Below are 57,671 nucleotides of genomic sequence, written 5' to 3'. Positions count from 1 at the left end.
AATCATTTTCATTACGTCACTGCTGTAAACAACGTAATCTCTTGATGTGGTATAACTCGATTGTCTAAACAATTCATGATTACCAAGTGCACGCAGTTGAATTTGATGGCCGCCTAATTCTAGCTGATTTAGATCAATGGTAGTTGAGGTTGTTTTAATGCGACTATTTCCATCCACAAGAAGTTCATAGCTAGTGGCGTTTTCAACTTGATCAAAACTTAAGATTCCCTCTTCATTGATAAATAAATTCGTTGGAAGATCTAATTGTGTTCGATTATCAGGAAAAGGAATTGGTTGTTTCACTTCATCAAAACTGCCTTTAACAAAGAAAAACCCATTGGCATTTGAACGTAAGTTCCCATCCGAAGGACTATTCATAATGTCATATACACCCTCAGCATCACCGAGAACGGCCATGGTTGTTGAGCCACCACCATCAAGGTTGAATGCTTCTTCTGCTTCAAAATAAGCCATGATTTCTGCCATTTCATAAGCAGTCACGCCCTCCATGCCTTGCGGTTTTTGTCTGCCATCCACCGTGACAAAAAAGATTGTTCCATCACTCTTAATCCCAATTGCAGTTCTAGGTGCTCGGAATTGATAACTCGCACCTGCTGTAAATGTTGTTTCAGGTACCCCTTGTTTAACCAAATGTTCCCAACCGCCTAAAGCGTGTCTGACACCTTCAAATTTACCACCTAATTTTTGTTGAATTACGACCGTGTCTGTTTCATTAATTAACCCTTCTTCGAAGAGTGAATCTCCCATTAAGACAATTTGTTTTTCTTGAACTTCAATGCGTTCTTTGGTTACACTTTGTAAAACACCTTTTCCAAAATATCTTGCCCCTGAACCATCGGATTTGATGTCTTTAGCGTCAAGTACAATTTTTGATTCACCACTATCGATGACACCAACATATTCACTAAAGAACACCGTGACTTCGCCTTGATTTGGTAAACGATTAAACCCATTGACTTTGATTTGTTTTAGTTTAAGTTCGCCTTCTTCGTTGAAGACCATTACTTCATAACCTTCAAAAGTCGGATTACCATAAACAACCTCACCGTCGTCTTTAAACCCGATAAGTGTTCTTGCCTTTGTTACACCTTCAAAAATAACTTCAAAGTTTCTAACATAGGCCATCGTTGGAATTCCATTTGACATATTATAGAAATCGCCATTAACACCTGCGATGACATTTAAATTATCATAACGACGGTTAACGTTATAAATTTGACTTAGTAAGTTGGACATCCCAAAGCCATAATCGGCATACCCGTCTCCAACAACAACCTTAATATCTTCGGTTTTTATATTTGCCCCAACATAGTTGATGATTTGTTTTGAGGATGTTCCATTAAAATCAATATCGCCGATGATTTTTTGATGTTTTACCCCTTCGACATATCTTGTTTCTTTTGTAGTCGGATAGACCCTGAAAAATGCATCAACTTTAACTGCAGTAGGCAGAACTAATCCTAATGTAAGAACAAAAAATAATAAGATACTTTTAACCCATATGCGGTGTTTAGACATGACTTGGTACCTCGATTACGGTTTGATTGATATTAGTGAAATTCATCATTAAATGATACACGAGTTCACCAGTTGATAAATCAAAATTAAAGCTTTTTATGTGTGTATCACCAAACGTGACAACCACGTTTGATAATACAGCGTTACGATCAAACGATTTTCTTAAATCATCTAGTAAATCATAACTGCTATAGTTAAGTAAGTAGGCTGATTCATGCTTACTTAAATCATCTTCTTTTAAATCCACAAAAAAATCATAGAGTGTGGCTTGACTTGAATCAGCAGAAATCAGTTCTTTTTGATACCCTGATTTGGATTCAAACACACGGTAAACTTGATTGTTTTCATTTAAGTAATATTCCGTTTGATTATTTGTTTGAAACACTGACTTTTCATCATCAAAAGCAATCACCACGTTGGCGATTTCCTCTTTAAATTGAATACTAACTTCAATTGTATAGTTCGTTAATTCACTCGTATCGACTATTTTTTGATCAATTTCAGAAAGCAAAACAACACATTTACCGTCTTTTATTGTCTCATCTTCCTCACAGGTTATTTTCTTTTTTTGACAACCCGATAAGATAAGAGCGCTTACAATTACAATTAAAAATATAACCCTCTTTTTCATTTTTTTCTCCTCTATCACATCTTTAATTGATTTCATTTTAACAAAGCTGTGTTGAAAATATTATTCATAAGTCGAAAGATAGAAGATAATTTATGAAAGTGTTACAAATAAAGAAGAAAAGGTGCATAGACACCTTTTCTTGTTGTTTTTTTTACTTGTTATACAATATATGATTGATCACATCAATTGCTTGATAATGCTTGTTGCCAGGTTTAATAAAACGCTTAATAAAGATGGCATCATTACCTGCTGTCACAATTGATTTTTCTTTGATTGATGCTCTACTTTGAGCCACTCCAATGGCTGAGACTAAACCGTTACATAAGCATTTTCTACCGACTGTATCTTCGATATTTCCACCTTTTCTAACGTAATCTTCCACCGGTTCAGAGGGGCATCGATACCCAATCTTTCCATCAGGCTTTTCGTAGGCTTCTCTTAAATAACCCAAATCACAAATTCTTTTTCTTTTTTGATAACTTTCATCATCGTGAAGACTACCTAGGACATCAGCAACTTTAAATGGAAAGCCTGTAGGTGATGCCAAAAAATCCGTTTTAACCGTAAGATTGTCTTCTAGTACTTGTTTGATGACTTGTTCTTTTATCTCTTTTGTAAACCCAGATTCTTCACAAAACGCAAAGGCACTTCCCACTTGAATACCTACAGCCCCTAAGCTTAGTGCTTCTTTGTATTTTTCGTGCGAACCAAAACCACCGGCTAGCCAAAAATCATACCCTAGTTTTCTAAATCCTTCAAAATCAATCTCATCTTTTTTACCATAAACCGGTTCACCTGTTTCATCAAACACCAATTCCCCTCGTGGTCTTGCGTTGTGACCACCAGCGGTTGGTAATTCGATAATAAATCCATCCGGTTTATGCGTAGCCTTTAATAGATAGTTCGCTAGTGTAAGTGAACTAACTACCGCCAAAAACTTCGGTTTCTTAATCTCGATTGGCTCTAAATCAAACAAATCATTTGGATCAAACTCATAAGTGACTTGTGGCTGTGAAGAATCATTTAACTTAACCAAATAGTTTGCTTTTTCTTTGTTCGAAAATTGATCAATGATTTGAGGCATACGAATTGGTATCCCCGCCCCCATAATGACGTAATCAACACCCGCTAACATCGCCCCAAATAAGAGTGGCAGGGTTGGAATCTGTATTTTTTCCAACATGTTAATCCCAATAACGCCGTTATGTCCTTTTTTTGCTAAACTAACTTCGACATAACTTGATAATACCATGGCTTTTAAGAAAAATGCACTTGGATTAAGTGAAGGCATCTCAATCATTTGATAAGCCTCGTTATTTTTCATACCATAATATTTCAAAGTCACTTCTTTGACAAATTCGGGGTCAATAAACCCCTCACATGCGTTTAGATAATCTTCTTCTTTATCCATTAATCGTCTTAAGAAACTAACGGTCACAGCGGTTAAAGAAACCACGCCAAGACCGCCTTCTCTACTAACGGTATTTGCTAGTTGATGGCTTGATACACCAATCCCCATGCCACCTTGTATTAGGGTAGGTTTACTATATTTCTTATTCATATTTCTTTTCCTTTGTTCGTACCGTTTGGGTATTTAACAATTGTAATGGTAGCTTTTGATAAATCAAATTGGCAAAGAGCACTTTTGCTAAATCAAAAGGAACAAACGGTAGTAGCACAAAAAGTGCATTGAGGTAAGTCATGTTTAAATAACTCACAAACCATAGTGCCGCAAATGCGTAAAGCACGATGATCATAAATACGATACTAATCAGTGTGTTTTTGATGATTGCTGATTGTTTTTGTTTAAAGACAGCGACAAACATACTAACCAGTGGAAAGCCAACGATAAACCCACCAGTTGGCCCCAAGATAACTGACATACCACCTTTTTGCCCACTAAATATGGGTAGTCCTAATGCCCCAAGAATTACATAACTCATCACCGCAAAGAACGCTTCTTTCGGTTTTAGTAATAACCCAATCATTAATACCATCCATGTTTGAAGCGTTATAGGGATACCTGAAAAAGGCATCACAATTGGAGGCATCAAATACACAAGTGCGATTAGCATCGATACTAAAATTGACAATTTCAACAAACGTTCTAATTTCATAGGTGTTCTCCTAAGTTTTCTATTGTCTTAGTTACATAAGTACTAAGTAAGGATTGAATGTCGTAATGATGATTTGTTTCTATCGCTATTGAGGTGGCACATAAACCTGAAAACTCTGTTTGATTGACGTTTAAACCCAGACCAATAATGACGTATTTGTAGCATTGATCACTGACTAGCGTTTCAATCAATATGCCAGCTATTTTCTTGTCATTTACATAAAGATCATTTGGCTCTTTTAAATACACGTTAGGCACAAAGGTCTTTACATACGACACAAGTCCATCATAATACGTTTTTTGAAGTAAAGGCATTTCATGCGTTGGCAACGCTTTAATCAAAAAAGAGACCAAGAGATTTTTGCCTTTATCCGATTGCCATGTCCGGTCAAACTGACCACGGCCGCTTGTTTGATAATTCGCACAAACAAACGTCATGTTTTCTAATTCGTGATAGTGCTGTTTTAAATAGTTATTTGTTGAGTCTAGAGAGTCAAAAACACGTAAGGTGCTAGACATTAATTAGATACCATAAAGGAGATTGTAGCTTCACAAACGAGTTCTTCTCCAACGTAGGCCTTTGCTTCTCCCACACCAAATTGTCTTCTTACTCGTGTAAGCGTACACTCCAATCTGAGTGTATCACCAGGTAACACCGATTTTCTAAACTTAGCTTTTTCAATTCCGGCAAAAAAAGCTATTTTTCCCTGAAATTCAGGCATCAACAACAGGCTAACTGCGCCTACTTGGGCAAGCGATTCAATAATTAATACACCCGGCATGACTGGTTTTCCAGGAAAATGTCCTTTGAAATAGGATTCATCCATCTTAACGAATTTTTTACCTACCGCGTATTTTCCAACTTCATAATCGGTAATCTCATCGATTAATAAAAATGGGTCTCTGTGTGGAATGATTGCTTTAATTTGTTCTTGATTCAACATGTTTACACCTTCTTAAATATGATGGCTGCGTTTTGGCCACCAAACCCTATGTTAATATTGATTGCGTATGTCATTTCCTTTTTAACCGCCTGATTTGGTGTGTAATTTAAATCACAGTCCTCATCATATGCTTGATAGTTAATTGTTGGTGGAATAATACCTTCTTGTAAGGCTTTAATGACTGCAATCGACTCAATCGCACCAGCAGCACCAAGCGCATGCCCCGTCATCGATTTGGTCGAAGATATGTTTAATCGATACGCATCTTCTTTAAACGCTTGTTTAATCCCTAACGTTTCGTATTTATCATTTAACTGTGTTGATGTACCGTGTGCGTTGATATAACCTATCTCTTTGGGTTCTAGATTTGCATCTGCAAGTGCCCCAGTTAAACAATCAGTAATCCCTCTAGCTTCAACATCCGGTGAGGTCATGTGATACCCATCGGTCGTTGTGTGATACCCGACGATTTCTGCTAAGATTGGCGCGTTTCTTTTAATGGCGTGTTCGTATTCTTCTAAGATGAGAATACCTGCACCTTCAGCAATGACAAACCCACTTCTGTTTTTATCAAATGGAATCGAGGCTTTATTCACATCGTTTGAGGTGTTTAGTGCCTTCATGCTTGCAAATCCACCCACACCAATTTCATTAACTGGGGCTTCAGATCCACCAGTCATTGCGATTTCTAAATAACCATCTCTAATGTATCTAAATGCTTCACCAATCGAGTTAGTAGCGGCAGAACATGCCGTGACTTGCGGTAGATTGGGGCCATAAATTTGATATTTAATCCCAAGCTTCCCACCGATTAGATTGATGATCGAGTTGGGGATAAAAAATGGCGACATCCGGTCTTGACCTCTTGTCTTACAAACCGTTACGTCTTGTTCAATTGTGTTTAACCCACCAATACCACTGCCGACAAAAAGCCCAAATCGCTTTCGGTTTATTTCTGCCCCTTCAAGTTTGGCTTGTTTGTACGCTTCATCAGCCGCAACCATTGCAAGGTTAGAAACACGATCACTTCGTTTGACTTCTTTTTTATCTATAAAGGCTTCAAAATCTAGGTTTTTAACCTCACCAGCCAATTTAACTTTCCAGTTTGTTGTGTCTGCCAACGTAATAAAATCAATACCATTTTTTCCTTCAACCATGTGTTTGAAGGACTCATTTACAGTATTTCCTAAGGGACTCACTAGTCCCATGCCAGTAACGACGACTCTTCTTTTCATCTGACACCTACATCACTAAGCCGCCATCAATGCTGATGGTTTGGCCGGTAATATAAGACGATTCTTTGCTAACAAGAAATAAGACTAGTTCGGCCACTTCTTCTTTTTGTCCAAATCGTCCAAGTGGTATTTGAGATAACCACGTTTCTTTTTGTGTGTCGTTTAATAAATCAGTCATGTCTGAGGAGACAAACCCAGGAGCGACACAATTACAGTTGACTTTTCTGCCTGCAAATTCTCTAGCAACGGCTTTGGTTAGTCCTATGACCCCAGCTTTTGAGGCACTATAGTTGGTTTGTCCGGCGTTTCCCAATATCCCAGAAACACTTGCGATATTCACGATTTTGGCATCGGTCTCTTTTAGTAGAATTTTACTCGTATGCTTGATCATATTCCATGCGCCTTTTAAATTCACATCGATGACTTGATCAAACTGGTCTTCTGTCATTCGTAATAATAGGCTATCTTTCGTGATGCCTGCGTTATTCACTAAGATATGAACCGTGTTAAATGTTGTTACCGCAGCATCTACTAACTGTTTTGCCTCATCAAATTTCGAAACATCGGCTTTAACAGCAAGTGCTTCTCCACCCATTGCTTCAATTTCTGCTACCAATAGATTTGCTTTAGCTTCGCTTGTGTTGTAGTTTACAACCACCTTGGCACCTGCTTGTGCTAATCGTAGGCTAATAGCACGGCCGATGCCTTGTGCACCACCAGTGACAATAGCGACTTTATTTTTTAAATTCATGATCGATTAACCACCTTTCAACAATATCGATGTCTTTGATTTGATTGATACCAATAACCTCTAAGGTCGGATCAATTTTTTTAATAAATGAACTTAGTGTGTTACCAGGGCCTATTTCGATGAAATGTGTGTATCCGTCTTTTTTCATTTGCTCGATGCTTTGTTTAAATCGTACGGCACCAGACACTTGTTCTTCTAATAAATCCACAAGTGTTTCAAACTCAAGTTTATTTGCTGTCACGTTCATATAAATATCATAGGAAACTTTGTTCTTTTTTACGGTTTCTAAATATGGTCTTAACCTAACGCCCGCTTCTTTCATCAATTGACTATGAAATGCACCTGATACATTAAGAGCAATAGCCCTTTTAAGTCCGTTTTCTTTCAAACAAGAAACGGCTTTATCCATTTCTTCGATGCTGCCACTAATAACGGTTTGAACTTGAGTGTTATAATTAGCAACTTCAATATTAATCTGATTTTCCATTAATATGGACTCGATGACTTTGTCTTCCATTCCTATACAAGCAGTCATGGTTCCTTTTTCTTTCTTTGTTTGTTCTTCCATTAACGTAGCTCTAACTTGAATCAGTTTTAACGCATCTTCAAATGAAAATACGCTAGAAGCACATAAACTACTGTACTCACCTAAACTAAAACCTAGAAAACCGTTTGGTATGACCGAAAGTTTTAAAAACGCTTGATAAATTAAATAGCTTGTATAAAAAACCATTGGTTGTGTATAAAGCGTTTGATTAAGTGTACCATCGTTGCTCTTTAAAATCTCTATTGGATCATACCCAAGCACTTTGGATGCCTTTATTGCTAGTTCTTCGTTGTGAAAATCCAGACCCATAGCTGTGTATTGCGCCCCTTGACCAGCAAAGACTAACGCCAACTTACTCATAATACTTGAAGTCCTTTGGCGTAATTTTCAATTGGATCAAACATGGACTCGATGACTTCTTTGACCGTTTTAATTTCTTTTACTAACCCTGCAATTTGTCCAGCCATGAAAGAACCTCTATCAATATCACCATCAAAAACCGCACGTCTTAAGGAACCTAGCGTCAACTTCTCTAATTCCATATGGTCAATTTGCTGACTTGATAATCTTACGTACTCTACTGCCATTTTATTTTTTAATACACGTACAGGTGCTTTGGTGTTTCTGCCTGTAACAATCGTATCAGTATCTCTTGCACTCACAACGATGTCTTTATAGTTTTGGTGAATTGGACATTCGATAGTCGCAAGTAAGACCGTTCCTACTTGGACCCCTTTTGCACCAAGAGCAAACGCAGCCAATACCCCACGATAATCAGCAATACCACCAGCTGCAATTACAGGAATGTCGATGGCATCTGCTATTTGAGGAATTAAAGCCATTGTTGTCAGTTCTCCAATGTGACCACCTGCCTCGGTGCCTTCTGCGACGACAGCATCTGCCCCAGCGCGTGCCATTCTTATGGCCAATGCCACACTCGGTACGACTGGTATCACTTTTATCCCAGCTTCTTTCCAGGCTTGCATGTATACCCCAGGTGAACCAGCACCGGTTGTCACGACTTCAACTTGTTCTTCAACAACAACTTTTGCAATTTCAGCCGCTCTTGGGTTCATCAACATAATGTTAACGCCAAACGTGTGATTCGTTAGCTGCTTTGCTTTTCTAATTTCAGCTCTGACCCAGTGTTCATCAAACCCACCAGAACCAATCAAACCAAGACCACCAGCGTTAGAAACACTTGCTGCGAATTCTGCTGTTGCGATGTTTGCCATCCCACCTTGTATAATTGGGTATTTAATATTTAATAATTCACAAATGTTTTTCATATGTTATTTACGCTCCAAATTCATAATTGCGGCTCCATAGGTGAACCCGCCACCAAATCCAACCATCAAGACTCTGCTCTTTTGGTTGTTGTTATACTCACTTAATAAAATCGGTATACTTGCGGCAGAGGTATTGCCGTATTTTTCAATGTTAAGTATGAATTTCTCTAATGGTATCTCAAGTGAGTTTGCAACACTTTTGATAATTCTTAGGTTGGCTTGATGTGAGATAATCACATCCACATCATCAATCGTTAATTGATTTGTCTCTAAAATCTCTTTAATGCTTTTTGACAATACTTCAACAGCAAATTGATAGACTTTTTTACCATCCATGTGAATGAATTTACCCACCGTTAAGACCTCATTCATGTCTGGTCTTGAGCGATTAATGAAGTTTGCTTGATTCGGTTCGATCGTTTTTTCGATGATCACCGCACCTGCACCATCACCAAATAATACACAAGTATTACGGTCTTCATAATCAAGTACATTGGTCAGTTTTTCACTTCCGATGACTAGTGCGCTTTTATAGTTACCACTAGATAATAGACTACTTGCTACCTCAAGTGCGTAGACAAAACCAGTACATGCTGCGTTTATGTCAAAGGTCATAATTTCTCTCTTAATACCAAGTTTGCCACTGACAAGGTTAGCAACCGATGGTGTTTTATCTTCTTGAGTAATGGTAGCTACAACAATCAAATCAATATCATCGACCGAGTAATTCACATTTTTGATACAATCATTTGCTGCTAGATAAGCCAAATCTAGTGTATTTTCAATCGTTGCTTGTCTTCGTTCTTTGATGCCTGTTCTTGAAAAAATCCATTCATCTGTGGTATCGACCACTTTCGAGAGGTCATCATTCGTTACTATTTTATCTGGTACGTATTTCCCAGTAGCAACAATTTTTATATTTTTCATAATTAAATCCTTTCACTAAAAACACCCATTCTGCGGTATTTCTGATAACGATCATTCAATCGTTTTTGAGTATCTTTTTTCATTTCGATTGTTAATCGTTTGACTAATTGACTTCTTAACTCTTTAAATCCAAACGCTTGATCTTCATGTAGTCCGTTTTTTTCCTTAATAATCCCATCGATGATTTTCAAATCAAAAAGATCATTTGCAGATAATTTCATTATTTCTGCAGCTTCGTTTGCTTTTTTACTATCTTTGTATAGAATAGATGCAAATCCTTCTGGCGATAGAATTGAGTATATGCTATTTTCAAACATTAAAAGTTGATCAGCAACACCAATCGCTAATGCACCACCTGATCCACCCTCACTTAATACGACGGCAATAATCGGTGTATCAAGACACATCATCTCTTTTAAGTTATTGGCAATTTTAAAGGCTTGATTTCTCATTTCAGCCTCAAGTCCAGGGTAAGCACCTGGTGTATCAATAAATACCAGTATCGGACGTTTGAATTTTTCTGCTTGCTTCATTAAACGAAGTGCTTTTTCATACCCTTCAGGGTGTGGCATGCCAAAATTTCTTTTGATTTTATCGTTTGTGTCTGTCCCTTTTTCTTGAGCAATTACAGTAACCGGTATGCCTTCGAAATAACCAATGCCACCAATAATTGATAAATCATCTCTTACGCTACGATCGCCATGCAACTCGATAAAGTCATCAATGATGTGACGAATAACCGTTTTAGATGTTGGACGTTTTGGATGTCTTGCAAGTTGAACTTTTTCCCATGAACTATTCATGCTTTATGTCCTCCTTGATGTAGTTTTAACAAGGCACTTATTTGTGATTTTAACTGTTTTCTTTCAACGACTAAATCAATCAAACCGTGTTCTTTTTGAAACTCAGCTGATTGGAAATGGGCAGGTAACTCTTCTTTAATTGTTTGTTTGATTACCCTAGAACCAGCAAAACCAATCAATGCGGATTTTTCTGCGATGTTGATGTCACCGAGGGTGGCAAAACTAGCTGCAACCCCACCGGTTGTTGGGTAAGTCATCACGCTTATATAGAGTAACTTTTCTTGCTCAAGTTTTTTTAATGCCCCTGCGGTTTTTGCCATTTGCATTAAAGACAAAATACCCTCTTGCATACGTGCGCCACCAGAGGCACTTACAATAACAAGTGGTTTGTGTTCTTTAATGGCAAGTTCAATCAATCTTGTGACTTTCTCACCGACGACACTCCCCATAGAGCCCATCATAAAAAAGGAATCTAACACACCTAAGAAACAAGGGTAATCACCAATCGTACAAGACCCACTAATAAACGCATCGTTTTGATTTGTAAATTTTTTTGCACTGTTTAATTTTTCTTCATAAAAAGGCATTCCCAGTGGATTTGTTGATTCTAAATGCTCATTTACTTCAACAAACGTATCATCATCCGCAAGCATTGCAATTCTTTTTTTAGCGTTAATTCGAAAATGAAAACCACAATTTGGGCATACATGCAGTTGAGCTTCTAACTCTTTTTCATAAATAGGTTTTTGACACTCTTCACATTTAAGGAATAACCCATCTGGAATATCGGTTTGTTTTTTGACGGCAGTTTTTTTAAGAAACTTCACTTTGAAATCGTGTAATCTTTTTTTACGTTCACTAAAAAAATCATTCATTTTTATTCTTCTCCACTAGTTCATTAAATTTAGCAATATAACCAGTGTCATAGTTACCTTTGATAAATGTATAATCGTGCATAATTAGGTATTGATATTCAATGTTAGTCTTAATGCCTTCAACGACCATTTGTTCTAGTGTGACACGCATTTTTTTAATTGCTTCTCTTCTATTTTTTTCAAAAACAATCACTTTTGCCACCATCGAATCGTAATAGGGCGGTACTGAATAGCCTTGATAGACGTGCGTGTCTACTCGGACGTTAAAGCCACCAGGAATAAATAAATTGGTGATTTTACCTGGTGACGGACGAAATCCATTCATTGGATCTTCGGCATTGATTCGACACTCAATCGCGTGGCCTAAAATTTTGATGTCTCGTTGCTTAAAACTAAGCGGTTTATCATAAGCGACATTGATTTGTTCTTTGACTAAATCAATCCCAGTAATCATTTCTGTGATTGGGTGTTCGACTTGAATACGTGTGTTCATTTCAATGAAATAATAATCTTGGTTTTTATCGACTAAGAATTCAAGTGTGCCAGCGTTAATGTAGTTTATTTTTTTTGCTAATTTGATGGCGGCCACCCCTAGTTTTTTTCTTAATGTGTCACTGATGGTTGGCGCAGGTGCTTCTTCTATCATCTTTTGATTTCTTCTTTGTGTAGAACAATCACGTTCGTAAAGATGAACCACATTACCTTCTTTGTCTGCAATGATTTGCACTTCAATGTGCTTAGGTGATTCAATGAATTTTTCGATATATAAGGACTTATCACCAAAAGCCGCTTCGGCTTCAAGTGAGGTACGCTCATAGGCATGAACCAACTCTTTTTCGTTATAAGCAATCGATATACCTCTGCCTCCACCACCATTTGTCGCTTTAATCATGACTGGATAACCTATTTTTTTGGCAACTTTCAACGCTTCTTCTAGATGTTCTAGAATGCCTTCAGAACCCATAATAATAGGCACACCGGCTTCCTTTGCAATACGCTTGGCAGATGCTTTATCACCTATTAATCTAATGGTGTCTGCGGTTGGCCCGATAAATCTTAAACCACAGCTTTCAACCATTTCCACAAACACGGCATTTTCAGATAAAAATCCATACCCTGGATGAATGGCGTCACAACCTGTTGCGATAGCTGCGCTTAAAATATGATTCATATTTAAATACGAATCACTGCTTTTTGGTTCGCCCACACAGATGGCTTGATCGGCAATTTTCACATGAAGTGCATCTTCATCCGCCTTTGAATATACACTGACGGTTTCAATGCCCAATTCTTTTGCTGCACGTATAATTCGAACTGCAATTTCACCACGGTTTGCTATTAATATTTTATGACTCATTAGCAATCACCATCAACGCTTGATCAAATCCAACCGCATCGGTATTTGAAACGAGAAATTCCTTAACTACACCATCGTATGGACAAGTAATCTCATTCATGATTTTCATCGCTTCAATGATACAAATGACATCGCCTTTTTTTACTTTCTGTCCAACCTCGACGTAAGGCGTTCCATTATTGGTTGAGGAACGATAAAACGTTCCCACCAACGGTGATTTAATTGTTTCTTTGGTGTTTATTTCACTTGCTGTCTCTTTCTTATTTGTTGTTGTTTCAATATTTGAAGGTTTATTAATTGTTTCGGTTTTTTCAATGTACTCAACTTTGTTTTTAGATAACTTTAATTTGAAGTCTACCATTTCAAGTTCAAGACTCATTAATGGTGAGTTTTCGATGTCTTTAATAATTGTTTGTAATTCTTTAATTGTCATAATATTCACTCTCTTTCAACTAAATCCATTCTAATCTTTAAATAGTCAATCATTGTTATTTGGCTTTATCATCTCCTTAGCATAAATATGCTTTGAATTTCAAAATTTATGCATACACGTATTTTAACACTGGTGCATCGTTATGTAAATACGTTTTAGTTGTAAGCGTTTTAAAATGCTTTGAATTTCAAATGTTTTTTTAATATAATACCCTTTTTATGTTTTTAAATGGGTAATTTCTACCCCATTTAACACAAATTTCAGTTTATTTATATTTTTTATATTAAAGTCTATTATGAATGTTCTTTTTTATAATTTCGTTATAAATAATAAAAAAACAACCCCAAATTAGAGATTGTTAATTTATATTTATCTTGTTTGCAATTCGAATAAACCAGATTCTAGTTCGTTAAAATATCGGTAATTAAGGTGAATCAAGTCACACGCGCTTTTGTATTTCTCTATTTTCCTTAAATACTCTTTACAATGATTTGTCAGGTAGTATGCCGTTTGAAAGGCTTGCTGATACTTGTTCTTTTTCTTAAAACACTCATGGAAGAAAATATCTAGTGAGTCAGTTTGATACTTCGATACCATAAACTCAATGATACATTGTTCAAATAACGACCGTCTTTCTTTTTTAACGTTACTTAAATAATCTTTGATCGTAACCGTGTCATTAATTTGATCTAAATAGAGCAAATACAAACACTGATAATAAGACGAATCCTTTATCTTATCTGCCACCTCCTGATTGAGTTGTTGATTAAAAAGTTGTTTGTACAAAAGTAACTTCTTAACTGTCTTTTCCAATTTACCATATTTAAAATCCTTAAGATGCGTATTAGACACCCTCATAAAAAAAGCATAAAGATACTTTTTCGTCAGATTTGTTTGTGTGTCATATAGCCCATAAGTTTGTAGTTGTTGGTTGACTTGCAGCATTTTATGAAATGCAATCATCGCATTTGATGTGGAAAGCGAAAGTTCCAGTTCAATGATACCAATATACAACATTTGCTTTTTTGATAAGCCTTGATTTGCTTTTAATGCTTTAACGATTGCTAACGATTTTACTTGTTTATGGTTTTTTTGATAATACTTAGCCATGATCATCAAAAATATCTGGGTTGATTTCATGGTTGAACTTGTCATCAACGACATTAATTCACTTAGCTCTTGATGCATTAACTGATAATCATTATTTACTGCGTGTTCATAATACCACGAAAGTTCATGGTAATAGTGGACTTTTGGAAGCCCATAAGAAAGACTGTTAAATTCTGCTTTTAACCCCAACATGTAATCTAAAAAATCAGCTTCAATGCTCTCAAGATCAAAGCCATTTAACGACTCTTCTAAATTAAAACCAATGGCTTCAAAGTAGCGATCAAAAACACTTTTATTCGGTTCTATTAGCGAATTCTCTACTCTTGATATAACAGACTGGTTGATGCCATACTTGGATGACACCTCTTGTATTGTCCAATTCTCATTTCGTCTCATTCTCTTAAGTACCGGTCCGACGTAAGACCATGGTGACTCCTCTTTAGTCACCTTTAATAAATGAGATAAGTCGTTTATTACGTAATTGTTTTTCATTTCTTTCCTCTTAGATTGTATTTCCCCACTGTTATTATTTATATCATATTCCTTTCTTTTTTACTTCAAAAAAATTTACAAAAACAAAAAAAAGATAAACCTCTATTTAGATTTATCTCAAACTGTATTATTATATGTTTTTTTGTTCATATTTACAAATATCTTTTAGTGGGCAATCGCTACACTTTGGCTTTTTTGCTAAACAGTGATAGCGACCAAAGAAAATCATTTGATGGTGCATTTTCATCCATTTATCTTTAGGCAACTTTCTCATTAATTTTTGTTCAATTTCAAGGACATTATCGTCTTTCTTCGCTAAACCCAAGCGAACTGATATTCTTGCTACATGTGTGTCTACAGCGATTGCAGGTACATTAAATGCATTTGATAAAACCACATTAGCTGTTTTTCTTCCCACACCAGGTAACGCTTCAAGCTTTGTTCTATCATTAGGTACTTCACCATTGTGTAATAGCACAAGGTCTTTGGCTAATGCGATGATAAATTTAGCTTTGTTTTTATATAACCCGATGGTTTTTAGTACATCACATACCTCAGAATAATCCGCGTTCATTAACAACTCAGGTGTTGGGTATTTATCAAATAAAATTGGTGTCACCAGATTAACTGCCTTATCCGTGGTTTGTGCAGAGAGCACTACAGCAACTAACAATTCAAACGCATTGTCATGTGTTAACTCGGCTTTTGCATCTGGAAACATATCATTCATGACTTCAATGATACGGTCAATTTTCATCATTATTTAACGCCTCTAATCAACTTATTTATTAAATCACGTTTTTCATCGTCCAAGTCGTCATCGTTCATTTCATCTGTGGTTCTTAGGATTCGATCGAGGTAATTTAAATTTAACTTATTATGGTTAATTGCGACCTCAAGTGCTTGATCAATCTCTTTTTTGTTGTAACCATCAATAAACCACTGTTGGATCATTTGTAGGTCGTATGGTTTTAACGATTTTCGAAACACATCTTCTAAGTTAGTAATAACCGCTTTTATTTCGTTATCCGACTGCTTTTCATTCTCAACTTTTAAATCCTCTTTGAATAACTGAATGATTTTATCAAACAACGGATTAAGACTAAAGATTTCTCTTTCTTTACCGTCGTTTTTTAGTTCTAGTTCGGTTGAAACGAATTGATTAACAATCAGTTGTTCTAGCAATTCACCCACCTCATTTGAGGATAAATGAGTCATTCTTGCGATTGATTTCAAGGAAAGCGTGTGTTTCTTTTTTTCTAACATGGTTGCCAATTGACTGAGTACAATAACTTCTTTTTCGTTAATTCCCAATCGAACATATTCTTTTAATAGGAGTTTATGAAGATTTAAATACCCCTCTTCAATCATTTTATTAAACATTTAACTCACCTTTTCCCATCGTTTAAAACTCTTTTGCTAATTTCTTAAGTGCTTCTTTTGCAGCATTTTGTTCAGCTTCTTTTTTTGATCTTGCCTTACCGACACCATAGACAATATCATCCATGCGAACAGATGCAGTAAAAACACGATCGTGCGATGGGCCAGTTTGGTTGTCAATGTGATATGAAATGTTTCTCCTGTCAGTCTGTACTAACTCTTGTAGGGTCGACTTATAGTCTTTAATTCCCACCACCTCATCAAGGTGTGGAATGACGATACGATCAAATAGATTTTTGGTTTGTATGTAGCCTTGATCGATGTATAAAGAACCAAAAATTGCCTCGAAGGCATCAGCAATAATCGAAGGATTTTCTCTACCGTTTGATATTTCTCCACCCTTACCTAGTTTTAGATACTGCGATAAATTTATTTTTTTTGCATAAACGTTTAGTGCTTCTTCACATACCGCTTGAGCACGTTTTTTTGACATTTCGCCTTCATCACCTTGGTGTTGATTATAAAGGTAGTCTGCCATCATCAATCCAATAACTGCATCCCCTAGGAACTCAAGTCTTTCGTTATCCTTACACTCATTTTCGTTTGCGAAGCTTGAGTGTGTCAAGGCTTGTTCTAGTAGGAGTTTATTATGAAACTTTACTTTTAATACTTGTTCAATACTTTTCATGTAGATACCCTCTCTTTTTTTATGGAGTGTATCGATAATCAACAACTACAAAATTGTGTATGTTGTTCATTATCAATACAATCGAAACAGCAAATCAGGCGTTATCAAACGCCTGATCCTTGTTCTATTGTTTGATTATTCTTCTTTTGTTAGTGTCTTTTCAAGTGCTTCATTCACTTGATTAAGCACGTCATTTTTTACAAATAAACGTGCCTGTGCAATCGCATTTTTAAATGCATATGCAGACGATGAACCATGTGCTTTAATCACAGGTGCTTGAATACCGAAAATCATTGCTCCACCAATTTCTGAAGCGTCTAGACGTTTTGAAAAACGTTTTAGATTTTTTCTCATGAATAGATAACCAATCTTCCCACCTAAAGAGGATTTAATCTCTTCTTTAAGCATGCTACCCATCGCTTTAGCAGTGCCTTCAACGGTTTTCATTAAAACATTACCTGTGTAACCGTCAGTTAGCATAATGTCCGCATCGGTTGACAAAACTTCTTTACCTTCAATGTTGCCCATAAAATTAATCATTGGGTGGTTTTTCAATAGTTGGAAGGTTTCTTTTTCTAAATCTCTACCTTTACCTTCTTCACTGCCAATGTTTATTAGCGCAACCTTTGGGTCCTTAATACCTAAATACTCTCTTGCTGTGATTGTCGCATAAAGTGCTAATTCTAGTAAATGTTCACTTCTTAGCTCGATGTTTGCGCCGACATCCAGTAGTATTCGACCTCTACCATCAGTTGATGGAATGATCGGAGCCAAGGCGACACGATGCATCAATGACATGCGTTTGATAACTAAGTGCGCACCTGCGATAATTGCCTGGGTTGGTCCAGCTGAAACAAGCGCTTGTGTTTGACCTTCTTTAACACTATACATCGCTCTAACCATCGATGAATCTTTGTTATTTCTAATCGCTCGAATCGGGTCTTTTTCTCCCATATCGATGACTTGAGTTGTTTTTTCTACTTTAATTCTTGGGTGAGCAATTAAGAATTCGTTGATTTTATCTTGATCACCAAACAAAGTGATTTCGATATCCTCAAATTGTTTGACGGCATCCATTGCCCCAAGGACTGTAATTTTAGGTGCGAAGTCGCCCCCCATTGCATCAACTGCAATCTTTATCATGATACCACTCCCTTTAATTAATAATTATACCATAGGTAACTTTGATTATGTTTCGTCTAAATCTAATTTTTGGTAGTTCAAATAATATTGGTTCTCTTTTTCATTTGATAATAACCATAAAGCGTCTTGTTTTGCTTTTAAAAATACATCAAAATCGCTGCCTAAGTCAGCGTATTCAAAACGAAGCGATCCACTTTGTCTAACACCTAAGAATTCACCTGGCCCTCGCTTAGATAAATCGTATTCGCTCAGTTGAAATCCATCTGAGGTTTTTGAAAAATACTGAAGTCTGTCAATATCGGATTCGTCACTTAATACGTAACAAAAGCTTTGTACGTCACTTCTACCCACACGACCTCTTAATTGGTGTAATTGGCTTACACCAAAATATTTCGCGCCTGTAATAACCATTATGGTTGCTTCTTTTACATCAAGCCCTACTTCGACGACAGAGGTTGAAACTAATATCGAAGACTTGATTTGATAGAAATCTTCCATGGCTTGTTGTTTTTCAAGTGCACTTTGTTTGCCGTGTAACATGATAACGGTGTACTTTGAAAACGCAGCTTGTACTTCTTCAAACAATGAAAACACATTTGTCCCACGCTCTTCGGATTCAATCGAAGGTGCAATAAAATAAGCCTTATTTCCCTTCTCTAGTTCCTTATTTACGTGCTGAAAGACCGAGGGTAGTTGTTGATCACTTAAATAGCGCGTGATTATTTCTTTTCTGCCAATGGGTTTTTCTTTGATGATTGATACTTCCATGTCCCCAAATAAAACGATGGCTAAGGTTCTTGGGATTGGGGTGGCACTTAAATAGACCACATCAGCGTTTCCTTTTTCTTTTAACGTTTCTCTGGTTTCAACGCCAAAACGGTGTTGTTCATCAATGATAACGAACCCTAGATTCTTGAAGATGACGTCGTCTGTGACTAACGCGTGTGTACCAATCACAAAATCATATACCCCATGTTTAATTTGTTCTTTTAGCTCTTTCTTCTTTTTTGTTGAACCTGTTAATAAACAAATATTAAGGTTTTTTAATGCGTTTTTAAAGAATTGGTAGTGTTGCATCGCAAGTATTTCGGTTGGCGCCATTAAAGCACTTTGATAGCCTGCCGATTTCGCACCCATCACACCAATGCCCACAACAATGGTTTTTCCTGAACCAACGTCACCTTGGATTAACCGTCTGGCTGGATAATTCTTTTTGAAATCTCTAAAAAGATCATTTACCGTCTCTTTTTGATCTTGCGTTAACTCAAATGGGATGTCTTGAATGAATAACTTGACTTGTTCTAAATCGTACTTCTTTGGTTTTTTAAAGATTAATTCATGATGAACCTTTTGATACATCATCTTATACTGAAAACGAAGCGCTTCTTCGTATTTTAATCGTTTTAATGCCTCAACCAAACGTTCATCTGAACTCGGTAGATGAAGCGTTTTTACCATTTCCTCTTTAGACATTAAATGATGCTTGTTGACTAATACCTTAGGCAAATCATCATTAATCACAACGAGTTGTTGGTCTAATATTTTTTTGACAATCTTTGAGATGGTCGTATCGTAAATACCATCCAGTTGATAGATTGGTTTTAATTCCGTTTCAAGTGGTTTTAGCAAGACCGCTTGAGCTGTAATCAACCGTTTTTTCTTTTCGTATTTACCTTTGACCGTCAAAGTCATATGCTCAGTCATGCTTTCTTTAAGGTATTCTCTTCGATAAGCAATTACCTTAATGACTTCGTTATCCACAAGTAGTTTGAACTGAACGCTTTTTAACGTGCCTCGATGATTGACTATTTTTGGAATATCGATGAGCTGTCCGGTGACTGTGACCTCGGTCTTATCAATCGCAAATAACAAAGCGTCTTCTTTAAACGATTGATATTTTTTGGGAAAGGTAAAAATCAAATCGTTAATGGTCTCGATTTGATGATTATGAAATAATATTTCTAGTTGTTTGCCTACCCCTGGCGCATCAATGATCCTGTACATCTAAACACCTCAAGATAATTATAACAAAAAAAGGACATTTAGTCCCTTGATTTTGACTGTAATAACAAATCTGCTAAAACGATGTGACAGGCATTTTCAACCACAATTACCGCACGTCTTGCGATAAATGCGTCATGCCTACCCTCAATTTGTTGTGGCAGGATTTTGTTTTCAATAAAATGGTACGTCTCTTGTTTGACATAAACTGAAGAAGCTGGTTTGACAAGTACTCTAAAAACAAGCGGATTTCCGTTGGTAATTCCCCCGTTGACACCACCATTGTGATTCGTTTTGGTTTTACCTGTTTCATCAATTAAGCAGTCGTTGTACTGACTTCCAAATAATGAGACGCCTTTAAAACCTACGCCAAACTCAATCGCTTTAATGGCTGGAATGGAAAACATCATTTGTGCCATTTTCGATTCTAATGATTCAAAGAAAGGTTCACCTAACCCAATCGGTAAATCCTTAACCGTCACTTCAATAATGCCAGCGACGCTCTCGCCTTTATTTGAGGCGTCTTGGATATAATCATCGAGTTTACTCATGTCGGTTAATTCACCTGCTTGAATGAGCTTTGCATCGACATTAAATCCTGTGAACATCTTAGCGAAACTACCAGCAGCCACCAATCCGGTGGTCATTCTTCCTGAAAACGGCCCACCACCTCTTGGATCTGAAAAACCTTTATATTTCTTTATCGCAACAAAATCGGCATGACCTGGTCTTGGAAACGAAATCAGGTTACTATAATCTTTTGATTGTGTTTTGGTGTTTTCAAACGTGATGTGAATTGGGCTGCCGGTTGTATAACCTTGATATACCCCCGATGTGATGTTTGGTTGGTCTGATTCCACACGTTTTGTTGTCCCAATTGCCCCGGGTTTTCTTCTTTCTAAGTCCTCCAAAAGGACTGACTCATTGAATTTAATGCCCGGTTTTATACCATCGATAATCACACCGATCGCTTTTTGATGTGATTCACCATAAATCATCACTCTAAATAAACGTCCAAACGTATTCATAAATTAAGCCCTCCGATTAAATCATCAATATCTTCTTTTGTACTCTTAAGTATTTTTTTTTGCCACAACTCTTGTGATCTAAGTGCTTGGGTGACTAACATCACAATCCCATTACAACTAAAGTTTGCTTCTTTCATCAATACGGTCTTCTTAGGGTTGTAAATCAAATCAATCACAATATCAATTTTTTTGGCGATTTGTGGTGGCAAAGGACAGTTGTCATTATTTGGATACATCCCCACAGGTGTGGTGTTAATTACTAAGGGATACTGATCAATTTGATAAAATTGTTCGTAATCAATCACCATCGAAAACTGTTTTTTATTCTTTTGTTTATCTCTTGAAACCACCACAGGTAGATAGCCTAATAAGGAGAGTGCATAGGCGGTTGCTTTAGCAGCACCACCAGAACCCAAAATATACACCGCTTTGGTTTTTGGGTTAATATGGTAAAACTCAAAAAGTCTCATTACCCCATAATAGTCCGTGTTATCACCGTAAACCAAACCGTCTTTTAGATAGATGGTGTTAACCGCTTGGATTTTTCTTGCTGCCTCACTTAGCTCATCACAATAACTCATGATGGCTTCTTTGTATGGGATGGTTACATTATAACCCAAATACTTTTTTTTCTTCAGCAGATCAATCGCAACTATAAGATCGTCTTTTGACTCGTATTCAAGCAATTCATAGGTGTATGTTAACTGATTATTCTTTGCAATTAACTCATGAAGTGCTTTTGAGTGACTGTGTTTAAGTGATTTACCAATTAGTCCAAATTTACTCATATTTTTTTACTTTGGTATTCTTTAGAAATACCCATCAATGCATTCAAAAACGCTTCGTAATACGGCTTTAATTCATTATTATTAATATATTTCAAGTTTTTTTCTATCACTTGTTGTTCTCTTTTTTGATCGAATATCGGTAACCCTTGTTCCATTTTATAGGCAATTACTTCGTTGACTTCTTGCATTCTTTTTTCGAACAATTTCGCCATTTCTTGATCAATTAAATCAATGTTAATGCGTGCTTTTTCTAATTTATTCAAATGTAACACTCCCTTGTAAACGTGCAAATTCTTCAAAAAATGTTGGGTATGATTTATTCACAGCCTCAGAATTTTTTATTCTAACTGGCCCATCGGCTATGGTTGCAGCAATGGAAAGCGCCATGACTACACGGTGATCATTCCATGCTTCTAGGGTGACATTCCCTTTTAATTTGGATACCCCCTGAATAATCATCCCATCACTCGTTTCGGTGATTTTTGCGCCCATTTTAGTTAATTCACAAATCATCGATTTAATTCGGTCAGACTCTTTGATTCGTAGTCTTTGAGCATTAACGATCGTTGTTGTCCCTTTTGAGACCGAGGCAAGCACTGTGAGTATCGGACCTAAATCAGGTGTTTGAGATAAATCAATTTCAATGCCTTTAGTTTGTGCTTTTTTCGCAAACAACTGCCCATTCTCAAAGTAAACATTTCCACCCATTTGGTTAATAATCTCAATGATTTTTTTATCTCCTTGCAGAGATTTCTCATTCATCTTGTTTAATACCACTTTCGAACCTAGTGTATTTGCAACAAGGAAAAATGCCGCTTGTGAAAAATCGCCTTCAACTTCATAGTCTTTGGCTTCATACGATTGATTTCCCTTGATATGGTAGGTATTGCCTTTTACTTCGATTGATATCCCATACGTTTTTAAGACGTCTAAGGTTAAATCGATATAACCGACCGATTCAAGTGGCGTCGTTAATTTAATGAGTGAATCCCCATTTAATAGAGGCAGTGAAAACAATAACCCTGTGATAAATTGAGAACTGATGTCACCAGGCAATTCATAAGTCCCTGGTGTCAGTGGCCCTTTTACTTTAAATGGCAAGTCTTCATTAGAAAGTGCCTCGTAAGTAATCTGGTGTTTCTTGAATAAATCAAAGTAGACGTTCTGTGGCCTTTTTCTTAATCCTTCTTTGCCATCAAAGATTACTTCATAAGGTGAGGTGATTGCCACTGGGATTAAAAATCGAATTGATGAACCAGATTCATTTGCATTTAGTACTTTCATCGGTTTCATCATTGGTCTGCCATAGACAATCGTGTCTTTTTTAACCTCAAAATCAACACCTAATGCATTAAGCATATCGATTGTAGCGAACGTGTCATTTGAGTGGAGCGCATTTTTTACCACACTTGTCCCATTAGCAAGTGCGGCGCAAATGAGCGCTCGGTGTGTAATTGACTTTGATGCAATGACGTCAATTTCCCCTTTTAGTTTATGAGGATTAATTAAAGCATCCATTAAAATCCTCCTTCTTAATCTGAGAAATCATCGGACACCCGATATCAGTAATAAAGATCATGTTAAGAATATCATTGATGTTTTTCTTATCAAAAAATACCTCGTTGATGTAATTATTCGGGTTGACAACCGTCTTATCCAACCCATACTTCTTTAATAATGCTACTAGTTTTTCTTTAGTTTCTTGCGAGGTGATACCAAGTTTAATTCCGACGTCACACGCGATAACCATACCAACAGCAACCGCAAATCCATGTTTAATGTGGTAGTTTGATTTTCGTTCGATCGCATGGCCAAACGTGTGGCCAAAATTAAGGTACATTCGTTCTTTTCGATCAAACTCATCAAGCAGTACATAACGACGTTTAACTTCGATTGTTCGTTTAATCATTTCATCTTCTGACACTGGTGATACTAAGAGCTGATTTGCTAAACTTGCATCACCAATGAATGCCGATTTAATCACTTCAGCCATGCCGTTTTGATACTCTATTTTATCTAACGTACGGAGTAATAACGTATCAATAATCACCATCTTTGGTTGATAAAACGAACCAACTAAGTTTTTCCCTTTATTCGTGTTGATGCCTGTTTTTCCACCGATTGATGCATCAACCATCGCTAGTAGTGAGGTTGGGATTTGAATGTAGTCAATCCCGCGGTATAACGTAGCAGAAACAAAACCGGCTAAATCGCCAATCACCCCACCGCCAAAAGCCAAAATCAAGTGACCTCTTTTGATTCCTTTTTCGATTAATTCATCGACAACTTGTTCAAACACTTCAAATGATTTTGAGGTTTCACCTGGGGCAACCACAACGACTTCGACCTCAAAATCAACGAGTCGTTTTAGTAGATATTCTTGGTGATAGTTAAAGACCGTTTGGTCAGTAATCACATAGATTTTACTACCCTCATACACTTTTTTAATGAGCATCTTTAGTTGTGCCATGAGATTTTTTCCAATGTGAATGTCGTATGGATTCGTTGCTAAAGGCATTGATAAAATCATTAAAACCCACTCCTTTTTTTGGTCGATGCGATAAATAATTCAATTAACATTTCTTTATCTTCACTAATTAGTGCTTGTTTCAATTTATCAAGTTCACTTTCAAAGCGATTGATTTCTTCAACTAGTACTTTTATATTCTCGAAAAATAGTTCTTGCCAAAGGTGTTCGTTGATCATCGCAATTCTCGTTAGATCTCTATAAGAATCCCCTGTAAAACGAGAGGTATCTTGGTAAATGTCACTATTAACTAAGGCAACCGCAAGCGCGTGTGGCAACTGACTTGTAAATCCGATTAATCGATCGTGTGCGTATCTATCCAGTTCAGATACCTTCTTAAACCCTAGTTCAAAGGCAAGTTCTCTAACGATCGAAACGTCATTTTTTGATGAGAAATTCGTCTCACAAATGATGAAATTCGCGTTATTAAAGAGTTTCCAATCCGCATAATCGATGCCTTTTTTTTCTTTTCCTGCCATTGGGTGAGCAGAGACATAGCGATACCCAGCAGGTAAAAGCGATTCAATTTGATCAATCATTTCGACTTTTGTCCCTGCCACGTCCATAATTAACTGTTTGTTTGTGAATAATTGGATGTGTTGTTTTAAAAACAAAACATTGTCTTTTGGGTATAGTGATAAGATAACGACATCCGATGTGGTAATCTCATTTAAATCATTACCCTTAATATAGCCTTTTTCTAATGCTTTTTGATTACTGACTAAATCAAAGCCATAGACGTCATGTTTGTTTGATAACCCTTGTGCAAAAGACGCACCAATCAAACCAAGTCCGACAACGAAGATTTTCATTTTACTTTTTTATCTAAGACGCTAGATAACTCTTTTAGTTTACCCATCATCGAATCAAATTTTTCTAATTTTAGCGATTGTGCCCCATCACTTAATGCGTGCTCAGGATCTGGGTGTATCTCGACAATAATCCCATCCGCACCGACCGCTTGACTTGCCATCGATAAACGTTCAATCATTGAATATTTCCCTGCCGCATGTGATGGGTCAATCACAATTGGTAAATGTGACAATTCTTTGATTGCTAAAACCGCTGAAATATCTAATGTGTTTCTTGTGTATTTTTCAAACGTACGAATACCTCTTTCACACAAAATGACGTTTTCATTACCTGAGGCCATGATGTATTCAGCACTCATTAACCATTCTTCAATGGTTGCAGACATGCCGCGTTTTAATAAAATAGGTTTTTGTGTTCTTGCACCTAGTTGTTTTAACAAGTTATAGTTTTGCATGTTTCTTGTACCGATTTGATAGATATCCACGTAGGGTTCAAATGCTTCAATTAAATCTTCACTCATGATTTCAGAAACAACCGCCATATTGAACTTGTCTGCGACTTCTCTTAAAATCTTCAATCCATCTATTCCCATACCTTGAAACGCGTATGGTGAGGTACGAGGTTTATAAGCACCACCTCTTAGAATTGTTGCCCCACTCTTGCTTGCGCTTTTTGCAATCTCTAAGGTGTTCTCGTATGATTCGACCGAGCAAGGTCCAGCCATTACGACAAACTGATCAGCGCCAATGACTGTGCCGTTAGCTAGTGTGATAATGGTGTCTGTTTTTTTGAATGAGCGACTGGCTAGCTTGTATGGTGTTGATACTCTTGTGACATTCTTAACACCCTCAAAAGCTTCTAAATCATTCGGATTTAAGCTCTTTGTGTCTCCAATCACACCAAAAACCATCAAGTTTTCGCTTGAACTGTCTTTAATTCCATAGCCCTTATTCATTAAATAAGTGGTGATTTTCTCAAAATTTTGTTTCGTTGCGTTTTGTTGCATGGTTACGATCATATCAAATATCCTCCTAGATATAAAAAAATATCCTTAGGAATGTCCTAAGGATAAGAAGCTTTACCGTTTAGTACATTTCCTTTTTTTATCAAAACCTGAAAAAGGAATGCACACATTCCTTTTATTTAAAGTAATAATAAAAATAGGAAAAACCAACCAATGTAAATAACATATTAACAAGCCTTCTTTTTTAAAATAGTAACACAAGAAACTTTAAAAGACAACAGCTTCTTGATATTTTTTAATTAATCTTAAATTATGAATGGTAATAATTGCTTGCCATTTGATTGCCTGAACGTCAAATCCTTCATCTTCATTCATCCATGTGAAATTGATGTTCCAATGATTATGAACGTAGGTCTTCTCTAAAAAATCAAGGTTTTGTTGAATTAGCTTAACATCAATTCCGTAAGTCTCTTCATAGAGTGGGTAACTAAATGGTGTTGTGACATAACCTTCATTCCACAGGTCCACACCATCAATCGATTCTTTAATCTCATTTGATAACTTCTTATAAAATGGCTCCAAGTCAAATCGGTTCGTTACTTTAAGCCCTTGATAAAAATGGATATAACAAGCAAGTAAATGTTTATCCTCTACCTTTGTTGATAAAAAATGGTGATAATATTTCGTTTGAAGCTTTACTAGGGTTTGATAAAAATCATCGGTCTCATCTAATAATTGTAATAAAGTCCCAACGATTGAAACGGTTGGGTTTTCTAAAAACGAATTGACGCCTTGTTGATGTTTCCACCATATCGCACAACTTGCCTCGTTGTTTGATGGGATGGTAGCCAACCATAAATCGTCTGTTAATTGCGTTTTTAAAAAATGGACGGCACTGTCTACCATCTCTTTAGTAAACTCGTCTAACGTAGTTGATTTATAGCCTATATTCACAAGTAACTCTAACGCATATGACGTTTGAAAACTGCTTGAATCGGGATTGGTATTATCAGGCTCTAGTCCATGACCAAACCCACCATCTTCGTTTTGATAAATGGACAATGCATAGGAAACCATTTCTCTGTCATCCTCTAAAAAATAGTGATTGAAAAGTGCCACTTCTAAATCTCTACCTTGATTGTATATCTTATTCTTTATGTCTTCTAATTGATACATACGTCTACCTCAATTCTACTAAGTTAATTATATCAAACATCGTCTTAAATCGATAAAAAAATCCCCTAAAATAGAACCCCACACAAAAGAAAATGATTTGCATGGTCCGTCTTTAGGGGCATTTGTCTATCTTATGATTCTTTTTTTAGTAAATCTCTGATTTCCATTAAAAGCTTAATGTCCTCAGGGATGACTTTTTCAACAACCACTGGTGCCTCTGTTTGTTTTTGAAGTTCAGCTTCACGTTGTTGTCTTTCAAGTTCGCGTTGTCTTTTAGCTTCACCCTTAATGATACGAATAACAATCGTATAAATCACAAGTGCAATAATTAAGAATTCCACGATTAATTGAATTGTGTTGCCATATCGAACGGTTGAAAATATATCAACCATTTGATTGGTGGTTGGATCTAGTTCACTTCTTAAAAAAATCTTCCATGATAAGTCAGTAAATTCTGCTTCACCTAATACAGCAGCTAGTAAAGGGAAGATGATGTCGTTAACCATTGAATTAACAATTTTCCCAAACGCACCCCCAATGACAACCCCAATCGCCAAATCTAGGATGTTGCCACGATTAATGAATTTTTTAAATCCTTCTAACCATTTTTTCACAAAATAACCTTCCTTCTATTAGATATACTTTATTATATCACTAATGCCGGTCACTAATCTAGCACCGGTTTGATTCAAAACTCTTTCGCTTTGGTGACCACCTGTATACAATAGAACCTCAACGCCTAAGGCTTGAGCGACTTCATAATCGTGTGTCGTATCCCCAATATATAGACAATCTTTAGGATTAATTTGGTGTGTTTTTAAATAATCAATACCTTTATAGACTTTCCCATGAGCTTTAATATTATCTGTTCCTAATACCGCTTCAAATAAGTGATCCAACTTAAAATGTTTAATCTGTTCTTCTAAGTTGTTTTGTTCAGAAGCTGAAAGTAAGATGTTTTTTACACCCAATTGTTTTAATCTCTCTAAGGTTTTTTTAACTCCTTTGTTTAATGACTGATTCAAACTTTCGGGTTGGTATTGGCTAATGAAGAAATTAGCCATCTCGTCAAACGATTCTTTTTCAAAGCTAATGCCTGCTTTTTCATAGTATGTTTTGATTGGAAATCCAAATACATCTAAGTACTGTTCAACCGTTAATTGTTTTTTGTTTTGTCTTTTTAACATCAAATTCAATAAATCAACCGATAGTTTTAGATCGTCTAAAACAGTCCCGTTAAAATCCCAAATGACATATTTTTTCATACAATCTCCTATTTATGATATGGGTGATTTCGTTTAATTTGAAATGCCCTGTAGATTTGTTCAACAAGGACCAACCGCATCAATTGATGCGGTAAAGTCATCTTTGAAAAAGATAACAAATAATCACATTTTTCATATATTTTTTGTGTAAAACCGTAAGACCCACCGATAATAAAAGCTAGGTCCTTACTAGTATAAGTCGAAATTTCATCGATTTTGGAAGAAAATTCTTCACTTGAAAGCATTTTTCCTTTGATTGCTAACCCTATCACGTAGTCCGAATCCTTTATTTTCGAAAGAATTCGTTGTTCTTCTTTTTCCATCCCCGAAGGTTCCTTTTCATCATCAACCTCAATGATTTCAAAGGCAACAGGCATTTGTTTAATGTAGTCTTGCATCGCATCAACTAAGTATCTTTTTTTTATCTTTCCAACCGCGATAATCGTTATTTTCATAATTCAATCACCTTGAGTGGTACTTGTGAGGCATAGTGAACCTCTAACGTGTCTAGATCTTTTTGATGAGCAATTAAAACATCTTCATACGTTCTTTTGATGATGTCATTGGTATTGCATTCATCAGAAATATGCGCCATGATAAGTGTTTTTGTTTGAGTGCCCATCATTTGTGAAAAGTAATAGGCGGAATCCTCATTCGACAAATGACCTTTTTCAGTTAAAATACGTTTGATTGTATGAAACGGTCTTGGCGAATTCTTTAATAAATAAGGATCGTGGTTTGCTTCCATATAATAGAGATCTGCGTTTGATAAAAGTGGAATCAACCCTTCTCTTATGTAGCCTGTGTCTGTAATGTAAGCTATCTTTTTATCTTCTGTCTTTAAAATAAACCCAATCGGGTCTCTCGCATCGTGTGACAACGGAAACGGAATAATCGTCAAGTCATCTAAATAAAACTCTTCTAATGGCTCTACAATCCTAATTTTCGTTTGATAGACAGTCGATTGATAATATGACATCGCCTTTGCTGTTCCAGCGCTCGTATAAATTGGTGCATTGATGTTTTTGTATAAGGTATCCATGCCTTTGATGTGATCAACGTGTTCGTGTGTTATAAACACATGCGTCACTTGATAAATATCAAATCCAGCGTCCTGCATTGCTTCTTTCATACGCTTAAAAGAAATACCCGCATCTATGAGTATTTTTGTTTGGTTATGTTCAATATAAGTGGCATTTCCTTTGGAGCCACTTGCCATGTTATAAAACTTCAAATTAATCACCTACTCTATTTTAACACGAGTTTATACCTTCTGGTATTAATATATATATTAACTTTATTGTGTGATATTATGGAAACGTTTTAAAAATCGTTGCAATGGCCTTGTTATGTGTGTTATATTATATTTGCTTGTGATTAAAAATTCGAGGAGTGGAAATTATGAATAAAGCGAATCTCATGAAAAAATTAGCTGCATTAGTGATGTTAACATCCGGTGCTCTAATGCTTGCCGCTTGCGGTGAGAAGACACTTTCAACACCTTATGGTAGTGTAAGTGACGAAGTTTATTTAAGTGGTACCGGATACGAAATCACTGAAAAAGAACTTTACGAAGAAATGCGTTTAAATGGCAGTTCAGTCTTAGTTGAAATCTTAGAAAGACAACTATTTAAAGATGAATTAGCAAAAATCGCAGCTACACCTGAAGCATATAAAGATGATCTAGTTGAAGCGGCTAACCGTGGCATCTTCTCTGGAACTACCGATATCGATACCCTAAAAGAAATGAAAGCAGACCAAGTGCAAACTTACGTTGACTCATTTATCGATACTTTCTATATGGTAGGTAAAACCATCACTGCAGCAGACATTGATATTGTGAATTTCACAGACCACAGTCAAACGGTTCTTGATTATTACACATTATCTGTTGCTAAAAAGATTTATGCTAAAGAAGAATTAGCAAAAGAAGTTGTGGATGAAGATTCAACCAACTTCATTAAGATTGAAGAAGACATTCAAAAGTATTACGAAACTAACGTTGAAAACCAATTCGACTTAAGCTTAGTTCTAATTCGTTTTGTTAACCAAAGCGAAGCAAACGCAACACTACGTCACTTCAACTTAAAAGCATACCGTAATGCTTGGGTTGTTCTACAAGATCCAAGAAATGAAGTCGTTACAGGTTATGCAGCAACTGTTCTTTCAGACTTAGGTATTGAAAACACAGGTGCAATCAGTGAGTCTGATTATCAAAAATATTATGACCGTTATAGCGTCGTTACTTCTGTAACTGCACAAAGACCTGCTGATGAACTAGACGTTCAATTAGACAATGACCAAGTCTTAGCTATGTTCATTGACATTTACAACTATATTTATTCTTACAAAGATGCAGTAACTGGTGTTACAACAGTCGATGGCGCAATTGCTGACTTAGATAACTTACCATTTACTAAAGCTTACGCTGATTTCTCAAATACAAGCTTGAGATCTTACGTATATAGCACATTAAGTACAGAAGAATCAGGTACTAGATTTACCGCAGCTCCACGTAGCTATGGCAACAACTACTACCTAGCATTTAAGTTAAAATCACACGATGAAGATCAACAAGAATTAGTTGATGAAGATGACAAATTAATCATCTACACTGACGATACTAAGAAAGACTTAACTGCAACAGCTCAAGAATACTTTGATAAGATTGTTGAATCTAAATTAACTCAAACCTACATTGCAAGTAAAGCTTCTGAACGTTTAGAAGATGCAAAAGTAACCATTTATGATTCATTATTACACTTATACTTAAACCAAAACAGTGATGCTTATGCACTTGCTAAAAAATCAAGCAAGTCATTAGTTGCTAAAATGGGTGATTTCGAAGTTAGCGTGGATACCTTCTTTGCTGAACTAGAATCAAGATTAGGTGTTTCAGTTGCCATTGATATGGCCTTAAGAGAAGTATTAAAAGCTTCTGACTACCAAGATCAAATTACAGCAGCTCAAATGAAAGAATATAAGACAAACATGGAAACCATCATCAAACAATTTGGTCAAGGTTACTATGAAACGTCTGGATACCCTGCAACAATGGGTAGAAAAAACTTCTTAATGTTGGCATTTAGAGCAAGTTCAATTGATGAAGCAATCGAAAACGTCTATGTTTCTGCTGAACTTGAAAAATTATACTTAAATGATTTTGAAGCACATTATGGTGAAACTGTTTATGAAGATATCGCTACTTATGCAAACCGTCTTCAAAACCAATTCTTCTCACTTGCTGCTTCTCATGCATTAATCTTTGTTGATATGGACGAAGACGATTCACCAGATGATCCAAGAGAATACTTCGAAACACTAGACGCTCAAGAAGTTGCTGATTTAAAAGCAAACGTCACTGAATTAATGCAATTAATTTATGATAAAGCAGTCAAGTACTCTTCATTCTCTACTGGTTTAACTGCAATCGTTGATGAATACAAATCTGCTGGACGTATTGCTCCTGATTCATGCACAACAGAACCACTTGATGTGACTCCTGAATGCACATGGGCTAAATACAAAAAACTTGGATTAAACGTCATGTTCCAATCCTTGTCAACTATTACAAACTCAACAAACTTACCTGGTCAACAATCATCATTAGACGTTGATTTCTACGATAGAGCGGTCAGCCTATACGAAGAAATTAAAGCTGAATTCTATGACGTAGATAAGAAATTCCCATCACAACACTTAGATACACGTCCAAGTGATTACGCGGATGTCTTAGAAACTTCATTCGGTTGGCATTTAATTCTTGCCACTGGTGGTGCATCATTCACATCAGCTAAATTCACTTTACAAGACGATGAACATGCAAAAGATGATGACAAGTTTAAGATTTACGAAAACATCGAATTAACTAAGAAAGATGGTACAAAAGTAACTGTAAATGCTTATAGCGATACAGACGCAATCTCTGCAAACCAAGTACAAATCTTCTTAAATGAAGTTAATTCTGAATATGGTGTTGAAAACCTACCTACTTCAGTTAAGAACGCAACCAATGCTTACTTACAACCAGTATATGAAAAATACACCAACTCATACACTCAATTAAACTTACTTTACAAGTTATTAGCAACAACAAACTACACGTTTGCTTCTGCTGAAAATAACGCTAAAGCACAAGAATTAGTAGAAATCAACAAACGTCAATTCTTCAGCTATACTGAAAATGAAGCATTTGATGAAATCTATAGTGATTGGTTTACAACTTTTAACTAATCAAAACATGAATTAAGTACTTAGGCTAATGCCTAGGTACTTTTTTTACATTCATACATATAAAAAAAACTCGACCAATATATCAAGGTCGAGCATTCGTTTTATTTGTTCGGTTTGAAAAAGCGTTGTTTATCAAGAACTGCAATGTTTTGTGTGAATTCACCAGGATTAGTTTTTTCCAACTCTTCACCCAATACGGTGAACTTTGAATCAATCGTATCAATATACCAAATTAGCATCGCTTCTGCCGTTGCTGGTTTTTTAGCGGCTCCAAAATTCGGTAAACCGTGATGCGATATCAGAATGTGTTTTAAAATAAGCGCTTCTTCTGATGATTCTAACTCAAGTGTCTTTACCGCACGATCAACCTCAATGGCACCCATTACTAAATGGCCGATTAACTGACCTTCAACGGTATATTCGCCACCTTCAAAACCACTTAACTCTTTAATTTTGCACACATCGTGTAATAAAATACCACTATATAAATAATCCATATTCAAGTACGTATAAACTTCACTAAATCGTTTTGCGATGTCTAGCATTGTTTTTGTATGGTAAGCAAGACCACCAATGTAGGCATGATGAAAACGAACCGCTGCTGGATACATGTAAAAAGCTTTTTCGTATTTATTATAAATGTGTTTTGTAATCTTCTTAATGACTGGATTAGAAATAGATTCAAGATAAGTTTCAATACTCTCTTTTAATTCCTTGATGTCTACGGGTGCATATTGATAAAACTTAGTCAGTTCATCTTTTAACTCGTATGGGTCATCAATGTGATCAAATAATGATTCTAAGTGAATGAGTTTTAATTGTTCTTTCTCATTATTAACAACAATTTCAACTTCAAAATGGTAAGTTTTACCTAGTTCAATTAATTTGACTTGAGATTCATCAAGTTTAACATTTCTTTTTTCGCCAGTTGATAAAATGACATTTACATTTTGAAAGTCATTTCCAACATTCATGTTATCTACTTTTGCATTAAACTTCATCTGAACTCTCCTTAAAAAAGATGTAAGCCCCTGGTTTTTTTACAAGGTAATTGTCACTATTTTCATTGACAAGTTTTCTGCCATCAAATATGGTTTGATACCCTTTCCCAACTTTCAATAATTCTTCTTGATAGTCATTTTTGAAGAAGACTCTAAACGTACCATCAAAACTATTTAATTTGAACTCAGTCGTTTTAGTCACTGGATTTGACTCGATAAATCGAATGAATTGTTTAATCGCAGAAACTTGTTGAAAACGAAATACTTTGTATTTTTTTCTGAGTGAAATTAAATCCTTTGTCATTTGAACGATATCGGCATGTTTTTCTCTAAGTGTCCAATCAATTTGATTGATTTCATCACTAGACTTATAGGAGTTCTCAACACCATTCTTACTTCTAAGAAATTCTTGTCCTGCGTGTATGAATGGCACCCCAGAACTAAGAATAACAAACGATAAGGCAAGTGCCGAATAGTCTTTTAGCTGTTCTTCTTTTAACTCTGGTCTTAAGACTTTTGCACGATCATAAAACGTGTGGTTGTCGTGACATTCAACGTAGTTTATCGTTTGTGTTGGGTTAAAAAATAAAAACTTATCTAGGGAACTGCCTGTAAACAAATAGAATAAATCAGAAGAACTGATTTTGCCACCTAAGGCAAACCCAGGTGTGTTCGTAAACGTCCCACCTTTGATTTTATCCCTAAATTGATCATTAAAATGACTAATTTGAGGCATGTATTGGTGATTCGCCATGTGGCTTCTTAAACGGTTAGGCAAGGTATTTTCCATTACCCATCCTTCCCCATAGACAAAGCCCTTTTCATCGATTGAGGATACCAATTGAGCAACTTTATTCATTGTTTCAATATCAAGTAACCCCATCAAGTCAAATCTGAATCCAGAAATACCATAAGTCGTCATCCAATGCTTGATTGAGTTTAAAATAAACTTCTTCATCATCACACGTTCAGTCGCTAAATCGTTCCCACAGCCTGAGACTTCAGTACGCATCCCTCGTTGGTCAAATCGGTAATAATACCCAGGAACTAGGGTTTCAAATGGAAATGTTCCCATATCGAAGACGTGATTATACACCACATCCATGTTAATTCTCATGCCTAAGGCGTGAACGTGATCGACCAAACGTCTAAACTCATTGATTCGTTCGTAAGGTGATTCAGGGTCCTTCGAGTACCAACCTTCAACGACGTTATATTGGCTTGGGTTGTAGCCCCAATTGTACTCGATGTCTTTATTAATTTCATCGGTACCTTCAAAATCATAAACTGGTAAGAGTTGAATGTGCGTGATTCCCAGGTCTTTAACGTGGTTTAACCCCTCATTAGGTAAGTCTTCCATCAACCCTTCAAATAACCCCTTATTTACGGCCTTAGACGTGTTTGAAACGGTAAAGTCTCTGACGTGTAGCTCATAAATAACCGCGTCGGTCTTCTTGCCTGAAAACGCTGGTTTTTCATTTTGAAATGGGTAAAACTTTGATGGATCAACCACATAGTTATATTCCCCATTGGCATTCGATGCGATTGCATAAGGGTCTTTCGTTGTCTTAAATGACTCATTAACGCGGACTCTAAATCGATATTTAAAGCCGTCTAGGTTACCAAAAACGGTTAGTGCCCAAACGCCAAATGCGTCATAGGTAAAATCAATAAATTGTCTAATGCCAGCCAAATCAATCAGTTCAAGTTCAATCTCTTTGGCCACTGGGCTCCACACTTTAAAGGTGGTTTTCTCATTTGAGTAAGATACCCCTAAATCATCACCGGTGTATTCAAACATCATTTCAAATAATTCGGTACGTACAATCTTACCTGTGCGTAAAAAGGATTGGTTACGTCTTTCATCAAACACCATATAGTCCGTGTTCAAAGTGATTGACTCATCAATCTCACAAGTAAATTTAATTTCATGTCCTAGGGACTCTACTTCTTTAATCGATAATTGTATTTTTTGATATTCACTTTCTAGTGTGAATGTTTTTTTTGTATGATCGGTTTGTGCCGGTACTAAGATGGTGATCAAATTAAAGCCATCTAAGTAGGAAAAAAAGTCACTTTTCATTTTATATACCTTCTTTTTTTATTACATAGGATTTTAAATCCTCATGCGTGTTATTCACGTGTTCTAGTAACACTTCTTTTACTAATTCATCAAGTAACTTAGAAACCCAAGCGCCTTGTTTTTTCCCTGTTAATTCGAGTAAATCTTTCGCTTTAAACTTAAGATCAACCACACTCTTTAATGGCAAGTTTTCAAACATTTGTTCAATCTTACTCTTTTGAAATGGTGAACGACCAAGTAAGAAACTGACCTTGTTGGTTAATAAACAAATCTCAATACCATACGTGTAAAGCATTAACGCATCAATTTCTTGATTGGAATTAACCAGATCAACCACCGTTTCGTATTTATTACGAATCACATTTGAGAACTTCCATTCGCTAGGCACTCGTTTGTTAAGAGAAAAACATAAGGCAAAAAAAGCATCCGTATAAACACTTTCTTTCATATGCTCATTAATAAACTGAATTCCTTTTTCTAAGCCTGGCAGCTTACTTGAAATTTTGGATGTTTCAAGCGTTTTTAAAGCTCTTAATTGGAAATCGCCTTTTAGAATTTTTAACGTTTCATTTAAAATACGTTCATTTGGTAAGTTTTCAAGTAAATCCCTGTGGATACTCATTTGTTCTCTTGTATTTCTTTCAATTTGAAAGCCAAGTTTTGATTGAAAATAGACCGCACGTAAAATGCGTAAGCTATCTTCTTTAAACCTAGTTTCTGGATCACCAATGGAACGAATCATTTTGAATTTCAAGTCTTCTTTTCCACCAACGTGATCAATGACAATAAACGAATCATTCATGATTAAACCGTTAATTGTGAAATCCCTACGTTTGATGTCTTCTTCCACCGAAGGTGCTTCAATCACTTCTTCTGGATGTCTATTATCCAAATAAGGTCCATCAATTCGATAGGTCGTTATTTCTATGTTAATGTCATTTTTTGTAAAACTAACCGTACCATATTTAATCCCAGTTGGTTTCGCACCAAAAAGCTTCATCACTTTAGATGGTGAAGCGTTGGTTGTTATATCAATGTCATTGGTTTCTTTTCTTAAGAGGTAATCTCTTACACATCCTCCAACAAAATAGGCCTCAAACCCATTTTGTTTTAATGTTCTTATTACAAATAAAGCTTGTTTAAGCTGTCTCATCATTATCACCTCATTTATTATATCATAAAATCACTTTTACTTCGTAGAAAACCCGCATTTTTCATCAAAAAAAAGAGATTTAGTTATCTAAATCTCAGTCTCGTCTTCGGTTGCTTCATTCGCTATTTCATCAATGGTCAACATGATTTCATCAATTCGCTTCTCATCCATTTGAATCACTTCAAACGTCAGGTTTTGATATTTCACAACAATTTTATCCTCTTTTTCAGGAATATAACCAATATGACTCAATATATAGCCTGCGATTGTGTCATAATCATCATGAATCGGAATGTCTAAATTCAATTCTTCGTTTAATTCCTCAATCGAAATTAAGCCATTAATGACGTATTTATTTGGTTCGACTTGTCGAACGTCTGTTTCTTCTTCGTCATACTCATCATAAATGTCACCGAAAATTTCTTCAATCAAATCTTCAATGGTAACGATGCCTTGAAATCCACCATACTCATCCACTAAAATTGCCATATAATTCTTTGAGGCTTGAAGCTCTCTAAAGACTTCGTTAATTTTTTTTCTTGATGGGATAAAATAAGGCTTACTCATGATATTTTCTAATTTGACTTGATCAAAACCAACGCTTCTGGCTTCTCTAAGTACATTTTTAATATAAATTATACCTACAATATCGTCCGGTGAATCGTTATAAACAGGGACTCTTGAGTAGTTTTCGTTGATCATTTCATCGATTGTGTCCTCAGAAAACTCATTAATGTCTATCATGTATACCTCAGTTCTTGGGGTCATAATTTCTTGAGCAGTGATGTCATTAAACTCGAAAATCGATGATATCATTTCAGATTCTTCTTCATTAATCGTACCATGTTCCGTACCAGATTCTATCATTGAGATAATTTCTTCTTCAGAAACTTTTTCAATCTCTTCATTTGGGTTAATCTTAAAAAGCCTTAACACTAAATTTGTTGTCATCCTTAAAAGTTTAACCGATGGCTTAAAGAACACCATGAAAAACTTAACGACGCCAATGGTACCAAAGGCAATTTTTTCTGAGTGCTTCAACCCAATGCGTCTTGGGACTAACACGCCAAAGACGACGGTAAAGAATGAAAGCACAAATGTCACAATCACAAACGCAAGTGCACTGCTGATTGAGTGTGCAATAAAATCCACGTTTGCTAACTCTTTACTAATGTCATCAACCAGATAACGAGCAGCAACGGCACTTGAGAAAAAGCCACTTAGAATGATACCAAATTGGATCGTAGGTAAAAAATCGGACGTTTCGTTTTGATATTTTAGTACGTCACTTGCATTTTTTTGACCTTCAGAAACCAACAGCTTTAATTTGTTTTTATTCGCAAACTCGATTGCTGTCATTGATGCAGCAAAAAAAGCGTTTGTGAACGTTAATACAACCAATAATAAGATTATCAGCGGGAGTTCCATAATATATATTCTTCCTCATTTCTTTGAGAGAAATTATATCACTTTTTGGTTAAAAAGTCAAAAATATTTGCGTTCTTTGCTTAACATATAAAAAGAAATAACACGTTTAACGCATTATTCCTTTTCTTTGGTTTAATTATTTCCTAACTTCATGATATTACCCACAGGTATCGTAAACATGAATCCTGCGCCTGGACCTTTGTGATCAAAAAGGATTTCTTGAATTTCTTTAATTGTTTTTTCTAATAGCTCTGTGCCTTCAATTACGGCAAACAACGTCTTATTATAGGGATGTGAACCCTCTAATAATTTCTTTAGCGAACCAAAGAGTGGCACATTTTGAGCTTTGCCATTCACGATGGCACTTGCCATCCCTTGTGAATCAATGATTGTTGCCCCACCGACACCTAATTCAATGAATGACGAGAGGATATCATCTAAATATTTCACGTCATTTAAGACGATGACTAATGCGTTTTTCATAGTTTTCTACTCCATTACAAATTCTTGTTTAATGATTGGTTCACTTAAACTTTCATCAACCATTCGATCAAGTCCATTAATTTCTTTTGCTTTTGAAATCGCAATTTTTGCAAAAATAGGACCTGAGGTTTCATAGACTAAAACGCTAAACATGATGATTGTCGTAATCATGGTTGCGTACTGCGGTAATTGTTGCCTTACAATGACGGATAAACCAATCGAAATACCACCTTGAGGTAAGAGTGCAAACCCTAAATATTTCCTTACGGTATCTGGTGCTTTTACGATTGAGGCACCCATAAATGCGCCTAAGTATTTACCAATACCTCTTGCAAAGATGTAGGCGATACCCATAGACCCTACCGATACGAGGATACTTAAATCCAAACTTGCACCTGCAAGCGTAAAGAATAAGACATAAAATATTGGTACAAAATCATTGACTGACCCAAACACTCTTCCTGAATGTTTTAACAAGTTAACTAAAACAGTACCTACCACAATGTTTGTGAGTAGTGACGATAGTCCAAGCCAATTTGAAAGTCCTGTGGCTAGTGCGATTGCTGTAATTGATACAATTTGAAGGTCATCTTTGGTTTGTTGTTTCTTAGCAACAACTGCAAGAACCACTCCAATCAAAACCCCTAAACCGATTGAACCGACAATTTCAATCACTGGCTCAAAAAACATCATTACACCGGATGAACCTGAGGTATTTAATGACATTTTAGCAACCGCTAACGCAATACCAAAAGCAATAATACCAAACACATCATCTAATGCAACAACCGGTAACAATGTTTTAGTTACTGGTCCATGAGCACGGTATTGCTTCATTACCATTAAAGTAGCCGCTGGCGCTGTCGCTGCAGACATAGAGGCAATCACAATTGATAAAGCAAAGTCTTGATTAAAAACAAAGTACATCACAGAAAAAACAACACCGATCGCCCCAATAACTTCAAGTAAAGTAATGACTACCACGTTTTTTCCCATTTTTTTAATCTCACTATACACAAACTCACTGCCAATTGAGAAGGCAATAAATGATAAAGCAAGTTCACTAATAATTTCAAAATTCACACTGTCTGTTTTGGTCACCAAATCAAAAAATGATGGCCCTAAAAATAACCCTGCAACTAAGTAACCTGACACACTTGGTAATTTAAACTTTGTTGCGATTTTACCGCCAATCATGCCTACTACGACAACAATTGCCAGTTTCAATAATACTTCCATTCTTCTCTCTCCTTGTCATTAATGATTAACGACAATAGTTGATGCTTTTATATTTATAAAAATAAATACGAAAAGCGCATAACTAATGTCATACGCTTTGGTGTACTCCTGTGAGGTTAGCTGACGGATTAGGGCGCCCAAATCGCCCTTCTTCAGTTAAGAAGATTCACCCCAAAAAATTGGTTCCCCCATCTTGTAAAAATGAAGTTCGGAGATATCATGTTCATTTTATCAAATCGTAGTTAAAAAGTAAAGCCAATTTAAGTTTCTAAAGAATGTGAACGCTTTAATCCTTTTTATGCGTTTTTAGTAAGATTGTCGTAAATAATAGAAATAGGGCAATTAATACAACAAAAGAAATGACGGCATTTGTGATAGAGGTTGGTGCAAATCCTGCAATTAGCAAAATTGGTAATCCAAATAACACGGCGGTTGTTGACCCAGTCACTAAATCGGTTGCCGCAGGTGTTTTAAAATTCGGGTCAACTTCTCTTAGTAAAGCCACACCAGTTGATGCAGTCCCTGTTAACATACCAAACATACCCGCAAAGCCTTCAATCGGGTATTCCTTGTAGATTCGCTTCGTTAAGAAATGAAGGTAAATCATCGTACCAATCCCACCAAACATAGTGACAACAATAAATGGAATCCATTTATCGGTTAAATCTTCAACGTTAATCGCTGTAATACTTGATACAACCATAAAATCAAACACAATTCCACTAATCCGGTTTAACATGAAATTATTTGGGTATTGTCTAGTCATTAAACCTGTCTTTCTAAAAAGCAGGAAAATGCGTTTAAATACAATCGCCAAAATCATACCGAAGATGAAGTTAAACCCCCAAACCAGTGAGTTTATTGTACCTCCTAGCCCAGGAATCAAGCTAACTGCTTTAGAAGTTATAAACATCGCAAACAGCGTTGCACCATAAACCATCAGAACTAACGAGATTTGAATCGTGAACTTATCGATCGATTCTGCCACAGGGATCTCGTCTGGTGTTTCAATTTCTTGAACTGAGGTCAACTCAGTGAGTATACTGCCTTGATTATCTGGCTTTTTATAATGACGATTTAGGTAGAATACGCCCCCAACCGCTGCCCAGATAAACCCCATGGATGCAATCGCAAGCCCATAGGACTGCCCACCTATGAAACCCGCTTGTTCATAGATAATCCCGAAGTTATTTGCTTGTCCTGGTCCTTGACCAAAACCAAATGGCAATAATAACCCAGTAGCAAGTCCTGGTCCTGTTTTAAATTGCGGAAATAGTGTGTAAGCAAAAATAAACGTTAATCCAATCCCAATTAAACCTTGTAAGATATAGCTTGCTACAATCAATAGCCCATTGTAATAACTATGTGAGCGATTGGTCTTAATCTCTAACTTTTCATTGACTTTAAGTCCCATTGCAATAAAACCTAAAGCGAGTGCATGGTAAGTAATCACATTTAAAAATTTATTGAACGATTCAATTTCTTCTAGCGTAACTAATATGCCATTTGTTGCCAAAGGTCTAAATAAAAACTCTTTTAATAATAACCCAAGTATCCCAGCAATAACCGCTGTTGGTAGAAGTGATTTTCTAAAAAAACTGACTTTTCGTCTAATCACATTGCCTGCAAGTAATAATGCAGCAAGAATAAAAACAAATACGACACCAATCCAAACAATGCCAGACTCATAATTCGTTATCATTATTTAACACCTTCTTCTGATAAATTTTTGAAAATATGACATACTTATATGCGTTAAATCGAGGCGTCGGTGTAAAGTGATAGGTCACACCCGTTAAAAAGCTATGAATGATTAGCGTGTTTGTGTATTGAACGTGACAACTGATGTCCTTAAAGTCGATTACTTCAACGCCAGATTCTCTTTTTATTTCAACACGATTGGTATAAAGAAGGAGCTTGACTTTCCCTAGGGCCGTTGTTTTCTTTTTTGTTAATAGGTTCATTTCAAGTTCTTCTTCCATGATTAACTTGATTTCTCTAGACTCAATGACTTTATTAACTTCTTCTATTTGTATTTTATGCCATGCAATGGTATCTTCTATTTGGACTGTCTCACCCAATCGGTGAAACTTACCATAAGAATCAATTCTTAGATGAAGATCCGATGAGCGATCAAACACATCATTTTTATCGGAATAAATGGTATTAAATGCTCTTGTTTCAGGTGAAACAAAAAAGGCAGTTTCAATGTAGTGCGCTTTATTCTTAGATTTAAACGTTTGTTTTTTTGTTTCGTTTGAAAGGTAATCATTAAAGCGAAGATATGAAACTAATTGCTTGTAGATTTCATCAAGAGAAAGTGATTCATATTCTTCTTTCTGCCATACTTTAGTCACCATACCTCGCATTTTACCTTTTCTTTTTTCTTTGGCCCATCTCGGTTTGGTTAGATAACCACCTTCAATGTGATAAAAAAGAACGGGTAATTTCAAGTGTTTAACTAATTTAGCCGTCGAATAAGGCACCTCCATTAAATCACCAAAAAAGGTGGTGTTCCCTTCTGGAAACAACCCAATGGATCCCCCTGATTTCGCAATTTTAATGATGTTCTTTACCGTGTCACTATCTGCTCTGTATTTTGCTTTTGGGATTGGAGAAACCAGGTAAGACATGATTTTCGATAAGATTGGTTTTGTAAAAATCATATCACTTGCCACGAAATAGATTGGTTCATTAAAACTGGTTGCTAAGAATAATGGGTCAAGTGCTTGTGTGTGATTACCAAAAATCAAATATGGCCCTTTGACTTCATTTGATTTAAATTTTACGCCATAAAACCGATATTTAATACGGAAAATAAGTGCCACTATCGGTGTTAAGAGTTTAAAAACGACTTTATGTCTAAATTTTGTCTTCATAAACATGTTCCTATTCTATGTTATAATACGTTTGGTGATACTATGTACTATTTATTAGATTCAATTGAAAAAGAAATTGTGATTGATAAATCGAGATTTATTTGTCAATTACATCCAGTAAACTCATTAGAAGAAATTGAGGCAATCCTCGCATCGACTCGTAAAAAGCATCGTGAGGCAAATCATAATTGCTATGCTTATATTTATGATAGAAAGCGACTAATGAAAGCATCCGATGACGGAGAACCTCAAAAAACCGCGGGCATTCCCATGTTAGAGGTTTTAAAACATCACGATTTAACCGATGTCCTTGTGATTGTTACAAGGTATTTTGGCGGGATTAAATTAGGTGCCGGCGGGTTAGTAAGGGCTTATACTAACGCCGTAACAAACGCCTTATCGTTTGGACAAATCGCAATTAAACACCAAAGGCAAGTCTATGAAATAACGATATCTTATGCGTCTTATGACACATTTTTATACCAAACAAGAGATAAAGTGACCCTATTAGACCAAATCTTTGCCGAAAACATAACCGTGAGACTTTACTTTAATGATTCATCTATTGTCGAGCTTAATAACCATTTCAATGGAAAACTTGATTACATTGAAAAAGAGATCATTGAGGTACTCGAACCTTTAAAATAAATTGAATATTTGCACAACCATTTGGGCCAATAAGTGACCAAATCCAAGTGCAATTACAACATAACTCGAACGTATTTGCCAAATGTGATTCGGTTTAAATAATTTTTCTAAATGACTCGCATTTAAAATGTGTATAATCCAATAAGCACTCGCAACTAGTGCGGTTAAATAGACGACGCTATCCATCGTGCACCTCCTATTCTATCAAATTTAGTTTGATGTTCATAGTATTTTATAATAAATCCAATAAGAAACAAGAACACGGCTATATTCTAATGAGTATACCCGTGTTTTTTTATTATTTTGTACCAAATAAGCGATCGCCACAATCGCCAAGTCCTGGAACGATGTAGCCTTTTTCGTTTAAATATTCATCCATGGCTGCAAGAAAAATATCCACATCTGGGTGATCTTCTTGTAGACGTTTAACACCCTCAGGGCAGCCGACTAAGCCAACAAAACGAATGTCGGTGACACCGCGTTTTTTAACCATTGTGATCGCAGCTGAGGCAGAACCACCGGTTGCAAGCATTGGATCGACGACTAGTACCGCAGCATCTTTAATATCGATAGGGAATTTCGCAAAATATTCATGTGGTTCTAAGGTTTCTTCGTCACGATAAACCCCGACATGACCAATACGTGCGGTTGGAATGATGTTGTGAATCCCTTCAACCATCCCTAAACCTGCTCTTAAAATCGGTACGATAACCACTGGTTTTTTAAGCTCATAAGCTTTTGTTATTTGAATTGGCGTTTCTACTTCTTTTTCGACGGTTTCAAAATCCCTTGAGATTTCATAAGTGATCAACATGCCAACCTCTGATACGGTTTCTCTAAATTCCTTCGTGCCGGTATGTTTATCTCTTAGTTTTGCCATTTTATGATCGATCAATGGGTGATCTAATACCACAACTTTACTCATGATGTTCACCTTCATAGACACTTATTTTGTCTAATCTCTTTTGATGTCTTTCTTCAAATTTAGATGACAAATAGGCATCAACGATTTTTTTCGCTTCTTCGATTGATGTTTTTCTACCACCTAATGCGATGACGTTTGCATTATTATGCATTTTAGCCAGGCTTGCGGTTTCTTCATCATAGACAAGTGCCGCACGAATGCCTTTAACCTTGTTTGCTGCAATGCTAATCCCAATGCCCGTGCCACAAACGACAATACCGAAATCTAACTTGTCATTAATGACAGCTTCGCCCACCTTACGTCCGAAATCTGGGTAATCAACTGAGCTTAGGTCATTTGTGCCTAAGTCTTTTGTCTTTAACCCTTTTTCTTGTAAGTATTTCTTTAATTCTTCTTTAAGTTCGTAACCTGCATGGTCACTGCCAATTGCTATCATTTACTCACTCCTCTTCATTAGTATAAGTATAACACTTTTTGCGATTAAGTAGAATCAATTATTTCAAAAATAGTAGAAAAAACACCAAGCGTTTAACTTGATGTTTAATAGTTATTTATAGTTATCGTATTTTTTACGTTCGTTCGTTTTTAAGATACGTTTTCTTAAACGAATCGTTTGTGGTGTAATTTCAACCAACTCATCGTCATTAATGAATTCTAGACAAGCTTCTAAGCTCATTTCTCTTGGGCGTTTTAACACAACCGTTGAGTCTTTTGAACTTGAACGCATATTTGTTAATTGTTTTTCTTGAGTCACGTTAACCGCTAAATCAAACTCTTTATTTGCCTCACCAACAATCATACCTTCGTATACTTTTTGACGTGGTTCAATAAACATAACCCCACGGTCTTCTAGTCTTCCGATGGCATAAGAGGTTGTCATCCCTTCAAGTAGAGACACAAGTGACCCATTAGGACGATTACCAACTTCAACAGCTTCAACCGGACGATACTCCATATATGAGTGATTAATAATCCCATAACCTTTGGTTGCGGTCATAAAATCAGTCATAAAGCCAATTAAGCCTCTTGATGGCATGGTGTAGGTTAATCTTGATTGGTTTAAATGGTTCGTCATTGACTCCATGGTGCCTTTTCTAGAACCTAGCATTTCAATGACCGTCCCCATGACTTCGTTTGGACAGTCTACTTGTACAAACTCGTATGGTTCCATTTTAACGCCTTCTGTTTCAATCATGATGACTTGAGGACGAGAGACTTGGAATTCAAAGCCTTCTCTTCTCATGTTTTCAATCAAGATACCAAGGTGTAATTCACCACGACCTGAAACGACCCATTCTTCTTTACCAGAAAGTCGTTCAACACGTAGTGAAACGTCTTTTTGTGTTTCTTTATATAAACGTTCTTCAATCTTTGAAGCAGTGACATACTTACCTTCTTTACCAGCAAATGGTGAAGTATTAGTACCAAAAGTCATCTGAACGGTTGGTTCATCAATATGAAGGATTGGTAGTGCTTCTTCTTGACCAATTTCACAGACGGTTTCACCGACATAAATGTCAGGTAAACCAGCAATGGCAACAATGTCACCGGCGTAGGCTTCAGCGACTTCAATACGGTCTAGGCCAATATATGAGAAGAGTTTTTGAACTCTAAATTGTTTGATTGTGCCGTCAAGTCTCACACAAGAAACCATTTGATTCATCTTAATGGTCCCACGAATGATTTTACCAATACCAATACGTCCGACGTATTCGTTATAGTCGAGTAACGCTGGTTGAAATTGAAGACTAGCTTGTACATCTTGTCCAGGTGCTGGTACGTATTCAATGATGGTGTCAAGTAATGGTTTCATGTCAACGGCATCATCAAATTCTTTATTGTATGAGGCTAAGCCCTTAATTCCCGATGCATAAATGATGGGAAAATCCAACTGTGCTTCGTTCGCTTCTAATTCAATAAACAAGTCGAAAACTTCATTTACTGCTTCGGTTGGTCTTGCAAACGCACGGTCAATCTTATTAATAACCACAATTGGTTTTAAACCAGATTCTAATGCTTTTTTCAAAACGAAACGTGTTTGAGGCATTGAGCCTTCATAAGCATCAACGACTAAAACAACCGCATCAACCATTTTCATGATACGTTCAACCTCACCACCAAAATCGGCATGCCCTGGGGTGTCTAATATATTGATTCGAACACCTTTGTATTCGATTGCTGTGTTTTTCGCAAGAATCGTAATGCCACGTTCACGTTCAATGTCATTTGAATCCATTGCACGTTCTTGAATTGCTTCGTGTGCGTTCTTTTTTTCTGATTGTTTTAATAATTCATCCACAAGAGTCGTTTTACCGTGGTCTACGTGGGCAATAATTGCTATGTTTCTAATATCCATATATTCACTCTTTTCTAAAAACCTTAATAATTATATCACACTCTATCTAAATTACTTATTTTTTTTAAATAATTCCGACAATAAAAATGGTTACATTCCAAAAATAAAGAAAAATAGATGGTTTTTCATCTATTTTATCTCACTCTTATGGATTTTGTAGAGTTCTTCTACTGCAAAATGCAGTTTCGTTACAACGTTTTTATAATTAAGCGGGTAAATGTAGTAAGTGTTTTCTAGGGTTGAAAGATCTAAGCAATCCCCTTTGTTCATGTAATTGTATTCGATGTGAAGACCATACATACTGAGCACTTCTTTTTTCAGCTCAAATGAGCCATCTTTTTTATACAAGCAAAAGCCCTCGTTGTTATGCACTAACTTCATGATACCCAAGTCAACATAACCTTTTGAGTTTGGTAATGACTCAACGCTGACTTCATCCTCAAAATAGTAAGTGCCATCCTCGATTTGCTTTCTTACTTGTTCTCTTTGAAACTCATACCAATCTGGCAAATGTGTAAAGATCGAATTGCCCTTGGTGTTTTTGATTTGACCATAAATGTCTTGGACGTATTTTTCGCCACAAGCTTCACACCATAATTCATTTTTATCCGAAGCCATGACGTGTTCTTTTAAACAGTGTGGGCATTGATATAACACACGAGATATCCCTTTTAAACGGTTTTTAAAGTCGATCTTAATCTGGTTATCGAACTGATATTGATACTCGTCATATCGAAAAGCTTGATTGATTCTAGCGTTTATTTGTTCTACCGACAAGGTCTCAATTTCTTCTTTTTTAATGATTTGAGTCATATCAGCAGCAAGCTTCACATTTCTTTTATCTAAATTCCACACAGGTTGCATCAAATAGTCCCCATGCATGTTTAAAACAACCACGGGGTGTTTAAACAGCTTAATGAGTTTACCTAAGGATTCAGGTAAGATGGCATTAGTTCCGATGAGCGAATACCTCGCCTCAGGGTAAATCGCCACAATGCCTTTTTTTTCATTAAGTATGTATTTCATGTGCTTGATTAATCTCGTATCGTTGGTGAACTTTCTTTTACAAATCCCACCAGCGTTTCTTAATAACCATTCGCGTTTGATAAACCCGTCAATCGCAACAACGTAATTAAGTCGACTAGGAAATGTTGCTTTCGTGGTGACTTTGAAGTCCATAAACGAATGATGTGTACATAAAAGAATGTAAGGTTTTTTTAAGCCTTCCATATTGACCTTATTTATTTTTAACCGATGTTTGATGACACTTGGAAAGCTTAACAACCACGTCAGTGGTGTCAAATAGATACGCTGTCTTACCGGTTTTTTATTCATATCAAACGTAATCAGTTTTTTATTCTTCATAATTTCCCCCACGATGAACGCTGTAAATCTATTATTTAAAAAGATAGGTAAAAATCAATGGTTTCTACGATAAAATAATCAAAACATACCAATTGGATCAAAAAAACATAAAAACCGCTAAAATGATATGATCCCCTTAAAGTAGACACTACAAATAATTAAAGTTTGTAGAAGTGTACAGAGAGGGGATTTTTCTTATGTCAAGAACACCAAGATTCAGTAAAGAAACAAAAATCAAAGCAATCAAAGCATATCAAACAGGAATCAAGTCAATGTTAGAAATCGCATGTGAATTAGGATGTGACGTATCCAGTGTTAAACAATGGGTCAGGAACTATGAATCGATGGGAAGTATGGCATTTGAGGATAAACCAAGAAACCAAAGTTATATGAAATCATTCAAATTAGAGGTGATTAAAGCTTACCACGATGGCAAAGGATCATACGCAGAACTGGCCAAACAATATCAAATAACATCAGACTCAATGATTAAGAGTTGGGTTTCCAAGTATAATAGACATAACGAGATCAAAGCGTATGATCCAAAGGGGTATGTTTATATGGCGAAATCAAGAAAAGTGAGTTATGAAGAAAAGTTAGATATAGTGAAATGGACGATTGAACATAACTTTGAATATAAACTCGCAGCGGAGAAGTTTGAGACAGCCTACTCACAAGTGTATAACTGGGTCAGAAAATACAACGTAGAAGGTGAAGCTGGTTTAAAGGACGAACGAGGCAAGAGAAAGCCTGTAGAGAATCTAAGTGAAATTGAGAAACTAAAACGTGAAGTTGAGCTTCTAAGACGGAAGAATGAACGTCTGGAGATGGAGGCTGAAGTCATAAAAAAATTCCAGGAGATCGAAAGGAGGGATATTTTAGCAAGATCCGCCAAGAAGCCAAATACAAAACGATAAAAGGGCTTCATGAGGCAAAAAACTATCCTATTTTGGTGTTATGTGAAATCCTTTTGATTGTTCGTAGCAGCTATTATAAGTGGTTAAAACATGAAGAAACAAATGAAGAAAAGATTAATCATGAGTTATCTCAATTGATTCTTGAATATCATGATGAGTTTAAAGGTATCTTAGGCTATAGACGGATGACTTTATGGATTAATAAGCGGAATCAAACGAACTATAATGTAAAACGCATCAGACGATTGATGAAGAAATTAGGTGTATCGTCGGTTATCCGTAGAGTGCGTAAGGGGTATATTAAAGTAAGACCAGAGATCACAGCAGAGAATGTCTTAAACAGACAATTTGAGGCTAATAATCCCAATGAGAAATGGTTAACAGACGTTACCGAGTTCAAGGTGATTGGATCGAATACTAAGTTATACTTAAGTGCCATCATCGATCTGTGTGATACCAGTATTATCAGTTACAAAATGGGTATATCGAATAATAACCAACTGGTAAATGAAACCTTCGAGAAAGCATTCCAACTTAATCCGGAAGCCAAACCGATGGTACACAGTGACCGCGGGTATCAATATACGAATAAAGTGTTTCAAAAGAAGCTCACTTCTAGAAGCATGACAGTCAGTATGTCTAGAGTTGGTAGGTGTATTGATAATGGACCGATGGAGAGTTTTTGGGGTACACTTAAATCAGAAATGTACTATTTAACCCAGTTTCACGACATCAATCAACTCAAAGTAGCGATTGATCAATACATCCAGTTTTATAATAAACAAAGGTACCAAGAAAAACTAAAAGGCTTAACTCCGATGGAATTTCGGAATCAAGCCTTAAAAATTGAATCAGTTATTTAATTATTTCCACTGTCTACTTGACAGGGGGCGGTTCAAAATCAGCGGTTTAAGATTCGTCTTTGATGGCTTGTTCAATCTGTTCTTGTGTGATTGATCCAATACGTAAGTACTTAATCTCACTACCAGTTAAATCCACTGTGGTTGAGGTGATATTCAAATAAAACGCATTGTATTCTTCGTAGATATAATCAACAACCCCAGTAAATTGTTCTTTGATTTCATCGATACCTAAGACTTCAGAGCTCCCATCGATGTTTAATGAGGTTGTAATTAAAGGCCCGTTTTTCTTAATCAGATCCAGTGCCGCTTCATGATTTGGAATTCGAACACCAATCTTATCAAACCCAGAACGTTCTTTGTGTGCCAGTGTACTATTTAAGATTAAGGTTAGTGGTCCCGGCCAAAACGTTAGCATGAGTGCCCGAGCACGTTGATCAATGACAGCCAAATCATTTACTGATACGACGGTATCACATAAAACTGCGTAATAGTGATTGGGATCATCTTTTTTAATTTGATGTATTTTATCAATCGCTTCGTCATCATAAAGACGACAAGCCAGACCAAATACCGTGTCGGTTGGAAAAATGACCACCGATCCATCATTCATAAATCCATCTTCAAATGAATAATCTTCAATCATGGTTAGCCTCCTAAGTGTATATAATCGTCATACGATCTTTTTGACTTAAATCTTTGAGTTGTTCAATGGTTGCGTCTTTATAATAATGCAAACACAAGGCCTTCATTTCTTCTTTCTTATCGTAAGCATGTTCAAATAAAATCACACCATTTGGTTTTAAGTAATTTAGGCTTTCTTTTAGAATACGGTCATAAAAAACCAATCCCGAATCGCCGCCAAATAACGCCACACTAGGCTCATTCTTTTTAACCAAGTCCATGACGTCTTCGTTTTTTGGGATGTACGGTGGATTTGAGACAATCATATCAAATTTAAGTCCCTTGAGTGGTTCAAGTAAATCGCCTTGATAAAACTTGACCGACCCACCAAGTGCTTCGTTGTTTCGTTTGGCAACCTTTAAAGCTTCCTCACTAATATCAGAGGCAACCACGTTCATGTTTGCTTCTTCTAATGATAGCGTAATCGCAATACACCCTGAACCCGTACCGATGTCACAAACATCAATGGTTTTTCCACTAAATTTTGTGTCGTAGACATAAAGTGCATGTTCTGCTAATAATTCGGTTTCTCTTCTTGGAATTAAAACGTGTTCATTAACGATAAAATCATAACCAAAAAATGGCGCAAACCCCAAGATATGTTGCATTGGAATTAGTTCTAAAACGTATTGATCAATCGCTTTTAAATAAATTGCTTCAACATCAGCACTGACCTCTTTGTCAAAATTAAGGTAGAACTGTGTTGGACTCATCGTTGAATAATGCATCAACAAGAGCTTAGCGACTTCAATTTCTAAGGATTCATTAGTTTCAATTTTTTTAATCCCTAAGTTCATTAATTTTTTATAAGTCATTATTCGTTCGTCCCAGCTAATTGTCGTTTTTGGAACTCATTAATTAGTGGTTCAAGGACCAAATCAAGACGGCCTTCCATCACGGCATCAAGACGCTGAATGGTTAAGTTAATTCGGTGATCTGACACTCGGTTTTGTGGGTAGTTGTACGTTCTAATTTTTTCACTACGATCGCCTCTACCAACCAATGAACGACGTTGTTCGCCTTCTTTTTCAAGTTGCTCTTGAATCATGTTGTCGTAAATTCTTGACTTTAACAAACGAAAGGCTTTGTCTTTGTTTTCATGTTGGCTCTTACCTTCTTGACACGCCACAGCAATCCCCGTCGGAATGTGCGTTAGTCGAACAGCCGAATAAGTTGTGTTGACACTTTGTCCACCAGGTCCTGAGGAGTTAAATGTATCAAAACGAATGTCATTCCAGGAAATATTGATTTCAACTTCTTCCGCTTCAGGCATCACAAGCACCGTAGCCGTTGAGGTATGAATTCGACCTTGTGACTCTGTTTCAGGAACACGTTGAACACGATGAACCCCCGATTCGTATTTCATTGTCGAATAAACCAAATCCCCACTGATCATGAATTCAAGTGAGGTAAACCCACCCATAGCGCCTTCCATGGCGTTTAGAATTTCAATTTTCCAATGACGAGTTTCTGCGTATTTGGCGTACATTCTAAATAAGTCTCCAGCAAAAATGTTACCTTCATCACCACCAGCAGCCCCTTTGATTTCAACGATAACGTTCTTATCGTCGTTCGGATCTTTTGGTAATAATAAAATCTTTAACGCTTCTTCTAATTCTTCTACTTTTGGATAAAGTACATCCAGCTCTAACGTTGCCATTTCACTGATCTCTTTATCTTTATCTTCACTTAACAACTCAAGTTCTTCAATTTGATTTTTTGCATCTTTAAATGCTCTAAATGTTTCTACCGTTTTTTCTAACCCACGTTGTTCTTTTAACAACGTCGTCATTCTTTTGACATCTGTGACGATTTCAGACTGCATTAAAAGCTCACTGATTTCATCGTATCTTTTTTCTATTAATATTAATCTATCAAACATATTATCACTCCTAAGCCTTAACTATCATATCATAAATCGTTAAAAATCGCTATAAAAATATACCAAAACGAGACACTTTTTGAAAAATAAAAAGGGAACTTCGATAAACAAGTCAAAACATGTTTTTGAAGTTTCCCTTAACTATTAATTTTGAGGTTCGTCGTCTCTTTCCGCAATTGGAATAAAACGAGAGTATTGTTTTTCGAAAATAAAGTTTAATACGTTACCAACCGAGCCTTGACGGTTTTTCGCAATCGATACTTCCGTTTCACCATTATCTTCTTGCCCATGGCTATAGTATTCACCACGGTATAAGAACATAACGATGTCGGCGTCCTGTTCAATTGAACCGGACTCTCTTAAGTCAGCCAGCACCGGTCGTTTATCGTCACGTTTTTCTACGCCACGAGATAACTGTGATAGCGCCATGACTGGGATCTTTAATTCTCTTGCCATTTGTTTTAGGCTTCTTGAGATTTTTGCCACTTCTTCTTGACGATTGGATCCACCGCGTTCATCACCTTTGATTAACTGTAAGTAGTCAATCACCACAAAGTCTAGACGACCTTCTTGTTTTAACTTACGACATTTTGAACGAATTTCTTGAACCGTCACCGCACTTGAATCATCAAAAAAGATATTCAAATTCGCCAGTGAAAGTGACGCCGTATCGATAAACTGCCAATCTTTTGAGGTCAATTCCCCCGTTTTGATTTTTTTATTTTCAACGCGTGCTTCACTTGATAACATACGTCCAACCAATTGTTCGTTTGACATTTCAAGCGAGAATACGGCCACACCTGCCTTACCACCATGATTAAACTTTGCGGCATTAAGTGCTAAGTTCATCGCAAACGCCGATTTACCCATTGAGGGTCTCGCAGCTAAAATCAATAGTTCTTCTGGTTGAAAGCCTGCGGTTAGATTGTCTAAGATGGCAAACCCAGTCTTAAGACCGGTGATTGCACCTTGGTGTTTACGGCTTTCTGCTTTTTCTCTGACTTCTTGAACCACTTTGTCGATTTTTAAGAACTCAGTGGCTTTACGACGTCTGACCAAATCAAAGATTTTTTCTTCTGCGTCATCAATGTATTCAGTCGCACGAATACCTTCGTTATAACCGTCCTCTAGAATTTTACCTGCGGTTTCAATCACCATACGTTTTAAGGAATAATCCCTAACGATGTCGATATAGGCATCTAAGTTAGCCGTTGTCGGTACGAAGTCAGTGAGTTCGGATAAATACGCCACACCAATGGATTTCATCGCACCCATTTGAGCAAGTTCCGTTGAAACGGTCGTGTAGTCTATTTTTTCACTACGTTGAAAAATCTGACGCATTGCCTCATATATTTTTTGATTGCGTTGATCAAAAAAGTCTTCTTGATTCAGTTTATCAATAATTGCGATTAAGACATTTGGATTTAGAAACGCTGCACCTAAAACCGATTGTTCCGCCTCTAAATTAAATGGCATTACTCGACTCATAAACTCACCTTATTTCTCTAGAACGTTAATTTCGAATTGTGCTTTAACATCCTTATGTAGTGTCACGGTTGCGGTATAAATACCAACTGAATTAATTTCTGAGGTTAACTCAACTTTCTTTTTATCCAATCGAATACCGGTTTGTTCTTCATAGGCTTCAACAATTTGTTTGGTTGTTACACTACCAAACAACTTACCGTCTGCTCCGATGTTAATGAATACGTTGACGCTCTTAGACTCGATTTCTTGTTTTAGCTTAGTCATTAACGCTAAGTGTTGTTTTTCTCTTTCAATTAACTCTTTGTGTTGTCTTTCTAGTTCTTTGACGTTATCGTCTGAAGCCACAATGGCTTTATTGTTTGATAATAAGAATTGACCATAACCATTGGCTACTTCAATCACATCATCTTTCTTACCTTTTCCTTTAACGTCTTCTGTTAATATTACTTTCATCTTTTCTCCACCTTCATCGTCTCTTAATAAAATTTGTTTTAAATCTTCAAACACGGTTTGGACCGTTTGATGTTTAATTTGGGTTGCGGCACTGTTTAAGTGACCACCACCACCCATTTCTTCCATAATGATTTGAACGTTGACTGAATCATAACTTCTGGCTGAAATACCCACTAGCCCATCGCCAACAAGAGCCACTGTAAAGCCGGCTTGAATGCCATCGACTTCAAGAATTTTTGATGATACTTGAGCCAATAACACACGGTCCCTTATTTCACCTGAGGTGTCAATGACCGCAGCAAACCCAGACTTTAAGACAATAACGTCTTTTAATAATTCATTTAGTAGTAACGTACGACTTAAATCAAGTCTTAACCATTCTTTAACCCGAATTGAGCTTGCCTCGTGTTCTTTTAAATACGCGGCAGCACCGAAGGTTCTCATCCCTGTACGATACGTAAACTCATTGGTGTCAACGATAATACCGCCATACATGATACTTGCTTCAATTGGTCTTAAATCGATGTCACGTTGATAGAATTCCATCATTTCAGCAATTAACTCAACGCTACTTGAGGCGTAAGGTTCAACGTACATAAAGATCCCTTCAAAGGTTACATCGCCATGTCTGTGATGGTCGATGACCGCGAGCTTCTTCGACTGTCTTAGGACCTCTGCATTAGATACAATGTTTGGCGATTGTGTATCAACCACCACAAGTAAGGTCTCTTCATCCATTAAACGTATGATTTCGTTTGGTGCGGTTAATGATTCGAATAAGTCTTTGGATTCGACTTCGACAAGTGGTAGAATCTTACTTACCGTTTGATCGATTTCAGTCGGATCGTAAACGATTCTAGCTGGTATGTCAGAGGCACGACACATACGGAAAATACCAATCATCGCCCCAAAGGCATCGATATCCGATTGCTTATGTCCCATAATAACCACGTTCTTTGAATTTTCTATTAATTCTCTGAATGTTTGAGATTGAACGCGAACTTGAACTCTTGAGCTCTTTTCAGAGGCGTTTGATTTTCCTCCAAAGTAAGCAATTTTCTCATTTTGAATGTTGACAACCGCTTGGTCCCCCCCACGTTTTTCAGCTAGTTCAATCGCATTTTGTGCGAGTGCACCAAGTTCTTCAAATGAGACATCCCATGAGGCAATCCCGATCGATGCCGACACTCTCACGTGGTGCTTGGTTGAAATTTCACGAATCTTGTTTAAAATATCGAACTTATTGCCGATTACTTTTTGAAGTTCTTCATAGTGCATCGCAATGACCATACGGTCTTCCATGTAAAGCTTTAAATACCCATCATGTTCATTAATCCAGTCGGTGATTACACCAAGGTATTCCCCACGGATGTTCGAACGTTCGTAAATATCAAATCCTTGAAGCGCTTCTTCAACGTTATCAAGGTAGAGAATACCAAGTGCGGTTGAACGATTTTTGTATTTTTGTCTGATTTCTTCTCTCGCAGTCACATCAAACAAATAGATGACTTGATTGTTTTTATGACTTTTCGCATCGTATTTACGATCTAATATTGAAACCGTTAAACTATCTAAATCATCCGTTACAAGCGTTAAGAGCTCATCATGTAATTGACTTAGTGCTAAATTTTCAAGGTTTTTATTGAATATTTTATTTGCAAACGGGTTACTCCATTTGACTTGCATGTTATTTTTATCATAAAGAATAATACCAATTTCAAGTTCATTAAATGCCTCATCACCAATCTGTTTTACGTGATAAGAAAGACTACTCCAAGCGGTAAGTCTATTTTCCAATGATTTGATTTTTTGTTGTCTTTGAAAATTGATAATAATCATAATTGTGGTAATAAAAAGCGTTAAAAAAGCGATAATTAGACCGTAAAATACCCTATCGCTATAATCGCTAAAAATATCTCTTCTTACACCAATAATGATGACTGATACCAAACCAAAAACTGAAACAATTAGGCTGATTACTCGTTTCATGTATTCACCTTCTTTCTTGTATTATACCAAGAATAGCGTCTTTAAACAACAAAAAAAGACTTTATAATAAAGTCTTTTATAGTCAAAATTATTCTTTTACGTATGGTATTAATGCCATGTGTCTTGCACGTTTAATCGCAACCGCTAATGGACGTTGCCATTTAGCTGATGTTCCAGTCACACGACGTGGTAAAATCTTACCTCTGTCTGAGATGAAACGCTTTAATAGTTCAACATCTTTAAAATCGATGTGAGTTGCTTTATTTTGTGTAAAATAGCATACTTTACGACGTCTTTTGAATCCGCCTCTTTGTTGCATAGTTAGCCTCCTTTAGAATGGTAAATCTTCTTCTGCAGCTAGACTCTTTCCTGTTGAAACAAATGGGTCTTCTTCTTGGTAAGTGTTACTTTCAAAATCTTGCGGGCTGGTTTGTTCTTGTGATTTCTTAGATTCTAAGAATTGAACAGAGTCGCACAACACTTCAGTTACGTAACGAGTATCACCGTTAGGACCTTCATAAGTTCTGGTTTGTATGCGTCCATCAATCCCGAGTAATGCCCCTTTTCTTACAAATTGGGCCACGTTCTCAGCTTGTTTACGCCATACAACACATTGGATAAAATCTGCTTGTCTTTCGCCTTGTTCATTCGTAAATTGACGATCAATCGCCAACGTAAATGATACCACTGCAATATTCGTTTGAGTTCTTTTTAATTCCGGGTCTTTGGTTATTCTCCCTACTAAAATCACTCGATTAAGCATAATTAACCCTCCTTATTCGC

The 57,671-nt window shown here is 36.4% G+C and carries 58 protein-coding genes and 1 riboswitch (2 of these 59 running past the window's edge); of the genes, 4 read left to right on the top strand and 54 right to left on the bottom strand.

Features of this window, described 5'->3' with window-relative positions:
• The 33 genes from BN853_RS01915 to BN853_RS01755 form a co-directional block, all read right to left on the bottom strand.
• Nucleotides 1-1,539, bottom strand: partial view of a phosphodiester glycosidase family protein gene (locus tag BN853_RS01915; protein WP_030004255.1) — the 5' portion only. Its footprint begins 54 nt before the window's first position; 1,539 of the gene's 1,593 nt are visible here — the first part of the coding sequence; its start codon is at nucleotides 1,537-1,539; its stop codon lies beyond the left edge, outside the window.
• Entirely contained in the window at nucleotides 1,532-2,170 is a 639-nt protein-coding gene (locus BN853_RS01910; protein WP_030004254.1) for a hypothetical protein, read from the bottom strand. The genes BN853_RS01915 and BN853_RS01910 overlap by 8 nt, the downstream gene beginning before the upstream one ends.
• Before the next feature lie 151 nt (nucleotides 2,171-2,321).
• Nucleotides 2,322-3,731, bottom strand: coding sequence for a nitronate monooxygenase (locus BN853_RS01905; RefSeq protein ID WP_030004253.1), 1,410 nt, complete (start codon nucleotides 3,729-3,731; stop codon nucleotides 2,322-2,324).
• Nucleotides 3,724-4,287, bottom strand: coding sequence for a biotin transporter BioY (locus tag BN853_RS01900; protein WP_030004252.1), 564 nt, complete (start codon nucleotides 4,285-4,287; stop codon nucleotides 3,724-3,726). Before BN853_RS01900 ends, BN853_RS01905 begins: the two co-directional genes overlap by 8 nt.
• Entirely contained in the window at nucleotides 4,284-4,805 is a 522-nt protein-coding gene (locus BN853_RS01895) for a biotin--[acetyl-CoA-carboxylase] ligase (RefSeq protein WP_030004251.1), read from the bottom strand. The genes BN853_RS01900 and BN853_RS01895 overlap by 4 nt, the downstream gene beginning before the upstream one ends.
• Nucleotides 4,805-5,230, bottom strand: a complete 426-nt coding sequence (gene fabZ / locus BN853_RS01890) for a 3-hydroxyacyl-ACP dehydratase FabZ (protein ID WP_030004250.1) — start codon at nucleotides 5,228-5,230, stop codon at nucleotides 4,805-4,807. The genes BN853_RS01895 and fabZ overlap by 1 nt, the downstream gene beginning before the upstream one ends.
• Before the next feature lie 2 nt (nucleotides 5,231-5,232).
• Nucleotides 5,233-6,465, bottom strand: coding sequence for a beta-ketoacyl-ACP synthase II (fabF, locus tag BN853_RS01885; RefSeq protein ID WP_030004249.1), 1,233 nt, complete (start codon nucleotides 6,463-6,465; stop codon nucleotides 5,233-5,235).
• A gap of 7 nt (nucleotides 6,466-6,472) precedes the next feature.
• The gene (gene fabG / locus BN853_RS01880; RefSeq protein WP_030004248.1) at nucleotides 6,473-7,216 is read right to left on the bottom strand and encodes a 3-oxoacyl-[acyl-carrier-protein] reductase; all 744 of its coding nucleotides are present in this window, start codon (nucleotides 7,214-7,216) and stop codon (nucleotides 6,473-6,475) included.
• Nucleotides 7,200-8,123: an ACP S-malonyltransferase gene (locus tag BN853_RS01875; protein ID WP_030004247.1), complete on the bottom strand. Its 924-nt coding sequence runs from the start codon at nucleotides 8,121-8,123 to the stop codon at nucleotides 7,200-7,202. Before BN853_RS01875 ends, fabG begins: the two co-directional genes overlap by 17 nt.
• A complete protein-coding gene (locus BN853_RS01870) occupies nucleotides 8,120-9,052 on the bottom strand; it encodes a nitronate monooxygenase (RefSeq protein WP_030004246.1) in 933 nt (310 codons plus the stop codon). Before BN853_RS01870 ends, BN853_RS01875 begins: the two co-directional genes overlap by 4 nt.
• Nucleotides 9,053-9,055: 3 nt before the next feature.
• A complete protein-coding gene (locus BN853_RS01865) occupies nucleotides 9,056-9,979 on the bottom strand; it encodes a beta-ketoacyl-ACP synthase III (protein WP_030004245.1) in 924 nt (307 codons plus the stop codon).
• Nucleotides 9,980-9,981: 2 nt separating this feature from the next.
• The gene (locus BN853_RS01860) at nucleotides 9,982-10,782 is read right to left on the bottom strand and encodes an acetyl-CoA carboxylase carboxyltransferase subunit alpha (protein WP_030004244.1); all 801 of its coding nucleotides are present in this window, start codon (nucleotides 10,780-10,782) and stop codon (nucleotides 9,982-9,984) included.
• Nucleotides 10,779-11,657: an acetyl-CoA carboxylase, carboxyltransferase subunit beta gene (gene accD / locus BN853_RS01855; RefSeq protein WP_030004243.1), complete on the bottom strand. Its 879-nt coding sequence runs from the start codon at nucleotides 11,655-11,657 to the stop codon at nucleotides 10,779-10,781. Before accD ends, BN853_RS01860 begins: the two co-directional genes overlap by 4 nt.
• The gene (gene accC / locus BN853_RS01850) at nucleotides 11,650-13,014 is read right to left on the bottom strand and encodes an acetyl-CoA carboxylase biotin carboxylase subunit (protein ID WP_030004242.1); all 1,365 of its coding nucleotides are present in this window, start codon (nucleotides 13,012-13,014) and stop codon (nucleotides 11,650-11,652) included. Before accC ends, accD begins: the two co-directional genes overlap by 8 nt.
• Nucleotides 13,004-13,447, bottom strand: coding sequence for an acetyl-CoA carboxylase biotin carboxyl carrier protein (gene accB, locus BN853_RS01845; protein ID WP_030004241.1), 444 nt, complete (start codon nucleotides 13,445-13,447; stop codon nucleotides 13,004-13,006). Before accB ends, accC begins: the two co-directional genes overlap by 11 nt.
• Nucleotides 13,448-13,816: 369 nt before the next feature.
• Nucleotides 13,817-15,049, bottom strand: coding sequence for a helix-turn-helix domain-containing protein (locus tag BN853_RS01840; protein WP_030004240.1), 1,233 nt, complete (start codon nucleotides 15,047-15,049; stop codon nucleotides 13,817-13,819).
• 130 nt (nucleotides 15,050-15,179) lie between these two features.
• Nucleotides 15,180-15,809, bottom strand: coding sequence for an endonuclease III (gene nth / locus BN853_RS01835; RefSeq protein ID WP_157869924.1), 630 nt, complete (start codon nucleotides 15,807-15,809; stop codon nucleotides 15,180-15,182).
• Nucleotides 15,809-16,432, bottom strand: coding sequence for a DnaD domain protein (locus tag BN853_RS01830; protein WP_030004238.1), 624 nt, complete (start codon nucleotides 16,430-16,432; stop codon nucleotides 15,809-15,811). Before BN853_RS01830 ends, nth begins: the two co-directional genes overlap by 1 nt.
• 22 nt (nucleotides 16,433-16,454) lie before the next feature.
• Complete coding sequence (rnc, locus tag BN853_RS01825; RefSeq protein WP_030004237.1) at nucleotides 16,455-17,117, bottom strand: ribonuclease III; 663 nt, start codon at nucleotides 17,115-17,117, stop codon at nucleotides 16,455-16,457.
• A gap of 135 nt (nucleotides 17,118-17,252) precedes the next feature.
• Nucleotides 17,253-18,260: a phosphate acyltransferase PlsX gene (plsX, locus tag BN853_RS01820; protein ID WP_030004236.1), complete on the bottom strand. Its 1,008-nt coding sequence runs from the start codon at nucleotides 18,258-18,260 to the stop codon at nucleotides 17,253-17,255.
• A gap of 45 nt (nucleotides 18,261-18,305) precedes the next feature.
• Entirely contained in the window at nucleotides 18,306-20,264 is a 1,959-nt protein-coding gene (locus BN853_RS01815) for an ATP-dependent DNA helicase RecG (RefSeq protein WP_030004235.1), read from the bottom strand.
• Nucleotides 20,265-20,302: 38 nt separating this feature from the next.
• Nucleotides 20,303-21,289 carry a chorismate synthase gene (locus BN853_RS01810; protein WP_030004234.1) on the bottom strand — a complete coding sequence of 329 codons (987 nt, stop codon included), beginning with the start codon at nucleotides 21,287-21,289 and terminating at the stop codon, nucleotides 20,303-20,305.
• Nucleotides 21,286-22,077: a shikimate dehydrogenase family protein gene (locus tag BN853_RS01805; protein WP_030004233.1), complete on the bottom strand. Its 792-nt coding sequence runs from the start codon at nucleotides 22,075-22,077 to the stop codon at nucleotides 21,286-21,288. The genes BN853_RS01810 and BN853_RS01805 overlap by 4 nt, the downstream gene beginning before the upstream one ends.
• The gene (locus tag BN853_RS01800; protein ID WP_030004232.1) at nucleotides 22,074-22,340 is read right to left on the bottom strand and encodes a chorismate mutase; all 267 of its coding nucleotides are present in this window, start codon (nucleotides 22,338-22,340) and stop codon (nucleotides 22,074-22,076) included. The genes BN853_RS01805 and BN853_RS01800 overlap by 4 nt, the downstream gene beginning before the upstream one ends.
• Complete coding sequence (aroA, locus tag BN853_RS01795) at nucleotides 22,333-23,595, bottom strand: 3-phosphoshikimate 1-carboxyvinyltransferase (protein WP_030004231.1); 1,263 nt, start codon at nucleotides 23,593-23,595, stop codon at nucleotides 22,333-22,335. The genes BN853_RS01800 and aroA overlap by 8 nt, the downstream gene beginning before the upstream one ends.
• Nucleotides 23,579-24,607, bottom strand: a complete 1,029-nt coding sequence (gene aroB / locus BN853_RS01790; RefSeq protein WP_030004230.1) for a 3-dehydroquinate synthase — start codon at nucleotides 24,605-24,607, stop codon at nucleotides 23,579-23,581. The genes aroA and aroB overlap by 17 nt, the downstream gene beginning before the upstream one ends.
• Nucleotides 24,607-25,416 carry a prephenate dehydrogenase gene (locus BN853_RS01785; RefSeq protein WP_030004229.1) on the bottom strand — a complete coding sequence of 270 codons (810 nt, stop codon included), beginning with the start codon at nucleotides 25,414-25,416 and terminating at the stop codon, nucleotides 24,607-24,609. Before BN853_RS01785 ends, aroB begins: the two co-directional genes overlap by 1 nt.
• Nucleotides 25,413-26,435 carry a 3-deoxy-7-phosphoheptulonate synthase gene (aroF, locus tag BN853_RS01780; protein WP_030004228.1) on the bottom strand — a complete coding sequence of 341 codons (1,023 nt, stop codon included), beginning with the start codon at nucleotides 26,433-26,435 and terminating at the stop codon, nucleotides 25,413-25,415. Before aroF ends, BN853_RS01785 begins: the two co-directional genes overlap by 4 nt.
• Nucleotides 26,436-26,648: 213 nt before the next feature.
• A complete protein-coding gene (locus BN853_RS01775) occupies nucleotides 26,649-27,557 on the bottom strand; it encodes a hypothetical protein (RefSeq protein ID WP_030004227.1) in 909 nt (302 codons plus the stop codon).
• 131 nt (nucleotides 27,558-27,688) lie between these two features.
• Nucleotides 27,689-28,171, bottom strand: coding sequence for a large conductance mechanosensitive channel protein MscL (gene mscL, locus BN853_RS01770; RefSeq protein ID WP_030004226.1), 483 nt, complete (start codon nucleotides 28,169-28,171; stop codon nucleotides 27,689-27,691).
• 18 nt (nucleotides 28,172-28,189) lie between these two features.
• Nucleotides 28,190-28,822, bottom strand: coding sequence for an HAD family hydrolase (locus BN853_RS01765; protein WP_030004225.1), 633 nt, complete (start codon nucleotides 28,820-28,822; stop codon nucleotides 28,190-28,192).
• An 8-nt stretch (nucleotides 28,823-28,830) separates the two neighbouring features.
• Complete coding sequence (rlmH, locus tag BN853_RS01760; RefSeq protein WP_030004224.1) at nucleotides 28,831-29,277, bottom strand: 23S rRNA (pseudouridine(1915)-N(3))-methyltransferase RlmH; 447 nt, start codon at nucleotides 29,275-29,277, stop codon at nucleotides 28,831-28,833.
• Nucleotides 29,274-30,041 carry an MBL fold metallo-hydrolase gene (locus BN853_RS01755; RefSeq protein WP_030004223.1) on the bottom strand — a complete coding sequence of 256 codons (768 nt, stop codon included), beginning with the start codon at nucleotides 30,039-30,041 and terminating at the stop codon, nucleotides 29,274-29,276. The genes rlmH and BN853_RS01755 overlap by 4 nt, the downstream gene beginning before the upstream one ends.
• A 182-nt stretch (nucleotides 30,042-30,223) precedes the next feature.
• Here BN853_RS01755 and BN853_RS01750 point away from each other — a divergent pair, with 182 nt between their 5' ends.
• Nucleotides 30,224-33,055 (top strand): hypothetical protein, encoded by a 2,832-nt coding sequence (locus BN853_RS01750; RefSeq protein WP_030004222.1) that lies wholly within the window; start codon nucleotides 30,224-30,226, stop codon nucleotides 33,053-33,055.
• 101 nt (nucleotides 33,056-33,156) lie between these two features.
• On the opposite strand, the gene BN853_RS01745 is transcribed toward BN853_RS01750, so the two are convergent.
• The 8 genes from BN853_RS01745 to BN853_RS01710 form a co-directional block, all read right to left on the bottom strand.
• The gene (locus BN853_RS01745) at nucleotides 33,157-34,056 is read right to left on the bottom strand and encodes a 3'-5' exoribonuclease YhaM family protein (RefSeq protein WP_030004221.1); all 900 of its coding nucleotides are present in this window, start codon (nucleotides 34,054-34,056) and stop codon (nucleotides 33,157-33,159) included.
• Nucleotides 34,046-36,139, bottom strand: coding sequence for a type I pullulanase (gene pulA / locus BN853_RS01740; protein WP_030004220.1), 2,094 nt, complete (start codon nucleotides 36,137-36,139; stop codon nucleotides 34,046-34,048). The genes BN853_RS01745 and pulA overlap by 11 nt, the downstream gene beginning before the upstream one ends.
• A gap of 1 nt (nucleotide 36,140) precedes the next feature.
• Nucleotides 36,141-37,292 carry a CCA tRNA nucleotidyltransferase gene (locus BN853_RS01735; protein ID WP_030004219.1) on the bottom strand — a complete coding sequence of 384 codons (1,152 nt, stop codon included), beginning with the start codon at nucleotides 37,290-37,292 and terminating at the stop codon, nucleotides 36,141-36,143.
• Nucleotides 37,293-37,379: 87 nt separating this feature from the next.
• Nucleotides 37,380-38,720, bottom strand: a complete 1,341-nt coding sequence (locus BN853_RS01730) for a hemolysin family protein (RefSeq protein ID WP_030004218.1) — start codon at nucleotides 38,718-38,720, stop codon at nucleotides 37,380-37,382.
• 132 nt (nucleotides 38,721-38,852) lie between these two features.
• Nucleotides 38,853-39,203, bottom strand: coding sequence for a hypothetical protein (locus BN853_RS01725; RefSeq protein WP_030004217.1), 351 nt, complete (start codon nucleotides 39,201-39,203; stop codon nucleotides 38,853-38,855).
• Nucleotides 39,204-39,209: 6 nt separating this feature from the next.
• Nucleotides 39,210-40,442 carry a cation:proton antiporter gene (locus BN853_RS01720; protein WP_030004216.1) on the bottom strand — a complete coding sequence of 411 codons (1,233 nt, stop codon included), beginning with the start codon at nucleotides 40,440-40,442 and terminating at the stop codon, nucleotides 39,210-39,212.
• A 90-nt stretch (nucleotides 40,443-40,532) separates the two neighbouring features.
• A riboswitch (cyclic di-AMP (ydaO/yuaA leader) is annotated at nucleotides 40,533-40,666 on the bottom strand.
• A gap of 62 nt (nucleotides 40,667-40,728) precedes the next feature.
• Complete coding sequence (locus BN853_RS01715) at nucleotides 40,729-42,144, bottom strand: sodium/glutamate symporter family protein (protein WP_030004215.1); 1,416 nt, start codon at nucleotides 42,142-42,144, stop codon at nucleotides 40,729-40,731.
• Nucleotides 42,128-43,321, bottom strand: coding sequence for a lysophospholipid acyltransferase family protein (locus tag BN853_RS01710; RefSeq protein WP_052591128.1), 1,194 nt, complete (start codon nucleotides 43,319-43,321; stop codon nucleotides 42,128-42,130). Before BN853_RS01710 ends, BN853_RS01715 begins: the two co-directional genes overlap by 17 nt.
• Nucleotides 43,322-43,363: 42 nt before the next feature.
• Here BN853_RS01710 and BN853_RS01705 point away from each other — a divergent pair, with 42 nt between their 5' ends.
• Nucleotides 43,364-43,969, top strand: a complete 606-nt coding sequence (locus BN853_RS01705; RefSeq protein WP_030004213.1) for a YigZ family protein — start codon at nucleotides 43,364-43,366, stop codon at nucleotides 43,967-43,969.
• Here BN853_RS01705 and BN853_RS01700 read toward each other — a convergent pair.
• The 5 genes from BN853_RS01700 to BN853_RS01680 all read right to left on the bottom strand — a co-directional run bounded on the left by BN853_RS01700 (nucleotide 43,961) and on the right by BN853_RS01680 (nucleotide 48,615).
• Nucleotides 43,961-44,155, bottom strand: coding sequence for a DUF1146 family protein (locus BN853_RS01700; protein WP_030004212.1), 195 nt, complete (start codon nucleotides 44,153-44,155; stop codon nucleotides 43,961-43,963). The genes BN853_RS01705 and BN853_RS01700 overlap by 9 nt on opposite strands.
• A 112-nt stretch (nucleotides 44,156-44,267) precedes the next feature.
• Nucleotides 44,268-44,894 (bottom strand): uracil phosphoribosyltransferase, encoded by a 627-nt coding sequence (gene upp, locus BN853_RS01695; protein ID WP_030004211.1) that lies wholly within the window; start codon nucleotides 44,892-44,894, stop codon nucleotides 44,268-44,270.
• Nucleotides 44,887-45,330 carry a ribose 5-phosphate isomerase B gene (gene rpiB, locus BN853_RS01690; protein WP_030004210.1) on the bottom strand — a complete coding sequence of 148 codons (444 nt, stop codon included), beginning with the start codon at nucleotides 45,328-45,330 and terminating at the stop codon, nucleotides 44,887-44,889. The genes upp and rpiB overlap by 8 nt, the downstream gene beginning before the upstream one ends.
• Nucleotides 45,331-45,441: 111 nt before the next feature.
• On the bottom strand, nucleotides 45,442-47,250 hold the full coding sequence (gene typA, locus BN853_RS01685) for a translational GTPase TypA (protein ID WP_030004209.1): 1,809 nt from the start codon (nucleotides 47,248-47,250) through the stop codon (nucleotides 45,442-45,444).
• Nucleotides 47,251-47,379: 129 nt separating this feature from the next.
• Nucleotides 47,380-48,615: a lysophospholipid acyltransferase family protein gene (locus BN853_RS01680; RefSeq protein ID WP_030004208.1), complete on the bottom strand. Its 1,236-nt coding sequence runs from the start codon at nucleotides 48,613-48,615 to the stop codon at nucleotides 47,380-47,382.
• A 197-nt stretch (nucleotides 48,616-48,812) separates the two neighbouring features.
• Here BN853_RS01680 and BN853_RS01675 point away from each other — a divergent pair, with 197 nt between their 5' ends.
• Together BN853_RS01675 and BN853_RS01670 are read left to right on the top strand one after the other, a co-directional pair.
• Entirely contained in the window at nucleotides 48,813-49,532 is a 720-nt protein-coding gene (locus BN853_RS01675; protein ID WP_030004029.1) for a helix-turn-helix domain-containing protein, read from the top strand.
• Between the two features lie 35 nt (nucleotides 49,533-49,567).
• On the top strand, nucleotides 49,568-50,395 hold the full coding sequence (locus tag BN853_RS01670) for an IS3 family transposase (RefSeq protein WP_030004561.1): 828 nt from the start codon (nucleotides 49,568-49,570) through the stop codon (nucleotides 50,393-50,395).
• Between the two features lie 46 nt (nucleotides 50,396-50,441).
• Here the strand turns inward: BN853_RS01670 and BN853_RS01665 are convergent, their stop codons facing one another.
• The 8 genes from BN853_RS01665 to rpsF form a co-directional block, all read right to left on the bottom strand.
• On the bottom strand, nucleotides 50,442-51,038 hold the full coding sequence (locus tag BN853_RS01665) for an L-threonylcarbamoyladenylate synthase (protein WP_030004207.1): 597 nt from the start codon (nucleotides 51,036-51,038) through the stop codon (nucleotides 50,442-50,444).
• 10 nt (nucleotides 51,039-51,048) lie between these two features.
• A complete protein-coding gene (prmC, locus tag BN853_RS01660; RefSeq protein WP_030004206.1) occupies nucleotides 51,049-51,891 on the bottom strand; it encodes a peptide chain release factor N(5)-glutamine methyltransferase in 843 nt (280 codons plus the stop codon).
• Nucleotides 51,891-52,958, bottom strand: coding sequence for a peptide chain release factor 1 (gene prfA, locus BN853_RS01655; RefSeq protein WP_030004204.1), 1,068 nt, complete (start codon nucleotides 52,956-52,958; stop codon nucleotides 51,891-51,893). The genes prmC and prfA overlap by 1 nt, the downstream gene beginning before the upstream one ends.
• A 144-nt stretch (nucleotides 52,959-53,102) precedes the next feature.
• Nucleotides 53,103-54,446 (bottom strand): replicative DNA helicase, encoded by a 1,344-nt coding sequence (gene dnaB, locus BN853_RS01650; protein WP_030004203.1) that lies wholly within the window; start codon nucleotides 54,444-54,446, stop codon nucleotides 53,103-53,105.
• Nucleotides 54,447-54,455: 9 nt separating this feature from the next.
• Nucleotides 54,456-56,888 (bottom strand): 50S ribosomal protein L9, encoded by a 2,433-nt coding sequence (gene rplI, locus BN853_RS01645; RefSeq protein ID WP_030004202.1) that lies wholly within the window; start codon nucleotides 56,886-56,888, stop codon nucleotides 54,456-54,458.
• Between the two features lie 88 nt (nucleotides 56,889-56,976).
• Entirely contained in the window at nucleotides 56,977-57,207 is a 231-nt protein-coding gene (gene rpsR, locus BN853_RS01640; RefSeq protein ID WP_030004201.1) for a 30S ribosomal protein S18, read from the bottom strand.
• Between the two features lie 12 nt (nucleotides 57,208-57,219).
• Entirely contained in the window at nucleotides 57,220-57,651 is a 432-nt protein-coding gene (gene ssb, locus BN853_RS01635; RefSeq protein ID WP_030004200.1) for a single-stranded DNA-binding protein, read from the bottom strand.
• Between the two features lie 12 nt (nucleotides 57,652-57,663).
• On the bottom strand, nucleotides 57,664-57,671 hold the 3' end of the coding sequence (gene rpsF / locus BN853_RS01630; protein WP_030004199.1) for a 30S ribosomal protein S6. The gene runs 280 nt beyond the window's last position; only the last 8 of its 288 coding nucleotides appear in the window; its start codon lies off the right edge, out of view; its stop codon occupies nucleotides 57,664-57,666.

Source organism: Paracholeplasma brassicae (genome assembly GCF_000967915.1).
GTDB lineage: Bacteria > Bacillota_I > Bacilli_A > Acholeplasmatales > UBA5453 > Paracholeplasma > Paracholeplasma brassicae.
The sequence above is the reverse complement of the archived record's forward strand: the minus strand, read 5'-3'. Positions and strand labels throughout refer to the sequence as shown.

What these genes read in the sequence shown, in the direction of transcription:
- BN853_RS01910 (WP_030004254.1), bottom strand. Translation starts at nt 2,170, where the DNA reads ATGAAAAAGAGGGTTATATTTTTAATTGTAATTGTAAGCGCTCTTATC.
- BN853_RS01905 (WP_030004253.1), bottom strand. Translation starts at nt 3,731, where the DNA reads ATGAATAAGAAATATAGTAAACCTACCCTAATACAAGGTGGCATGGGG.
- BN853_RS01900 (WP_030004252.1), bottom strand. Translation starts at nt 4,287, where the DNA reads ATGAAATTAGAACGTTTGTTGAAATTGTCAATTTTAGTATCGATGCTA.
- BN853_RS01895 (WP_030004251.1), bottom strand. Translation starts at nt 4,805, where the DNA reads ATGTCTAGCACCTTACGTGTTTTTGACTCTCTAGACTCAACAAATAAC.
- fabZ (WP_030004250.1), bottom strand. Translation starts at nt 5,230, where the DNA reads ATGTTGAATCAAGAACAAATTAAAGCAATCATTCCACACAGAGACCCA.
- fabF (WP_030004249.1), bottom strand. Translation starts at nt 6,465, where the DNA reads ATGAAAAGAAGAGTCGTCGTTACTGGCATGGGACTAGTGAGTCCCTTA.
- fabG (WP_030004248.1), bottom strand. Translation starts at nt 7,216, where the DNA reads ATGAATTTAAAAAATAAAGTCGCTATTGTCACTGGTGGTGCACAAGGC.
- BN853_RS01875 (WP_030004247.1), bottom strand. Translation starts at nt 8,123, where the DNA reads ATGAGTAAGTTGGCGTTAGTCTTTGCTGGTCAAGGGGCGCAATACACA.
- BN853_RS01870 (WP_030004246.1), bottom strand. Translation starts at nt 9,052, where the DNA reads ATGAAAAACATTTGTGAATTATTAAATATTAAATACCCAATTATACAA.
- BN853_RS01865 (WP_030004245.1), bottom strand. Translation starts at nt 9,979, where the DNA reads ATGAAAAATATAAAAATTGTTGCTACTGGGAAATACGTACCAGATAAA.
- BN853_RS01860 (WP_030004244.1), bottom strand. Translation starts at nt 10,782, where the DNA reads ATGAATAGTTCATGGGAAAAAGTTCAACTTGCAAGACATCCAAAACGT.
- accD (WP_030004243.1), bottom strand. Translation starts at nt 11,657, where the DNA reads ATGAATGATTTTTTTAGTGAACGTAAAAAAAGATTACACGATTTCAAA.
- accC (WP_030004242.1), bottom strand. Translation starts at nt 13,014, where the DNA reads ATGAGTCATAAAATATTAATAGCAAACCGTGGTGAAATTGCAGTTCGA.
- accB (WP_030004241.1), bottom strand. Translation starts at nt 13,447, where the DNA reads ATGACAATTAAAGAATTACAAACAATTATTAAAGACATCGAAAACTCA.
- BN853_RS01840 (WP_030004240.1), bottom strand. Translation starts at nt 15,049, where the DNA reads ATGAAAAACAATTACGTAATAAACGACTTATCTCATTTATTAAAGGTG.
- nth (WP_157869924.1), bottom strand. Translation starts at nt 15,809, where the DNA reads ATGATGAAAATTGACCGTATCATTGAAGTCATGAATGATATGTTTCCA.
- BN853_RS01830 (WP_030004238.1), bottom strand. Translation starts at nt 16,432, where the DNA reads ATGTTTAATAAAATGATTGAAGAGGGGTATTTAAATCTTCATAAACTC.
- rnc (WP_030004237.1), bottom strand. Translation starts at nt 17,117, where the DNA reads ATGAAAAGTATTGAACAAGTATTAAAAGTAAAGTTTCATAATAAACTC.
- plsX (WP_030004236.1), bottom strand. Translation starts at nt 18,260, where the DNA reads ATGATAAAGATTGCAGTTGATGCAATGGGGGGCGACTTCGCACCTAAA.
- BN853_RS01815 (WP_030004235.1), bottom strand. Translation starts at nt 20,264, where the DNA reads ATGTACAGGATCATTGATGCGCCAGGGGTAGGCAAACAACTAGAAATA.
- BN853_RS01810 (WP_030004234.1), bottom strand. Translation starts at nt 21,289, where the DNA reads ATGAATACGTTTGGACGTTTATTTAGAGTGATGATTTATGGTGAATCA.
- BN853_RS01805 (WP_030004233.1), bottom strand. Translation starts at nt 22,077, where the DNA reads ATGAGTAAATTTGGACTAATTGGTAAATCACTTAAACACAGTCACTCA.
- aroA (WP_030004231.1), bottom strand. Translation starts at nt 23,595, where the DNA reads ATGGATGCTTTAATTAATCCTCATAAACTAAAAGGGGAAATTGACGTC.
- aroB (WP_030004230.1), bottom strand. Translation starts at nt 24,607, where the DNA reads ATGATTTTATCAATGCCTTTAGCAACGAATCCATACGACATTCACATT.
- BN853_RS01785 (WP_030004229.1), bottom strand. Translation starts at nt 25,416, where the DNA reads ATGAAAATCTTCGTTGTCGGACTTGGTTTGATTGGTGCGTCTTTTGCA.
- aroF (WP_030004228.1), bottom strand. Translation starts at nt 26,435, where the DNA reads ATGATCGTAACCATGCAACAAAACGCAACGAAACAAAATTTTGAGAAA.
- BN853_RS01775 (WP_030004227.1), bottom strand. Translation starts at nt 27,557, where the DNA reads ATGTATCAATTAGAAGACATAAAGAATAAGATATACAATCAAGGTAGA.
- BN853_RS01765 (WP_030004225.1), bottom strand. Translation starts at nt 28,822, where the DNA reads ATGAAAAAATATGTCATTTGGGATTTTAACGGGACTGTTTTAGACGAT.
- rlmH (WP_030004224.1), bottom strand. Translation starts at nt 29,277, where the DNA reads ATGAAAATAACGATTATCGCGGTTGGAAAGATAAAAAAAAGATACTTA.
- BN853_RS01755 (WP_030004223.1), bottom strand. Translation starts at nt 30,041, where the DNA reads ATGGCAAGTGGCTCCAAAGGAAATGCCACTTATATTGAACATAACCAA.
- BN853_RS01750 (WP_030004222.1), top strand. Translation starts at nt 30,224, where the DNA reads ATGAATAAAGCGAATCTCATGAAAAAATTAGCTGCATTAGTGATGTTA.
- BN853_RS01745 (WP_030004221.1), bottom strand. Translation starts at nt 34,056, where the DNA reads ATGAAGTTTAATGCAAAAGTAGATAACATGAATGTTGGAAATGACTTT.
- pulA (WP_030004220.1), bottom strand. Translation starts at nt 36,139, where the DNA reads ATGAAAAGTGACTTTTTTTCCTACTTAGATGGCTTTAATTTGATCACC.
- BN853_RS01735 (WP_030004219.1), bottom strand. Translation starts at nt 37,292, where the DNA reads ATGAGACAGCTTAAACAAGCTTTATTTGTAATAAGAACATTAAAACAA.
- BN853_RS01730 (WP_030004218.1), bottom strand. Translation starts at nt 38,720, where the DNA reads ATGGAACTCCCGCTGATAATCTTATTATTGGTTGTATTAACGTTCACA.
- BN853_RS01725 (WP_030004217.1), bottom strand. Translation starts at nt 39,203, where the DNA reads ATGAAAAACGCATTAGTCATCGTCTTAAATGACGTGAAATATTTAGAT.
- BN853_RS01720 (WP_030004216.1), bottom strand. Translation starts at nt 40,442, where the DNA reads ATGGAAGTATTATTGAAACTGGCAATTGTTGTCGTAGTAGGCATGATT.
- BN853_RS01715 (WP_030004215.1), bottom strand. Translation starts at nt 42,144, where the DNA reads ATGATAACGAATTATGAGTCTGGCATTGTTTGGATTGGTGTCGTATTT.
- BN853_RS01710 (WP_052591128.1), bottom strand. Translation starts at nt 43,321, where the DNA reads ATGAAGACAAAATTTAGACATAAAGTCGTTTTTAAACTCTTAACACCG.
- BN853_RS01705 (WP_030004213.1), top strand. Translation starts at nt 43,364, where the DNA reads ATGTACTATTTATTAGATTCAATTGAAAAAGAAATTGTGATTGATAAA.
- BN853_RS01700 (WP_030004212.1), bottom strand. Translation starts at nt 44,155, where the DNA reads ATGGATAGCGTCGTCTATTTAACCGCACTAGTTGCGAGTGCTTATTGG.
- upp (WP_030004211.1), bottom strand. Translation starts at nt 44,894, where the DNA reads ATGAGTAAAGTTGTGGTATTAGATCACCCATTGATCGATCATAAAATG.
- rpiB (WP_030004210.1), bottom strand. Translation starts at nt 45,330, where the DNA reads ATGATAGCAATTGGCAGTGACCATGCAGGTTACGAACTTAAAGAAGAA.
- typA (WP_030004209.1), bottom strand. Translation starts at nt 47,250, where the DNA reads ATGGATATTAGAAACATAGCAATTATTGCCCACGTAGACCACGGTAAA.
- BN853_RS01680 (WP_030004208.1), bottom strand. Translation starts at nt 48,615, where the DNA reads ATGAAGAATAAAAAACTGATTACGTTTGATATGAATAAAAAACCGGTA.
- BN853_RS01675 (WP_030004029.1), top strand. Translation starts at nt 48,813, where the DNA reads ATGTCAAGAACACCAAGATTCAGTAAAGAAACAAAAATCAAAGCAATC.
- BN853_RS01665 (WP_030004207.1), bottom strand. Translation starts at nt 51,038, where the DNA reads ATGATTGAAGATTATTCATTTGAAGATGGATTTATGAATGATGGATCG.
- prmC (WP_030004206.1), bottom strand. Translation starts at nt 51,891, where the DNA reads ATGACTTATAAAAAATTAATGAACTTAGGGATTAAAAAAATTGAAACT.
- prfA (WP_030004204.1), bottom strand. Translation starts at nt 52,958, where the DNA reads ATGTTTGATAGATTAATATTAATAGAAAAAAGATACGATGAAATCAGT.
- dnaB (WP_030004203.1), bottom strand. Translation starts at nt 54,446, where the DNA reads ATGAGTCGAGTAATGCCATTTAATTTAGAGGCGGAACAATCGGTTTTA.
- rplI (WP_030004202.1), bottom strand. Translation starts at nt 56,888, where the DNA reads ATGAAACGAGTAATCAGCCTAATTGTTTCAGTTTTTGGTTTGGTATCA.
- rpsR (WP_030004201.1), bottom strand. Translation starts at nt 57,207, where the DNA reads ATGCAACAAAGAGGCGGATTCAAAAGACGTCGTAAAGTATGCTATTTT.
- ssb (WP_030004200.1), bottom strand. Translation starts at nt 57,651, where the DNA reads ATGCTTAATCGAGTGATTTTAGTAGGGAGAATAACCAAAGACCCGGAA.